45 protein-coding genes and 1 tRNA gene (2 of these 46 cut by a window edge) are annotated in these 57,671 nt (G+C 42.7%); 42 read left to right on the forward strand and 4 right to left on the reverse strand.

The genetic code is table 11. The annotated features are described in order from the left end of the window. Positions 1-1,252, reverse strand: the beginning of a protein-coding gene (locus EAG18_RS03695) for a TonB-dependent receptor (RefSeq protein WP_125251054.1). The gene continues 1,544 nt to the left of window position 1, outside the view; only the first 1,252 of its 2,796 coding nucleotides appear in the window; its start codon is at positions 1,250-1,252; its stop codon lies beyond the left edge, outside the window. 243 nt (positions 1,253-1,495) lie between these two features. Between EAG18_RS03695 and EAG18_RS03700 the strand changes: the two genes are divergently transcribed. Continuing rightward, positions 1,496-2,710 (forward strand): cation:proton antiporter, encoded by a 1,215-nt coding sequence (locus EAG18_RS03700; protein ID WP_125251055.1) that lies wholly within the window; start codon positions 1,496-1,498, stop codon positions 2,708-2,710. 175 nt (positions 2,711-2,885) lie between these two features. Then, positions 2,886-4,550 (forward strand): alkaline phosphatase, encoded by a 1,665-nt coding sequence (locus EAG18_RS03705; RefSeq protein WP_125251056.1) that lies wholly within the window; start codon positions 2,886-2,888, stop codon positions 4,548-4,550. A 17-nt stretch (positions 4,551-4,567) separates the two neighbouring features. On the opposite strand, the gene EAG18_RS03710 is transcribed toward EAG18_RS03705, so the two are convergent. Further along, positions 4,568-7,552, reverse strand: a complete 2,985-nt coding sequence (locus tag EAG18_RS03710) for an EAL domain-containing protein (RefSeq protein ID WP_275557223.1) — start codon at positions 7,550-7,552, stop codon at positions 4,568-4,570. A gap of 438 nt (positions 7,553-7,990) precedes the next feature. Between EAG18_RS03710 and mraZ the strand changes: the two genes are divergently transcribed. From mraZ to lpxC, 16 genes are all read left to right on the forward strand, one after another. Then, on the forward strand, positions 7,991-8,449 hold the full coding sequence (gene mraZ / locus EAG18_RS03715) for a division/cell wall cluster transcriptional repressor MraZ (protein WP_125251058.1): 459 nt from the start codon (positions 7,991-7,993) through the stop codon (positions 8,447-8,449). A 14-nt stretch (positions 8,450-8,463) separates the two neighbouring features. Continuing rightward, the gene (gene rsmH / locus EAG18_RS03720) at positions 8,464-9,396 is read left to right on the forward strand and encodes a 16S rRNA (cytosine(1402)-N(4))-methyltransferase RsmH (protein ID WP_125251059.1); all 933 of its coding nucleotides are present in this window, start codon (positions 8,464-8,466) and stop codon (positions 9,394-9,396) included. Continuing rightward, positions 9,396-9,719 carry a cell division protein FtsL gene (gene ftsL / locus EAG18_RS03725; protein WP_125251060.1) on the forward strand — a complete coding sequence of 108 codons (324 nt, stop codon included), beginning with the start codon at positions 9,396-9,398 and terminating at the stop codon, positions 9,717-9,719. Before rsmH ends, ftsL begins: the two co-directional genes overlap by 1 nt. Further along, complete coding sequence (locus tag EAG18_RS03730; protein WP_125251061.1) at positions 9,716-11,530, forward strand: penicillin-binding transpeptidase domain-containing protein; 1,815 nt, start codon at positions 9,716-9,718, stop codon at positions 11,528-11,530. Before ftsL ends, EAG18_RS03730 begins: the two co-directional genes overlap by 4 nt. Next, on the forward strand, positions 11,523-12,986 hold the full coding sequence (gene murE, locus EAG18_RS03735; RefSeq protein ID WP_125251105.1) for a UDP-N-acetylmuramoyl-L-alanyl-D-glutamate--2,6-diaminopimelate ligase: 1,464 nt from the start codon (positions 11,523-11,525) through the stop codon (positions 12,984-12,986). The genes EAG18_RS03730 and murE overlap by 8 nt, the downstream gene beginning before the upstream one ends. Next, positions 12,983-14,377 carry a UDP-N-acetylmuramoyl-tripeptide--D-alanyl-D-alanine ligase gene (gene murF / locus EAG18_RS03740; protein WP_125251062.1) on the forward strand — a complete coding sequence of 465 codons (1,395 nt, stop codon included), beginning with the start codon at positions 12,983-12,985 and terminating at the stop codon, positions 14,375-14,377. Before murE ends, murF begins: the two co-directional genes overlap by 4 nt. Continuing rightward, positions 14,371-15,453 carry a phospho-N-acetylmuramoyl-pentapeptide-transferase gene (gene mraY / locus EAG18_RS03745; RefSeq protein WP_125251063.1) on the forward strand — a complete coding sequence of 361 codons (1,083 nt, stop codon included), beginning with the start codon at positions 14,371-14,373 and terminating at the stop codon, positions 15,451-15,453. Before murF ends, mraY begins: the two co-directional genes overlap by 7 nt. Next, positions 15,453-16,781, forward strand: a complete 1,329-nt coding sequence (gene murD, locus EAG18_RS03750; RefSeq protein WP_125251064.1) for a UDP-N-acetylmuramoyl-L-alanine--D-glutamate ligase — start codon at positions 15,453-15,455, stop codon at positions 16,779-16,781. Before mraY ends, murD begins: the two co-directional genes overlap by 1 nt. Beyond that, complete coding sequence (ftsW, locus tag EAG18_RS03755; protein WP_125251065.1) at positions 16,774-17,949, forward strand: cell division protein FtsW; 1,176 nt, start codon at positions 16,774-16,776, stop codon at positions 17,947-17,949. The genes murD and ftsW overlap by 8 nt, the downstream gene beginning before the upstream one ends. After that, entirely contained in the window at positions 17,946-19,013 is a 1,068-nt protein-coding gene (gene murG / locus EAG18_RS03760) for an undecaprenyldiphospho-muramoylpentapeptide beta-N-acetylglucosaminyltransferase (RefSeq protein ID WP_125251066.1), read from the forward strand. The genes ftsW and murG overlap by 4 nt, the downstream gene beginning before the upstream one ends. Positions 19,014-19,021: 8 nt before the next feature. Beyond that, complete coding sequence (gene murC, locus EAG18_RS03765; RefSeq protein ID WP_125251067.1) at positions 19,022-20,455, forward strand: UDP-N-acetylmuramate--L-alanine ligase; 1,434 nt, start codon at positions 19,022-19,024, stop codon at positions 20,453-20,455. Continuing rightward, positions 20,452-21,363, forward strand: coding sequence for a D-alanine--D-alanine ligase (locus tag EAG18_RS03770; RefSeq protein WP_125251068.1), 912 nt, complete (start codon positions 20,452-20,454; stop codon positions 21,361-21,363). The genes murC and EAG18_RS03770 overlap by 4 nt, the downstream gene beginning before the upstream one ends. Before the next feature lies 1 nt (position 21,364). Further along, positions 21,365-22,150, forward strand: coding sequence for a cell division protein FtsQ/DivIB (locus EAG18_RS03775; protein WP_125251069.1), 786 nt, complete (start codon positions 21,365-21,367; stop codon positions 22,148-22,150). After that, on the forward strand, positions 22,147-23,379 hold the full coding sequence (gene ftsA, locus EAG18_RS03780; RefSeq protein ID WP_125251070.1) for a cell division protein FtsA: 1,233 nt from the start codon (positions 22,147-22,149) through the stop codon (positions 23,377-23,379). The genes EAG18_RS03775 and ftsA overlap by 4 nt, the downstream gene beginning before the upstream one ends. Positions 23,380-23,400: 21 nt before the next feature. Next, complete coding sequence (gene ftsZ, locus EAG18_RS03785; protein ID WP_125251071.1) at positions 23,401-24,639, forward strand: cell division protein FtsZ; 1,239 nt, start codon at positions 23,401-23,403, stop codon at positions 24,637-24,639. Positions 24,640-24,727: 88 nt separating this feature from the next. Continuing rightward, positions 24,728-25,651 (forward strand): UDP-3-O-acyl-N-acetylglucosamine deacetylase, encoded by a 924-nt coding sequence (lpxC, locus tag EAG18_RS03790; protein WP_010368639.1) that lies wholly within the window; start codon positions 24,728-24,730, stop codon positions 25,649-25,651. A gap of 40 nt (positions 25,652-25,691) precedes the next feature. Here lpxC and EAG18_RS03795 read toward each other — a convergent pair whose 3' ends face one another. Beyond that, a complete protein-coding gene (locus EAG18_RS03795) occupies positions 25,692-26,177 on the reverse strand; it encodes a DciA family protein (RefSeq protein ID WP_185745545.1) in 486 nt (161 codons plus the stop codon). 846 nt (positions 26,178-27,023) lie between these two features. Between EAG18_RS03795 and secA the strand changes: the two genes are divergently transcribed. The 5 genes from secA (at position 27,024) to EAG18_RS03825 (ending at position 37,075) form a co-directional block, all read left to right on the forward strand. Next, on the forward strand, positions 27,024-29,732 hold the full coding sequence (gene secA, locus EAG18_RS03800) for a preprotein translocase subunit SecA (RefSeq protein WP_125251073.1): 2,709 nt from the start codon (positions 27,024-27,026) through the stop codon (positions 29,730-29,732). A 226-nt stretch (positions 29,733-29,958) separates the two neighbouring features. Further along, the gene (gene mutT / locus EAG18_RS03805; protein ID WP_125251074.1) at positions 29,959-30,360 is read left to right on the forward strand and encodes an 8-oxo-dGTP diphosphatase MutT; all 402 of its coding nucleotides are present in this window, start codon (positions 29,959-29,961) and stop codon (positions 30,358-30,360) included. A 106-nt stretch (positions 30,361-30,466) separates the two neighbouring features. Beyond that, positions 30,467-32,533, forward strand: coding sequence for a M13 family metallopeptidase (locus tag EAG18_RS03810; RefSeq protein ID WP_125251075.1), 2,067 nt, complete (start codon positions 30,467-30,469; stop codon positions 32,531-32,533). A 278-nt stretch (positions 32,534-32,811) separates the two neighbouring features. Beyond that, positions 32,812-35,403 (forward strand): family 20 glycosylhydrolase, encoded by a 2,592-nt coding sequence (locus tag EAG18_RS03815; protein ID WP_125251076.1) that lies wholly within the window; start codon positions 32,812-32,814, stop codon positions 35,401-35,403. A 430-nt stretch (positions 35,404-35,833) separates the two neighbouring features. After that, positions 35,834-37,075 (forward strand): sugar MFS transporter, encoded by a 1,242-nt coding sequence (locus tag EAG18_RS03825; RefSeq protein WP_185745547.1) that lies wholly within the window; start codon positions 35,834-35,836, stop codon positions 37,073-37,075. A 566-nt stretch (positions 37,076-37,641) separates the two neighbouring features. On the opposite strand, the gene EAG18_RS03830 is transcribed toward EAG18_RS03825, so the two are convergent. After that, positions 37,642-37,717 (reverse strand) — tRNA-His (locus EAG18_RS03830). A 422-nt stretch (positions 37,718-38,139) separates the two neighbouring features. Here EAG18_RS03830 and EAG18_RS03835 point away from each other — a divergent pair. From EAG18_RS03835 to EAG18_RS03925, 19 genes are all read left to right on the forward strand, one after another. After that, positions 38,140-38,958: a mechanosensitive ion channel domain-containing protein gene (locus EAG18_RS03835; RefSeq protein WP_125251078.1), complete on the forward strand. Its 819-nt coding sequence runs from the start codon at positions 38,140-38,142 to the stop codon at positions 38,956-38,958. Between the two features lie 15 nt (positions 38,959-38,973). After that, positions 38,974-39,765: a DUF481 domain-containing protein gene (locus EAG18_RS03840; RefSeq protein ID WP_125251079.1), complete on the forward strand. Its 792-nt coding sequence runs from the start codon at positions 38,974-38,976 to the stop codon at positions 39,763-39,765. 163 nt (positions 39,766-39,928) lie between these two features. Beyond that, entirely contained in the window at positions 39,929-42,523 is a 2,595-nt protein-coding gene (locus EAG18_RS03845) for an SLBB domain-containing protein (RefSeq protein WP_125251107.1), read from the forward strand. A gap of 11 nt (positions 42,524-42,534) precedes the next feature. Beyond that, a complete protein-coding gene (locus tag EAG18_RS03850) occupies positions 42,535-43,479 on the forward strand; it encodes a Wzz/FepE/Etk N-terminal domain-containing protein (protein ID WP_275557224.1) in 945 nt (314 codons plus the stop codon). A 99-nt stretch (positions 43,480-43,578) separates the two neighbouring features. Then, positions 43,579-44,640 (forward strand): UDP-N-acetylglucosamine--undecaprenyl-phosphate N-acetylglucosaminephosphotransferase, encoded by a 1,062-nt coding sequence (gene wecA / locus EAG18_RS03855; RefSeq protein WP_125251081.1) that lies wholly within the window; start codon positions 43,579-43,581, stop codon positions 44,638-44,640. Positions 44,641-44,644: 4 nt separating this feature from the next. Then, positions 44,645-45,061, forward strand: a complete 417-nt coding sequence (gspG, locus tag EAG18_RS03860; protein ID WP_125251082.1) for a type II secretion system major pseudopilin GspG — start codon at positions 44,645-44,647, stop codon at positions 45,059-45,061. 4 nt (positions 45,062-45,065) lie between these two features. Further along, complete coding sequence (locus tag EAG18_RS03865; RefSeq protein WP_125251083.1) at positions 45,066-46,715, forward strand: GspE/PulE family protein; 1,650 nt, start codon at positions 45,066-45,068, stop codon at positions 46,713-46,715. Beyond that, a complete protein-coding gene (locus tag EAG18_RS03870; RefSeq protein ID WP_125251084.1) occupies positions 46,715-47,917 on the forward strand; it encodes a type II secretion system F family protein in 1,203 nt (400 codons plus the stop codon). Before EAG18_RS03865 ends, EAG18_RS03870 begins: the two co-directional genes overlap by 1 nt. 2 nt (positions 47,918-47,919) lie before the next feature. Continuing rightward, the gene (locus tag EAG18_RS03875) at positions 47,920-48,309 is read left to right on the forward strand and encodes a type II secretion system protein (protein ID WP_125251085.1); all 390 of its coding nucleotides are present in this window, start codon (positions 47,920-47,922) and stop codon (positions 48,307-48,309) included. Continuing rightward, positions 48,296-48,724, forward strand: coding sequence for a prepilin-type N-terminal cleavage/methylation domain-containing protein (locus tag EAG18_RS03880; RefSeq protein ID WP_125251086.1), 429 nt, complete (start codon positions 48,296-48,298; stop codon positions 48,722-48,724). Before EAG18_RS03875 ends, EAG18_RS03880 begins: the two co-directional genes overlap by 14 nt. Beyond that, complete coding sequence (locus tag EAG18_RS03885; RefSeq protein ID WP_185745546.1) at positions 48,714-49,379, forward strand: prepilin-type N-terminal cleavage/methylation domain-containing protein; 666 nt, start codon at positions 48,714-48,716, stop codon at positions 49,377-49,379. Before EAG18_RS03880 ends, EAG18_RS03885 begins: the two co-directional genes overlap by 11 nt. Then, a complete protein-coding gene (locus EAG18_RS03890; protein ID WP_125251088.1) occupies positions 49,379-50,230 on the forward strand; it encodes a type II secretion system protein GspK in 852 nt (283 codons plus the stop codon). Before EAG18_RS03885 ends, EAG18_RS03890 begins: the two co-directional genes overlap by 1 nt. Before the next feature lie 7 nt (positions 50,231-50,237). Then, positions 50,238-51,377, forward strand: coding sequence for a hypothetical protein (locus EAG18_RS03895; protein WP_125251089.1), 1,140 nt, complete (start codon positions 50,238-50,240; stop codon positions 51,375-51,377). Continuing rightward, positions 51,370-51,936, forward strand: a complete 567-nt coding sequence (locus tag EAG18_RS03900; RefSeq protein WP_125251090.1) for a GspMb/PilO family protein — start codon at positions 51,370-51,372, stop codon at positions 51,934-51,936. Before EAG18_RS03895 ends, EAG18_RS03900 begins: the two co-directional genes overlap by 8 nt. Continuing rightward, entirely contained in the window at positions 51,929-52,438 is a 510-nt protein-coding gene (locus EAG18_RS03905) for a hypothetical protein (RefSeq protein ID WP_125251091.1), read from the forward strand. The genes EAG18_RS03900 and EAG18_RS03905 overlap by 8 nt, the downstream gene beginning before the upstream one ends. A 13-nt stretch (positions 52,439-52,451) precedes the next feature. Then, positions 52,452-54,509 (forward strand): secretin N-terminal domain-containing protein, encoded by a 2,058-nt coding sequence (locus tag EAG18_RS03910; RefSeq protein WP_125251092.1) that lies wholly within the window; start codon positions 52,452-52,454, stop codon positions 54,507-54,509. A 379-nt stretch (positions 54,510-54,888) separates the two neighbouring features. Further along, entirely contained in the window at positions 54,889-56,175 is a 1,287-nt protein-coding gene (locus tag EAG18_RS03915) for a hypothetical protein (RefSeq protein ID WP_125251093.1), read from the forward strand. Between the two features lie 158 nt (positions 56,176-56,333). Beyond that, positions 56,334-57,446, forward strand: coding sequence for a DegT/DnrJ/EryC1/StrS family aminotransferase (locus tag EAG18_RS03920; RefSeq protein WP_125251094.1), 1,113 nt, complete (start codon positions 56,334-56,336; stop codon positions 57,444-57,446). Beyond that, positions 57,424-57,671, forward strand: the 5' end (the start) of a protein-coding gene (locus EAG18_RS03925; RefSeq protein WP_125251095.1) for an acyltransferase. 325 nt of this gene lie beyond the right edge of the window; 248 of the gene's 573 nt are visible here — the first part of the coding sequence; it begins with the start codon at positions 57,424-57,426; its stop codon lies off the right edge, out of view. The genes EAG18_RS03920 and EAG18_RS03925 overlap by 23 nt, the downstream gene beginning before the upstream one ends.

Consider the following 57,671-nt stretch of genomic DNA (forward strand, 5'->3'; position numbering starts at 1 on the left):
TGTTGTCTTCACTGTTGGGTTTGTCGCCATAGCGGAACTCATTTTCGTAGGTCGCTAGTTGCCAAGAGAGCGTCTTATCAAAGCCAAAGTCATGTTCACCTGCAATTTCAAAGCCCTGCATTTCGGTGATGAGTTCGTTGCGAATATGCTGTAGCTCAGCACGGTCTTTATCAAAACGCAGCCTGTGCTTATAGTGAGTTTCATTGTCAATCAGTGTGCCATATAGCGCGCTGGCGCTGAGCGTGCCGCTTTCAAGTTGATATTCCAGCGAGCCATTTAAGCCGTAAGTTTCACGGGTTCCGGTATAATCACGCAGCTCTAAACGGTAAATGCCTAAGCCATCGTTACCTCGGCGCGGCTCATAGTTATCGGTTGCCCAATCACGCTGCCACGCTGTGGCGTTAATGATAAAACCTAGCTTGTCGTCGAGTAGACGGTCGCCATACACCACATTGGCAGAATAATTTGTACCATCGGCCAGTTCGTTTTGGCCCACAGCAAAGTTGGTTTTGAGGATAAAATCATCAGCGCCTTTTTTGGTCACGAAATTAACATTACCGCCAATCGCATCACCTTCCATGTCGGGAGTGATAGCTTTAGACACTTCCACAAACTCAATCAATTCGCTTGGAAAAAAGTCGAACGCAGTGGCGCGGCTGGTGGTTTCTTCTTCTGCGGTTGGAAGACGGTTACCGTTGATGCTGGCCGAGCTCCATTGTGACGGTAAACCACGCACTGCAACAAACCGGCCTTCACCTTGGTCACGCTCTATCGACACACCTGGAATACGTTGCACCGCTTCTGCGGCATTTCTATCTGGTAACTTACCAATGCCATCGGCAGAAATGATACTTTTGATATTACTGGCATTTTTTTGGTTATTTGCTGCGGCCATTGCGCCACGGAAGATTTGCCCAACCGTGACCACTTCTTCCATCGTTTGTTGTTGGTTTAATAAGATTGGAGACAAGGTAGTAACTTTACCATCAATCACCTCAACCTGAAGTTCAGTTTCCTGATAACCCATATATTTCACCACTAGGGTGTAGCGACCTGCTTCCAGTTTTGGCAGTTCAAAGCGACCACGATAATCAGATACAGTGGAAACATCTTGGCCTTTGACCGAGATAACAGCGCCAGACAGATTACTTTGTGGGTCTTTTACCACACCAACGAGTTTACCTGTCGCAGCATATAAGCTGGGACTGGTGGTGAGTAACACGGCAGCTGCGATTTGGGTGAGTTTTTTCATTGCTCTTTTCTCAAAAGTTTGGGTTAAATTTTCTGGTCTAGTCCAGCTTGTTGCAAATAGAGTAATGACGGTTTTTTACAGTCCGATGACATAAAGATTAAAAATTAACTAGCGCCGGCTGCTCTTGAATATTTGGTTCGTTTTATAGGAAATAGGAGGTTGTTGTTAGATGTTTGGCTTAACTGAATAAGGTTTGTCATACTCGCGTTATCAGCAACAGGTTTTCAGTAAAGGAATGGCAACGTGATTTATGCTTTGATTGCGGCGATTGGACTTTCTCTTTTTATCTATAGCATCACAGCTAGACAACTAGATAGAGCGGAGCTCACCGCCCCGATGTGGTTTATGCTAACCGGTGGAGTTATCGGGTTAGCGCTTGGTAATACTGAGGATGGACAGCAGGCATTCGCTGTTGATATTGATGGTCTACAAACACTGCTGCCAGTTATTGAGCTGACGCTTGCGATTTATTTATTTTCCGATGCTGCAAAAACGCGATTACGGGTGTTATCTCACAGCTTTCAGTTACCGGTTAAATTATTGCTCGGGCTGCCATTAACTATGGTATTTGGCGCTTGGGTGGCTCATGAGTTGTTTCAGTTATCTTGGTTGGCTTGCTTTTTAATTGCGGTAATAATCACTCCAACCGATGCCACTTTATGCAAAACCTTCATTCAGGATAAGTCTGTGCCCTCCAGATTACGTGAGGCAATTAATGTAGAAAGTGGCTTGAATGATGGCCTCTGTATTCCGGTATTTCTGTTTTTACTGGGAGTATTGGCTGAGCGAATGCAAGCGACGACTGAATCATTTGCTTGGATTTTTATTCGAGAAGTAGGGATTGCACTTGTTGTCTCGGGGTTACTGACCGGGGCGATCATTTGGTTACTTAAACGGGCCTATCAACATCATTACTTTGCGTCTAAAACTAGCCCTTTTCTCTTTGTAGGCATCGCTTTTTTAGTTTTCTCGGTAACCCAAGCTTTGCATGGCAGCGGTTTTATTGCTGCATTTGTCAGCGGTTTGCTGTTTGATAAATATTATCGTGATGCGTTTAAAGATCAGCTTATCGAGGAAGGGGAACACCTCGCTGAATTTGCGGCTTTTATCATTTGGATTGTGTTTGGTTTGTCGGCCAGTGTGGTGCTTTTGGCAGTCACAGAGTGGCAGGTTTGGGTGTACGCAGTGTTGGCGACCGCCTTATTTAGATTGCTCCCGGTATACCTTTGTTTATTAGGTGGTGATCTGACAACCAAAGAGCGTTTTACTTTAGCATGGTTTGGCCCTAAAGGCTTGGCGTCGGTGGTGCTAACCTTAATGCTACTCAGCGAAGAGTTGCCAAATGGCTTGCTAATTACCCAAGTGGCGATGGCAACGGTGTTGCTGAGCATTTTTGTATTTGGGCTATCTAGTCGACCCATTTCTAAATTATTTACCAGTGCTTTAGGTAGAGAGTGATGACTCCACATCATGCAAACTATACAGGGTAACTTCGCACTAAAATTGTATTGTTATATTATAACTCATTGTAAAGTAATATAATTTTTGTCACTTTGCTGAAATAAAAAAGTCATGTAACACGCCTAGACTGTGCCTGCCTTACAGACAAATATTACGTTTCAGGAACAGTACAATGAATAAAAAGTTACTTACAGTTGCTATCTCTGCAATATTACTTACCGCGTGTGATGACGACACTAAAACCGTTGAGGTGATCAAAGAAGTTGAAGTCATCAAAGAAGTACCAGTGCAAGAAGTGACACAAGTAAAGAATGTGATCCTTATGATCGGCGACGGTATGGGGCCACAGCAAGTTGGCTTACTTGAAGAATACGCTCAGCGCGCGCCAAACTCTACTTATAAAAATAAAGGCAACCAAACAGCGCTTTCTAAACTTGCTGCGGGTGGTCATTTGGGTCTATCGCTTAATGCGCCGCATGGGGCAACAGGCAGCCTTGTGACTGATTCCGCTTGTTCTGCAACACAGTTAGCTACGGGCATTGCAGCTGGCTCTGAAATGATAGGTCTTGATGCCGAAGGTAATAAAGTTGCAACTATCTTAGAAAAAGCTAAAGCAGCTGGTAAAGCAACAGGTCTTGTGTCAGACACCCGTATCACTCATGCAACACCTGCGGCTTTTGCTGCACATATGCCGCATCGTTCTTATGAAGCAGAAATCGCCGAACAGTTGGTACGTTCAGGCAATGTTGATGTGATGCTATCTGGTGGTGCACGTGTATTTGTACCAAAAAGTACACCAGATAATGCAGAGCTTAAAGCTCAGTTTGATGCGCTTGGTATGCCAAGTAGTGTATATAAAAAATCAAAGCGTGGCGATGAAACGAATCTCGTTGTTGAAGCAAAAGAGCAGCACGGTTATGGCCTTGCTTTTGATAAAGCACAGCTAAATAGTTTTGAAGGTGAGAAAGTACTTGGCCTATTTGCAAATTCAGGTATGAATGACGCAATTGCTTATAAAGCTTGTCAACAAAACGACAGCTGTTCGCAGCCTTCATTAAAAGAAATGACAATTAAGGCTTTGGATATTTTATCTAAAGATGAAGATGGCTTTTTCTTAATGATTGAAGGTGGTCAAATTGACTGGGCGGGTCACGCAAACGATGCGGGTTGGATGTTAAACGAGCTGCTTAAATTTGATGAAGCTGTTGAAGCTGTGCATGAATGGGTAAAAGACCGTAACGATACACTAGTCGTTGTGACTGCAGACCATGAAACGGGCAGTTTTGGCTTTAGTTACTCTAAGCATGAGCGTCCTGAAGCACAGACCCTGTCTGGCGATGGTATGTATGTAAATGGGGTTGCTAAAGAATATCACCCTAAATTTAACTTTGGCCCGCTTGCGCAACTAGACAAGCTTTACGCGCAAACAGGCACCTTCTTCGATATTCTAGCGGCAGCAGCTCCAGATGAAGCCTATGAGAATGTGTCTGGCTCAACGTGGCAAGCAACAATTGCAGATATGACAGCGTATACAGTGACGCTAGATAACGCGGCAAAAGTTGGTCAGAGCGTATACGATGAAAATAGCGCGGATATGATCCCTGCGTTTGAAGACTTTAGTGATTTCTATGTGTATGCGAAAGAAGACTATACAGGTAAAATTGCACGAGCGCTTGCGTCAGAGCAAAACGTTGTTTGGGGCACGGGCACCCATACCGCTGCCCCTGTCCCTGTTTATGCTTATGGCCCGCAAGGGGTAACTAAGCAATTTTCAACGATGCAGCATCACGTTGATATTGCCAATAAAATGATGGCTGCGCTTGGTTTAACTGAATAAACCAAGCCGAAAACTCATTAAGCCACAGCAATGTGGCTTTTTTCTGTCATTAAGGCCAGAAACTCATTTTGTGGTAGCGGCTTTGAATAGTAATAGCCTTGACCAAAGTCGCATCCTGCTTGTTTTAGCAGTTGATGTTGAGTGGCTGTTTCGACGCCTTCAGCAATAACACGTAAGCCCAATCGATGTGCCATTAGAATGATGATCTCACAAAGTGTTAAATCGTCTTCATTAGTGGCGATACTGTCCACAAAGCGCTTATCTATTTTTACAAAATGGCAATCTAATTGTTGTAAATAAGCCAAAGAAGAATAACCGGTGCCAAAGTCATCAAGTGCAAATTGAAAACCATGTTGTTTTAGTCGCTCAACACGTTGCTTAGTACGACTATCATTATGCAGCATCATACCTTCAGTAACCTCGAGCACGACTTGCTTTGCAGCGATGTTTAACGTGGTTAATTTGTCATGCCAAGATGCAAGTGTGCAGTTTTTCGCGGCAAATTGTACCGGAGATACATTAATACTTATTTGGGTATCATGACCTAAGTGCTGTAACTGAGTCAGAGTATCCAGTGATTGTGTGAAAGCAAAATCACCAATATTGTGAATTAATTGGGTTTCTTCAGCTAAGGGAATAAACTCAGCTGGGCTTACCATACCTTGCTCAGGATGACGCCATCGTATCAGTGCTTCTGCTTTTACAATATGGTTGTCATGCAATGACACAATCGGCTGATAGTGCATTTCAAACTGGCTGTGATTGAGCGCTGTTCGGATACCTTTAAGCATTTGCATTCTTGATTCTGCTACTTTTCGCAAAGTATCATCAAAGATGACATAGCCGTTGCGGCCTTGTTGCTTCGCTCGATACATTGCTTGGTCGGCGGCTTTTAATAATGACTCAGCGCCATTACCATCGTTTGGGGTCGCGGCAATTCCAATACTCGCAGTAATGTGGCACTGCTCATCTTGGATCTCAAATGGCTGTTTTAATGCGGACTGAATTTGCGCAGCGAGTGCCTTACACTCGGTTTTATTCTCATCATCAGGTAGGACAAACACAAACTCATCACCACCAATACGTGATAAAAACGCCTGTGGCGAGATTTTTTTGAGCCGCTCGGCCACGGATTTTAGTAATAAATCACCGTAATAGTGACCTAAAGTATCGTTAATATCTTTAAAATTATCGAGATCTAGTAGTAATACAGCCGTGCGTCGTTTGCTACTATGAACTTGCTTTTTCAGGTGCTTTTTTAGGCCAACGCGATTGTGCAGATCTGTGAGTTCGTCAAAATGCGCCTGTCGCCAAATTAGCGCATCTTTTCGTTTTATTTCTGTAATATCGGTGAAAATAGCAACACGACGGTAGATCTCTCGATTCTTGTCATAGACACTGTCGATGGTTAACCACTCGGTATACAGTTCACCATTTTTCTTGCGATTAACGATTTCACCTTGCCAGCGACCGTGTTCATTTAATTGTTTCCACATAAGTTTATAGAAGCTGTGATCATGCTGCCCAGAGCTTAGTATGGAGGTTGRTTTACCTAATACTTCTGCACGGGTGTATCCTGTCACTTTAGTAAATGCAAGGTTAGCGTCTAATATAAAGCCATTAGCGTCGGTAATTATCATGCACTCGCTACTGTTATTGTAAACTAGCGCCGCCAGATTTAAGGCTTCTTCTTGGTGTTTACGCTGACTAATATCACGAAAAATAAGCAGGGCTTGAGGGTGTGACTCAATCGCACATAGGCGACACTCAACAACTTGATTGGCTGTGGGGGAAAACTCCAGTTGTACGTAGGTGTCATCGTTTAACATCGCGAGCTCTGCACAGATCCTCTTGTATATATGCTCGGGCAACAGTGCCTCTAGGGTGTGAGCACCATCTGTGTAAGCACCATATCGAGACAAGATTTGTGCGTGTTGGTCTAGGCGTACATAACTATCTGGTAAGGCATTAATTAACGCTCTGACTACCGCGAGTCTGTGGTTGGCGTTATCTTCTGCGGCTAGCCTCGTTCTTGCCATGTGTGCAAAACGTTCAGCAATATGCTCAAACTCACTCGGTACTTTTGTAGCTTCAAAATCAGAGTCTTGTTTACCGGATTCTAATTTGGCAATGGCGTGCGTTAAAGTTCGTAATGGCTTAAGCAGTTGCTGTTTTAGCTGCCAATGTGTTTGCCAAAATAACAGGGCGACCACCGAAAAGAAAATCCCCAAGAATATGGCAAAGCGGTTGTCAATCTTGCTTAACTGAGATTCAAAATCAAAACTAAAATAAATTTGTAAAGCGCGGCCGCTGCTATCTAAAGGTTGTTTAACATAGACTAAGCGGTTGCCTTGTGGCGTTTTAAGTAAGGTCGCTTGCTGTTGCAAATTGCGAGGCCAAGCTGTACTTACAGCGCGACCAAGCTCAGCCTTAGAGGCTGGGTATTGTGCAATGATCTGATCTTTTGCATCAGCTATCATAACGCGCGTCCCAACAGGCAAAGGTAGTTTTGCAAGGGTTTGACTCCAATGAGTCAAGCCCTTTACGGCAACGAGCATAAACAAAAACTGCTGTTGTTGATCATAAATAGGCAGCGCAAAGTTCACGGTAGCGCGCTGCATACTTCTGTCTATCTGATATTCACCGACACTGAATTTGGCGGTGCGCATGGCTGCTTTAAAATAGCCTCTGTCAGCAATATTGATGGCTCCTTGTCCGGTTTGGTGCGTGGTACAGAGAACATCTCCTTGGGCGTTGACTAWGCCAAGGTTCGCCAAATTTGGGCTGAGTAGCATCGCATGATACAAAAGGGCAGGACAATTACCATTGTCTACTTTAAGGTGGTCAATACGAGTCGATAATTGCTGCAACACAAGTTCTGTATCGGCAAGCTCTACCTGTTGGATAGCCGCAACCTGCTTAGCATAATGTAAAGCTTGTTGTGACTGTTGTGTTAACGCCTGCTGACGTTGCTCACATAATAAGAATAAAATAATGATCAAACATGGCAAGCAGAGTAGAACAAGTAAGCGATAAAATCGAAACTTTATTGAAGAATTTAGAATAATCCCACCTGTGGAGCTGATCAAAGAGCGCGAATGATACCGAATCCAAAGGGGACAACCAAGCAAATTTGCATAAATAATTCACTGTTTTTGGGACTGTCACGCTCTCCTTGAAGTTAGGAATTTTTAATTTCTAATTTTAAAGTATGAGATGATTATCAAGTCAAAATTATTGGTGTTTTTTCTGTTCTCCACTTTTTTCCACCAAATTCATGATCTTCCACAAATCCCGCGATTTTTCTGGCTTGCAAAGGTGTTAAAGGTACCGACTTAGCTTGACAAAAGTGCTTGTCAAGCCCTAGACTGTTCTTCTGTGGTAAAAAGTGGGTTTTAGTGGATCAAACTGGATCAGCCAACTTATAAATAGGGTCACTCATGTTTCGAGGTGCAAGTTCGCTAGCTTTGGATGACAAAGGGCGCTTTGCGGTACCAACCAAGTACCGTCAACCGCTGCTGTCTGAAGCTCAGGGGACGGTTATTTGTACTATTGCGATCAATGAACCTTGTTTGTGGCTTTACCCACTCACCGAATGGCTAGAAATTGAGACCAAATTAAGTCGCATCTCTAACACCAATCCCAGAGTAAGGCGCTGGCAACGCATGTTGCTCGGTCATGCTACAGAATACCAACTAGATAAAAACGGCAGAATTTTATTAGCTCCGGCACTACGAGCACATGCACAGCTTGGGAAAAAAATTATGCTAGTTGGATTGCTAAATAAATTTGAAATTTGGGATGAAGAACGCTGGTATCAGCAAATGCAAGCAGATACTGAAATTGAACATTCAGGAAACTTTGAGGAAAGCCCTGAATTGGAAAACTTTTCCTTGTAGGGGTAGATAAATTAATGAGCGAAGAGTTTAAGCATATTTCGGTGTTAATGGCCGAAACATTAGATGCTCTAGCAATCAATCCCGAAGGTATTTATATCGACGGAACATTTGGACGAGGTGGGCACTCAGGCGAAATCCTCAAGCGATTAACCTCTGGGCGTTTGCAAGCGATTGATCAGGATCCTCAAGCGATCAAAGCTGCTCAGAAGTTTGCTGATGATACGCGTTTTGCAATCGCGCGCAGTCGTTTCTCAGAAATAAAATCAGTCGCTGAAGAGGCTGGGATTTTAGGTCAAGTCGACGGTATTTTACTGGATATAGGCGTATCTTCTCCTCAACTTGATGATGCCGATCGTGGTTTTAGTTTTATGAAAGACGGGCCACTGGATATGCGGATGGATCCTGATTCGGGTCGAAGTGCTGCTCAATGGCTCGCTGAAGCTGAACTAGAAGAAATGGTGTTTGTGATAAAAAAATACGGTGAAGAGAAGTTTGCCACCCGTATTGCACGTAAAATCATCGAAACACGCGAGCACACCGCAATTACCACCACGGCGCAATTAGCACAATTAATTGATGATGCTGTGCCTGTGAAAGATAAGCACAAGCACCCCGCAACTCGTACTTTTCAAGCTATTCGAATTTATATTAACAGTGAGTTAGAAGAAATTCAGACGGCATTGCAAGCCTCCCTAGCGGTATTAAAACCTGGTGGGCGGTTAGTGGTGATCTCGTTCCATTCCTTAGAAGATCGTATCGTAAAGCAGTTTATCAAGAAGCAGAGTAAGGGAGAGGCGATACCCAGAGGTCTGCCTTTAACGGATGAACAACTTAAACAAAATCTCACCTTAAAGGCAGTGGGTAAAGCCATTAAACCGAGCGATCAAGAGATTGCACTGAACCCACGTTCTCGCAGCTCGGTATTGCGAGTGGCGGAGAAGCTCTAATGAATGCCAGCAAGCAACGCCAACCGAATCTGTTTGTCGAAATTAGCCACTTCTTAATTTCTAATAAGCTAACGGCGTTGTTGCTGCTGACGATCTTGATTTCTGCACTTTGTGTTGTTCAGATCACACATTTAACTAGGCAACAATTAATACTACAAGATGAGCTATTACAGCAACGTGATGAATTAGATCTGCAATGGCGTTACCTCGTTGTTGAAGAGGAATTTTATTCACAGCATGCAAGGATTGAAGAGATTGCCAAGATGCAGCTAGAAATGAAACGTCCAACAAGTAAAGACGAACAGGTGATTGTGCTGCCATGAATAAGCCAAAGCAAAAGACTCAATCAATCATCACTTGGCGCTTTGCGCTGGTATGTGGCGTGATGCTTATGGTTTTTATGACTTTGGTCGCACGAGCGGCATTTTTGCAAGTCATAGAGCCTGATAAAGCGATTAAAGAAAACGAAAAGCGTACAGTTCGTGTTGAAAAGTTAAATGTTCAGCGCGGGATGATTTTTGACCGAAATGGCAAAGAGCTTGCGGTAAGCGTGCCTGTGGTAAGTGTGTATGCTGATCCTTTAGCTATCGATAAAGCGCTGGCAAAAAAGGTACTTCGTAAAGCTCGTAAAGAGGGAGAAGACCACAAAGCGTTGGCACAAAACGAGCCTGAGTTGACATTGCGAAAACAAGCTTGGTATGACGATGAAATCCGCTGGAAAGAACTCGCCGATGTGCTCAGGCTAAAACCACAAAGTGTCGATGAACGGCTTCGGGGAGACCCAAGCCGTCGTTTTGTTTATTTAAAGCGGCAAGTGACAGCCGTTGTCGCTAATTATATTCGTCAAATGCGCCTACCAGGCGTTCACTTGCTTGATGAGTCCAAGCGCTTTTACCCAAGTGGTGAAGTCACGGCACATATGATCGGTGTAACCGATATTGACGGCAAAGGTATTGAAGGTGTGGAGCGGATGTTTGACTCTGCGCTCACCGGCACAGCTGGTAAACGTACAATCCGTAAGGATGCTCAAGGCCGCGAGGTTCAGGTTTTATCTGAAGAACAACGTGTTGAGCCTGAAGATGTGTACTTAAGTATTGATTTACGTATTCAAGCCATCGCGTACCGAGCGCTAAAATCCGCAGTTTTGAGCTATAAAGCCACTTCTGGCTCAGCAATGGTGGTAGATGTCCATACAGGTGAAATTTTAGCTTTGGTCAACAGCCCAAGTTTTAATCCTAATGATCTTAGCACGGCAGCGCCCTATAAACGTCGTAACCGCGCCATGACAGATTTGTTTGAACCAGGTTCAACGCTGAAGCCTTTGGCTGTGTTAGCAGGGCTACATTATGGCGCAATTCAAGCTAATGACATGATAAATACACACCCAGGTTGGATGAACCTAAGTGGTGGGTTGGTTAAAGATACACGTAATAATGGTGAGCTAAGCCTCAGAGAAATTCTTAAAATCTCCAGTAACATGGGGGTGGCTAAAATTTCGCAAATGCTACCGAAAGAAGCGTTCATCAATCTTTATCAACAAGTTGGTTTTGGCGAACCAACAGGGTCCAATATGATTGGTGAAAGTGCAGGATTGTTTTATCCAAACCGCCGCTGGTCTAACTTCGAAATTGCAACTTTGTCTTATGGCTACGCGGTTTCTGTGAGTACGGCACAAATGGCAAGGTTATATGCCATGTTTGGCGCTGGAGGCATATTGAGACCTTTGACCATAGTGAAGCAAGATGAAGTCCCAGAGGGGAGACGTATATTTAGCGAGCAAGATACTCAAGCTGTAGTGGAAATGATGGAATCTGTATTTGAGCGTGGCGGCACCGCCCATAACGTAAAAGTTGATGGGTATCGCGCTGCGGGGAAAACCGGTACTTCAGAAAAAGCAGTAGCAGGCGGCTATGGTGATGAGTATGTTGGTTATTTCGCGGGGGTCGCACCGGTGAGCGATCCGCGACTTGCGGTGGTTGTTATGGTTAATGAGCCTGCAGGTGATGTTTATTACGGCGGCCAAACTGCGGGACCGGCTTTTGCAGAAATCATGTCCAATGCACTAAGAATTTTAAATGTAGCGCCAGATAAAGGGCGTGTAGCGTATGTTTCAGGAGCCGATAATGATGCGTGATTTGGCTCAAATATTAAGTGAATTTGGAGTCAATACTCACACTATTGAAGTTAAGAACTTACGAATTGATAGTAGAGCGATTGAACCTGGAGATTGCTTTATTGCGTTACAGGGGCATACCCAAAACGGCGCTAAATATGCTGCCAGTGCAATTGCGCAAGGAGCTAAGTGCGTATTAGCTGAAACAGCAAGTGAACCAAATGTGGCACCAGAGCAGGTTATTTTTGTGGATAACCTAACTGAGAAACTAGCGGCTATCGCTGCCCAATTTTATTGCCAGCCAAGCAAAAAGCTGAAATTAACAGGGGTGACCGGTACCAATGGCAAGTCTACGACTACTGCCATGATTGCTAATTTAGCCACTTTAGTTGGCCGTGCAGGAGCGGTGGTTGGGACTCTTGGCTTTGGTCATCCTGATAGACTTATTCCATTGGCAAATACCACGCCATCAAATGTCGACTTACAACGTATTCTCGCTACGTTGAGCCGCGATTTTACGCACGTAGCTATGGAGGTTTCTTCTCACGGTTTAGTTCAGGGGCGCGTTGATGAGTGTGACTTTGATGTGGCGATTTTCACTAACCTGACTCGTGATCACCTTGATTATCATGGTGATATGCAAAGCTACGCAGAAGCCAAAAAATTACTTTTTACCCGTTGTGCGCCTAAGCACAAGGTCATCAACATTGATGACGAGGTTGGTGCTAGCTGGGCGCATGCCCTCAATGATGAAACTCTCGTAGCTTATGGGCGCTGGGATGCAAAACATGCGTTCAAGCAATATGTGTTTTTTGATGCAGTATCAACACATCCGCATGGTTTGAGCGCGACATTAAAAACCAGCTGGGGTGAGTGTCAAATTAACGTGCCACTCTATGGTGAGTTTAACCTGTATAACTTAACTGCTGCGTTTGCCAGCTTACTCCTTCAAGGAGAATGCCTCGAAACACTAGCCTGTGCCTGCGTTAAATTATCGCCGGTAGCTGGGCGTATGGAGCCTTATAGTGCACCAGAAAAGCCAACTTGTATTGTCGATTATGCCCATACCCCCGACGCTTTAGCGCTAGCGTTACAAGCATTACGTGCACATGTCCCAGGCGAGCTTATCTGTGTGTTTGGTTGTGGTGGTGATAGAGACAAAGGCAAACGTCCTGAGATGGCCCGAGCGGCGGAAAAGTTTGCGGATAAATTGGTGATCACCAGTGACAATCCTCGCAGTGAAGATCCTAATGTAATCATTGCAGATATTAAGGCAGGACTCATCAACCCTGAGTATGCTGTCTGCCAGCCAGATAGAGGGCTGGCCATTCAACACGCGATAGCGCTGGCTGATAAAAATAGTGTGGTGTTGATCGCGGGTAAAGGTCATGAAGATTATCAGATTATAGGTACTGAGCGCATTGATTTTTGCGATAGGCAATGTGTTACAGCGATTTTAAAAGGGGAAAAGGCATGATCAAGATGGATTTCTCTTGGCTTGCAGCAGTCTTAAAAACCTCTTACAACGGGGAGAATTTGGCAGTCGCCAACATCAATACGGACACCAGAACCATTGAGTCTGGAGAAGTATTTTTAGCGCTTAAAGGGCCTAACTTTGATGGCCATCGCTTTTTGGAAGTGGCTAAGGCGCGGGGCGCGATAGCGGCTATTGTATCTTGCCCTGATGAAGATATTGATTTAGTGCAGTTTGTCGTTGATGACACCCGTATTGCTTTAGGTCAAATTGGTAAAGCTGTGATTGACACTGTGGCGCCTAAAACCATTGCGATCACCGGCAGTGTTGGAAAAACCACGGTAAAGGAAATGTGCGCTGCTATTTTAGCGCAAAAAGGCAAAGTGTTAGCAACAAAAGGTAATTTTAACAATGATATAGGTGTTCCTTTAACCTTGCTGCGGTTGACTGAAGAAGATCAATATGCGGTGGTTGAATTAGGTGCTAATCATTTAGGGGAAATAGCCTATACCACAGCGCTCGTGAGTCCCGATGTTGCCACTGTATGTAACGTTGCACCTGCACACATTGAAGGGTTTGGCTCAATAGATGGTGTAGGTAAAGCCAAAGGGGAAATCTTTTCAGGCCTAAAAGCAAATGGTGTCGCTGTGATTAACGCAGATAGCGATTACGCTGCGATGTGGCAAGAAAACCTAACTGTCACGAATGTTAAACGTTATAGCTTACATGAACAGCTCGACATATGGGTGGACGAGGTGGTGCTAGACGAGTTGGCTAGACCTACCTTTAAGTTATGCCGAGACAACCAGAGTGTCAGGGTTAGCTTACCACTTTCAGGACAACACAATGTCAGTAATGCGCTCATTGCTGCGGCGTTAACAACTGAGTTAGGTGCCAGCCTTGAAGAAGTGGCTACGGGTCTTGCACAGATGGCTGAAGTGAAAGGCCGGGTCAACATGATCCAAGTGTCGGATACGCTACGAGTTGTTGATGATACTTACAATGCCAATGTCAAATCGGTCAACGCCGCCATTGATTTACTGGCTTCGATGTCAGGCTATAAAGTATTAGCGCTAGGTGATATGGCTGAGCTTGGTGAAGGGGCTCGTGAGTATCACAAAGAAGTAGGCGAGTACGCGAAACAGCAAGGCATTGATGAGTTGTTTTCTTTGGGGGTGCTAAGTAGTAGCGCCAGTAATGTATTTGAAAAACCAAATCGTCATTTCTCCACAAGAGAAAGTTTGATGAAGGCGTTAAAAGTAGTGTTGGCTGAGCAATCAGGCCGATGCACTGTCATTGTAAAAGGATCACGTAGCGCGCGGATGGAATTGCTGGTTGAAGAATTAGTAAACGCTGGCCAGTCGGATAGCGAGACAGGAGAAGTAACATGTTAGTTTGGCTAGCCGAGTATCTTACCCAATACTACTCAGGGTTTAACGTTTTTTCTTACCTCACTTTAAGAGCGATTTTAGGTATTTTAACAGCCTTGATGATCTCTTTATATTTCGGTCCAAAACTTATTGCGGCACTACAGCGCATGCAGATTGGACAAACAGTACGCGATGATGGCCCTGAATCTCATCTTTCTAAATCTGGTACACCAACCATGGGCGGGATTTTGATCCTTGCAGCTATTTTTACCAGCACGTTACTTTGGGGAGATTTGAGTAACAAATATGTATGGGTAACGCTGTTTGTGATCGGCAGCTTGGGTATTGTGGGTTTTGTTGATGATTATCGCAAAGTGATCAGAAAAGACAGTAAAGGCCTTATCGCCCGTTGGAAATACTTTTGGCAGTCAGTGATCGCAATCTCTACCGCTGCATTTTTATACTTCACCTCAACCAATGCGGCTGAAACAACCCTAGTTGTGCCATTTTTGAAAGATGTCCTACCGCAACTTGGTTTGTTCTACTTGGTGATGAGCTATTTTGTGATTGTGGGCACTTCAAATGCCGTTAACCTTACAGACGGTCTTGATGGGTTGGCGATAGTACCAACTATCTTGGTTGCTTCGGCTCTTGCCATTATCGCTTATGTGACTGGTAACGCGAATTTCTCAAGCTACCTTCATATTCCTCATTTACCACTAACAAGTGAGTTGGTGGTGGTCTGTACTGCAATTGTTGGTGCTGGACTTGGCTTTTTATGGTTTAACACGTATCCCGCACAAGTGTTTATGGGGGATGTTGGCTCGTTAGCCCTTGGTGGTGCACTTGGTATTATTGCAATTCTGGTGCGCCAAGAATTGGTGTTGATCATTATGGGGGGCGTATTTGTTATGGAGGCACTGTCCGTTATTTTACAAGTTGGCTCGTACAAGCTCCGAGGACAGAGAATTTTTAGAATGGCACCTATTCATCATCACTATGAACTAAAAGGCTGGCCTGAACCTCGCGTGATCGTGCGCTTTTGGATCATTTCAATCATTTTGGTGCTAGCAGGTCTTGCCACGTTGAAGATTAGATAATGACGTATATTGAACAATTACAAAAAAAACATATCACCGTACTGGGGCTTGGCGTCACAGGACAAGGGATTGTGCGTTTTTTATTGTCGCACGGTATCAATCCAAAGGTGGTAGATAGCCGTCCGGTTCCTCCCTGTGCAGATTGGCTGAATCATAATGCACCGGATTGTGAGGCGGTATTTGGCAACCTTGCAGATGCCGCTTTGGCACAGACCGACCTTATCATTATCAGCCCAGGGATCCCGCTTTTTGAACAGAGCGTGGCACAGGCTATTGCTAAGGGAGTGGAGGTGATTGGTGATATTGAATTATTTGCTCGACTGAACACTCGCCCAGTTATTGCTGTAACTGGGTCAAATGGCAAGTCGACAGTGGTGAGTCTGGCAACAGAAGTACTCAAAGCCGCAGGGTTAAAAGTTGGACTTGGCGGAAATATTGGCACGTCAGTACTGTCAATACTCGATGATGAACACGATGTGTATGTGTTGGAGCTATCTAGCTTTCAGCTAGAAACAACCCACAGCTTGGCTTGCTTGTCTGCGATGATCTTGAATATTACAGAAGATCATATGGACAGGTATCCAGATTTTCAGGCCTATATTAAAGCCAAGCAGCGTATTTACCAGCATGTTGAACATATTGTTTTTAATGCTGAAGATCAACATACCTTTGCAGAACATGGTCAAGGCAGCAGTGTATCCCTCACTGAAGGGGATTATCATTTGATGAAGGTGGCACATGAACCTTATTTTGCCTACAAGCAAACGCCATTATTGCCAGTAAGCTCGCTTGCGATGGTGGGTAAACACAACCAGTTTAATGCTTTAGCCGTGTTGGCATTATTGGCGCCGATGCAGCTGCCAACTAGTGCATTTGCCACTGCATTTGGAGCGTTTCGTGGCTTGCCTCATCGTTGTCAATTGGTTGCGGATGTTGCTGGCGTGCGCTATTTCAATGATTCGAAAGCCACCAATGTCGGGTCAACGGTGGCTGCGATTGAATCATTAGCAAACACTAAGCGAAATATTATCTTGATAGCCGGCGGTGATGCCAAAGGTGCCGATTTAACACCGTTGAAAGCACCGCTAAACGCACACTGTAAAGCATTATTTTGTTTTGGTCAGGACGGTGAGCAGTTTATGCCGCTGCTGCGCAACAGCCATAGAGTCAATAATCTTAAAGAAGCGGTTATTGCGGCAAAGAGTATTGCTACCATTGGGGATATTGTCTTGCTTGCGCCTGCGTGTGCCAGCATAGATATGTATCCAAATTATATGGCTCGCGGTGATGAGTTCGTTCAGTTAGTGGAGGAACACACGCTTGTTTAGTATCACAAACCTAAGAGAGGCTTTAACGCCTCGCCAGTCCGAAAGCTTGTTTGACGTGCCATTGATGTACTGCATGCTGATGCTTATTGGAGTGGGGTTTGTGATGGTCACGAGTGCATCAATGCCGGTTGCTGAGCGCCTGTTTGATAATCCGCTGCACTTTACTATTCGGCATGTCATTTTTTTAGTCGGCTCTTTTTTACTGTTTTGGTTTACCTCAAATATTCCGATGACTTGGTGGAAACGGAGCAATCCATATTTGTTACTTTTTGGACTGATATTATTGGTTGCAGTACTGATTATCGGCAGAGAAGTGAATGGCGCGAGACGATGGATCCCGTTGGGGCCGTTTGGTCTGCAAGTTGCTGAAGCGTCAAAGCTATTTTTCTTTAGTTATATTGCGGGTTATTTGGTACGCAAACGTGATGAAGTACAAGAGAATATCAAAGGCTTCGCCAAGCCCATGATAGTATTTGCGGCTTACGCATTTTTAATTTTAATGCAGCCTGACTTAGGAACTGTAGTGGTCATGTTTGTCACAACGGTTGGTTTGTTATTTTTAGCAGGCGCAAAGTTATGGCAGTTTTTCACTTTGATGTTAACAGGGGTTTCTTTGGTGGTGTTACTCATCATCATTGAGCCTTATCGAATGAAGCGAGTAGTCGGTTTTTTAAATCCTTGGGAAGATCCATTTGGTGCCGGTTATCAATTAGTACAGTCGTTGATGGCTTATGGACAGGGAGGCTGGTTTGGTCAAGGTTTGGGCAATAGCATCCAAAAACTACAATACCTGCCAGAGGCGCATAACRACTTTATTTTTGCTGTCATCGCTGAAGAGCTCGGCTTTGTTGGTGTATTCAGCATTATCATTTTACTGGGTGTGTTAGTGACTCGAGCGCTTTTTATTGGTCAAAAAGCACTGAAGGCCAATAAGGAGTATGAGGGGTACTTTGCGCTGGGGATTGGTATTTGGTTTGCTTTTCAAGCCGTTGTAAATATTGGCGCAAGTGCAGGGATCTTGCCCACCAAAGGCCTCACTCTGCCATTTATCTCTTATGGTGGTTCGAGTCTTTGGGTGATGACAATTGCGGCTGCTATTCTACAGCGTATTGATTTTGAAACTAAAATGTCGACAAGGCAAGCAACATCCCGTGGAGGTAGGCGATGACAAAGCGTCTTCTTGTGGTTGCGGGCGGTACAGGAGGGCACATTTTTCCTGGTATTGCTGTAGCACAGTTTCTACAAAGCCAAGCCTGGCAAGTGAGCTGGGTTGGGACTGCCGATAGAATGGAAGCCGACGTGGTTCCACGTTACGGCTTTGAGATAGATTTTATTGCCGTGAAAGGGGTTCGTGGTAATGGTATAAAACGCTTAATTACCGCGCCATTTATGGTGCTGAAGGCCATACTTGCAGCCAAAAAGATATTGCGACAACGCAAGCCCGATGTGGTTTTGGCTATGGGAGGCTATGTGACGGGGCCTGTTGGTGTGGCTGCAAAACTGCTTGGGATCCCTTTGGTGATCCACGAGCAAAATGCAGTTGCGGGAATGAGTAACAAACTATTGGCTAAAATTGCCACCAAAGTATTGGCAGGGTTTCCAGGAGCATTTAGTGAAAAGCTCGCTGATGTCGTAGGCAACCCTGTGAGAGCGAGTGTGGCTGAGATAACAGAAAAATCGCCTTCGGTACCGTTAAACATATTGATAGTGGGTGGCTCGCTTGGCGCACGTGCACTCAATGAAGTGGTACCTGAAGGGCTGGCTCAGTTACAACAACAAGCACCTGATGTATCACTGGCAGTTCGCCATCAAAGTGGCAAAAATAATCAAAATGACGTGCAAAAATATTATGAAAATGTGGGTGTTAATGCTGAAGTCAGCGAGTTCATTCATGATATGGACACCGCATACGCTTGGTCAGATATTGTAATTTGCCGGGCAGGCGCCTTGACTGTAAGTGAAATCGCGGCTGCTGGAAAAATGGCAGTATTTGTGCCTTTCCCACATGCTGTTGATGATCACCAAACAGCGAATGCTCAGTTTTTAGTCTCAGCGGGGGCTGCACAGCTAGTACAGCAATCACAGTTGAGCGCTGAAACACTCACGCAGATATTATTGCCCTTAGTCACTGAGCCGAAAAAAATTGCACTGATGGCGGCTAAAGCGAGACAATGCGGTAAGTCGGAGGCAACGGCTAAAGTTGCCCATATTTGTACAGAATTATCGAATTAGGAATGTAAATGGAAGCTTCAAGCAGAAGAGCAATGCGACGTATCAACACCATCCACTTTATTGGAATTGGTGGTGCTGGTATGGGTGGTATTGCCGAAGTGCTGGCCTTTGAAGGTTACCGTATCACAGGTTCAGACATTGCTAACAGTGCAATGACTGAGCGTTTAAGCAAAATGGGCGCTGAGGTTTTCATAGGCCACCATGCCGATAATGTAAAAACCGCAGATGTGGTTGTAGTGTCTAGCGCAATTAATGAGCAAAATCCAGAGATCCAAGCTGCGCTTGCCAATCGAACACCGATTGTTCGACGTGCAGAAATGCTTGCCGAACTGATGCGCTTTCGCCACGGTATAGCAGTCGCTGGAACGCATGGTAAAACGACAACAACAAGCTTGATTGCGAGTATTTTTGCCAAGGCACAGTTAGACCCTACTTTTATCATTGGCGGTCTATTAAATAGTGCTGGTAGCAACGCCAAAGTAGGTAGCAGTGAGTACCTTATTGCGGAAGCAGATGAAAGCGATGCGTCGTTTTTACACTTGCAGCCAATGGTATCTGTAGTTACAAATATCGAAGCAGATCATATGGATACTTATGATGGTGACTTTGAAAAAATGAAAGACACCTACATAGAGTTTATCCATAATTTACCGTTTTACGGTTTAGCGGTTGTTTGTATTGACTCCCCTGTAGCAAAAGAGCTACTACCTCGCTTTGCAAGACCCACTATTACTTATGGCGAAGCGGCGGACGCTGACTATCAGTTATTTGATTTCACACAAACACAGAGTGAATCACACTTTAAAGTAAAAACAAAAGAAGGTGAGGTGCTTGAGGTTACACTCAATATGCCAGGTAAGCACAATGCTCTCAATGCTGTGGCGTCGATAGCTGTTGCTAAAGATCACAACATTGAAAATGATGCGATTTATCAAGCATTAGCGAGCTTTGAAGGCGTTGGTCGTCGTTTCCAACATTATGGTGCATTTAAAAACGAAGTTGGAGAAGTGATGTTAGTTGATGACTACGGACATCATCCCTCTGAAGTCGCTATGACCATCCAAGCTGCAAAAGCTGGCTGGCCAGATAAGCGCCTTGTGATGATCTATCAGCCTCATCGTTATAGCCGCACAAGAGACCTATATGAAGATTTCGTAAAAGTACTATGTGATGCTGATAAGTTACTGCTGTTGGATGTTTACAGTGCTGGTGAAACACCAATTGTTGGTGCCGATAGTAAAAGTTTGTGCCGTAGCTTACGTCAACGTGGCGTAGAGCCTATTCATATCAGCGATCATGCTGAACTTGCGCAAGTATTAGCAACCACGCTACAAGATGGGGATTTAGTGTTAACGCAAGGGGCTGGTAATATTGGCCAAATCGTAAAACAGCTAGCCGCAACAGGGCTATCAATAGAGCAATTAAAACAGAGTAAGTTATGAGTAGTCAGTTTGGTAAAGTAGCAGTATTACTTGGTGGCAGTTCAGCTGAGCGAGAGGTTTCGCTTAAGTCTGGTAATGCGGTATTAAATGCTTTTGTTAGCCAAGGTGTTGACGCAATTGCTTTTGACCCAGCAGAGCGTAATTTATGGGAACTGAAAGAACTCGGTGTGGAACGCGTATTCATTGCGCTACATGGTCGTGGTGGCGAAGATGGCACGATTCAGGGCGCTCTTGAGTTTATGGGGATCCCATATACAGGCAGCGGTGTATTAGGTAGCGCGCTTGCGATGGATAAAGTTCGCTGCAAGCACTTATTTCAGTCGGCAAAGCTCAGCACTGCATCTTACGCTGTCGTAAGCAAAGAAACGGGATTTGATGCTAAGGCACTCATAGCACAATTTGGTAAAGTTATGGTCAAGCCGAGCCACGAAGGCTCTAGTATTGGTATGGCACAAGCCGATAGCGAAGAAAGCCTCACTGGAGCACTAAATAACGCCTTCAAATTTGACGACCAAGTTTTAGTAGAGCAATGGATCACAGGTCGGGAATTTACGGTGTCTATGCTAGGTAAAAATGCGCTCCCCGTTATTGAAATGCGTACCCCACGTGGGTTTTACGATTACGAAGCTAAGTACCAAGTTAATAGCACTCAATACTATTGCCCTGCAGAGATTAGCGCAGCGCATACTGAACAATTACAGGTGATGGCAAAACACGCGTTTGAATTGGTTGGCGCGACGGGGTGGGGGCGAGTTGACGCAATGCAAGATGAGCAGGGGCATTTCTATTTATTGGAAGTCAATACCGTTCCCGGCATGACAGAAAAGTCTCTCGTGCCTATGGCTGCAAAAGCAACGGGTGTAAGTTTTGAGCAATTAGTTGTTCGCATTTTGGAGCAAACCCTTTAAGATGCGAGCATTTTTGGTGAAGGCAAAGCTTATCAGTTCCAAAGTGAACTGGCCCCTATTCTGGGGACTGGGCTTTTTCTTTGCTGTTATTTTTACATTGATACGAGGTACATACTGGGTAAGCGATTGGTTAGTCGTGCATCATGATGCACAGATAAAAACGCTAAAAGTACTTGGTAAGCCTTATTTTACCAATGAAGATGACATTGTAACGGCGATAAAAACGACCGACTTAACGAGTTTCTTTAAATTGGATGTAAAAGCGGTGCATGAGGCCGTAAAGTCGCTTCCATGGATTGCCACGGTATCGGTTAGAAAACAATGGCCGGATACACTGCAAGTATATGTGGTGGAGCATAAACCCGTTGCACATTGGAATAGCGACTTATTACTCAATAGTGATGGTGAAGTATTTCAAGCGATAAGCAACAAATTACCAGAAGGGCTACCGGAGTTATATGGCCCTGAAGGCAGTGCTGAGGAAGCTTGGCACACATTTAAGCAGTTTAAAGCTTTACTAGCCGTGAACCAGTTTACGTTGGAGAGTCTCGCGCTTTCTGAACGTTTTGCTTGGCAATTATGGCTAAATAACGGCATCCGCTTGAATTTGGGACGAGAAGATAAAGCAAAACGAGTACAACGTTTTATAGATGTATATCCTCGCATGGAGCGCCCTGAAGGCAAAGTGATAGACGTGATTGATTTAAGATACGACACGGGACTGGCAGTGAGTTGGAAAGAACCCATTGAGCAGAAAGAACAACAAAATAACAAGAGTGAAGCATGACGAAGTCGGCAGAAAGAAACTTAGTGATTGGATTGGATGTGGGCACATCAAAGGTCGTCGCCACGGTTGGGGAAATCACTGTGGACAATCAACTTAGTATTGTCGGTGTTGGGCGCCAAGATTCTCACGGAATGGACAAAGGCGGAGTGAATGACTTAGACCTTGTTTCTGAATCCATCAAGCGTGCCGTAGATGAAGCTGAGCTAATGGCAGATTGTCGAATTAGCTCGGTATATTTGGGGATTTCTGGCAAACACATTCAATGTCAAAATGAAAGTGGTGTAGTCGCAATTAACAACGCGGAAGTGACGGATGATGATATTGCCAATGTTATCCATATTGCACGCTCTGTGCCTATGTCTGCTGAGCGCAAAATGCTGCATTCATTGCCACAGGAATATAGCATCGATATGCAAGAGGGAATTAAAAACCCACTAGGCATGAGCGGTGTTCGAATGGAGGCAAAAGCTCATATTATTACATGCTCGAATGATATGGCTAAAAACATCGAAAAGTGTGTTGAACGCTGCGGTCTACAAGTTGATCAGTTAACGTTTAATGCACTGGCGTCGTGCTACTCGGTACTGACGGAAGATGAAAAAGAACTGGGTGTTGCAGTATTAGATATCGGTGGTGGCACCATGGATATTGCAATTTATGTTAATGGTGCATTGCGTCATACCGCGGTTATTCCTGTTGCTGGAAATCAAGTGACGGGAGATATTGCAAAAATATTTAGAACACCTATTTCGCATGCCGAGTCTCTGAAAGTACAATATGCGTATGCCGCAAGCCAAATGGCCTCAAGTGAAGAAACCATAGAAGTACCAAGTGTGGGTGGGCGACCTGCACGGATAATGTCGCGTCATACATTATCTGAAGTAGTAGAGCCTAGATTCAGAGAGCTATTTGAATTAGCGCAAGACGAAATTCGTCGTTCTGGGTTTGAAGACCAAATTGCGGCTGGCCTTGTGCTCACCGGCGGTAGCGCCAAGATGCAAGGAGCACAAGAAGTAGCTGAAGATATATTCCAAATGCCAGTCAGAATAGGTAAACCGATTGGTATTAAAGGATTAACTGATTATGTGGATGACCCTGCATATGCAACAGCCGTTGGCCTATTACAATATGGTCGATCGCTGCAATCGATGAATGCACAGAAGTCGAAAGCAGATGTAGAGGGGAGTTGGTGGAACCGTGTTACAAAATGGTTCCAAGGCGAGTTTTAATACTCAAGTCGGAGAGTGAAGATGTTTGATATTATGGAACAGCACAGCGAAGAAGCTGTCATTAAAGTCATCGGTGTTGGTGGCGGTGGTGGTAATGCCGTAGAACACATGGTGAATCAAGAAATTGAAGGTGTTCGTTTTATTGTTGCGAATACTGATGCACAAGCGCTACGCCGTTCATCCGCGGATGTTACGGTACAGCTTGGTACACAAATTACTTCGGGCTTAGGTGCTGGCGCAAACCCTGAAGTGGGTAAAAGCGCAGCGGAAGAAGACCTTGAGACTATAAAAAGTAGTCTAGAAGGCGCCGATATGGTCTTTATTGCCGCAGGTATGGGTGGTGGTACAGGTACTGGTGCTGCACCTGTGGTTGCTCGCGCGGCAAAAGAATTAGGTATTTTGACTGTCGCTGTAGTTACGCGCCCATTTGACCTAGAGGGCAAAAAGCGTATGGCGGCAGCTGAGCAGGGGATTGCCGAGTTGTCAGAAATTGTAGATTCACTTATTACAATTCCGAACAACAAACTGCTTAAAGTTCTTGGTAAAGGGACTACACTGCTAGATGCGTTTGCTAAAGCGAATGATGTACTCTACGGCGCAGTTCAGGGGATCGCAGAGCTGATCACTCGCTCAGGTCTAATCAACGTTGACTTTGCAGATGTAAGAACGGTGATGTCAGCAATGGGGACGGCTATGATGGGAACTGCATCAGCAACAGGCCCAGACAGAGCACAAGAAGCTGCTGAAGCTGCAATTTCTAGCCCGTTGCTAGAAGATGTTGATTTAACTGGTGCAAAAGGTATCTTGGTAAATATTACTGCGGGTATGGATATCACTATCGAGGAGTTTGAGGTAGTTGGTAATCATGTCAAAGCACTGGCGTCAGAAAATGCGACAGTTGTGGTTGGTGCGGTAATTGATCCTGAAATGAGTGAAGAGCTAAGAGTTACCGTCGTAGCTACTGGCTTGGGTGGAGATCGTCGTCCTCAGTTTGGTATTGTAGACAATGGCTTCAAGCAAGCGTCAGGTTCGGATGCGGTAGGTGGCACACAATCAAGCTCACAAACTAGCATGTACGTACCAAGTTTTACACAGCCACAAACGTCATCAGCTGAGCCGGAACAGCCAGCTGAAGCGCCAGCTCCTCAAGTGCAAGAGCAAAAAGCAGCACCGAAGCCGGCCACAAATGCGAGCAATGATAGTAAGGAAAAAGGCGACTACTTCGATATTCCTGCTTTCTTGCGTAAGCAGTCAGACTAAAGTTGGTATAAAAATTAAACAGAGATTGGCAGTCTGGCGGAACTATGTTATACTCCGCCGCCTATCTGAAATTTAAGTGGGCGAATATATGATTAAACAACGTACGATTGCACAAGTCGTAAAAGCCACAGGTGTAGGTTTACACAAAGGTGAAAAGGTCACGATCACTCTCCGACCAGCTGGTGTGAATACAGGTGTTGTATTTCGCCGCGTTGATCTAGACCCAGTTGTTGACTTTGAAACAACGCCAGAAGCTGTGGGCGACACGCAACTGTGTACGTGTTTAACGAATAAAGACGGTGTTCGCTTGTCTACTACTGAGCATTTGATTGCTGCGGTAGCTGCACTTGGGATTGATAATCTAATTGTTGAATTAGATAGCGCTGAAGTGCCGATTATGGATGGCAGTGCATTGCCATTTATCTACTTAATTCAGAAAGGCGGTATTGAAGAACAAAATGCTGCTAAGCGTTTTATTCGCATTAAAGAGAAGGTGCGTGTTGAAGACGGCGACAAATGGGCTGAAATAGAGCCTTACGACGGCTTTCATATCGACTTTGAAATTGACTTCAACCATCCTGCAATAAATGCGAGCCGCCAACGTATTGGTTTAGACATCACTGCACAAAGCTTTACTGAAGAGATCAGCCGAGCGCGTACTTTTGGTTTCATGCGAGACATTGAGTACATGCACGCCAACAATCTTGCACTAGGTGGCAGCATGGATAACGCAGTGGTGCTGGATCAGTTTAAAGTATTGAACCCTGATGGGCTTCGTTATGCGGACGAATTTGTAAAGCACAAAATTTTAGACTGTGTTGGCGACATGTTTATGGCGGGCCACAACATTCTAGGAAAAATTTCATGCTACAAATCAGGTCACGGCCTTAACAACATGTTACTGCGCGAGATTATGGCGACAGAATCAGCATGGGAGTGGGCAACCTTTGAAGAGCCGGTCAGCATGCCTGCACCAGGTATGGAAGCTGGTATCAATACTGCAACTGCTTAAAAATCTTAATTGGTATTAATAAAAAAATGACGCTGAGGCGTCATTTTTTTTGCGCTGTGGTTGCGTGTTTGGCTAATTTTTCTAGCTTGGCCTTCAATGAAGGTGGTGCCGACTCTGCTAATGCCAGCAGTTGCTCGCCAGTTGCTTGGCTCATGTTACGGTTAGCTTTGTAAGCTGTGGATGGTGACTCAACAGTATTATTTAGCCGCTGTTGTGCCTCAGGGTTTGTTGTGATTTTCACTAAAGCGCAGTCATGAATACCCGCCTTTCGAAAAGCGCTAAGTATATCCATTTTTAAAAAGTTGAGGCGTGTGGCTAGGGTCGCTGAAGCGGCCTCTATTGTGAGTGTGCCTTCTCGATAATGCGCGACTCGACACTTCTTACTCAAAATAGGTCCGAGCGTCTCGACTAAGCAAGTTTGTAATTGTGCGGCCTGCGCACTTTTTTGGCCATACTGATTGAGTTTATCAGACCACCCACCCATAACTTCATCCAATGGCTTTGGATTGTAGCGATTTTTAGCCAATGACTTACTTCCCGTAGGTTGAAAAATAAAAAATAACCGCCATATCAACAAGCACAGGTACATGACGTATCGTATTTGTCGTTTCTCAGTCTCTTTGAATTATAACAGAGACTCGATATTGAGAAATCCATAAGTACTAATATTTGTGTGAATACAAATCTGGGATTTGAGAAATAAGCGAGTTGATACCAATTTTCTTAAAAAACTCATCTAGCGTATTTACCCTGAGGGTTTGATAAGGCGTGCCCTAACTTGCTGTTAAGGAAAAGCTTAATTTATCTCATTGTCTAGCGTCGAAACTGGCTGCTAGAAAGGTATTAATTATCTGAAGCCCAGGCTATTTACCTTCTTTCGTCATGTTATCTGTATGGATAAAGTGAGCTTCTGTCAGTTTACACCCTAAATTGAACAAGTATTGAGCAAGATAGTGTTAGCTATTACCAGCCGTGCGCTTGGTCAATTTGTGTGAAAAACTGGCTGTGCGAAAGGTACTTATTATCCGTTGCTCAGGTTATATGACCAGTCAAACCAAATCGGTGAGGCGCTTTAGAGTGATGTGTCAATAAAACTTGATAACGTGCAATAGTAACCTTACGCCTAACAGTAAAGATTTCTTGCAATTAAGGCCGGTATTATTTGCTCAATAAGGTTTGCAGAAGCAAAGAGTCTGGTATGATAGGGCATAATTTTAATTCGGCAATGCACAAATGCTCACTCCTAAATTGGCAATCTAGCAACTTGAATTTAGGAACGCTTTTGTCGCCAGCAGGACAAGCGCGACCCAGTCTTAATAACACTGGCTTAGAAGTATGGGTCAGCCAATACACAGAGTGAATCGGTTCAAACATGTTAGCTAATATTTTTACCAAAATTTTTGGTAGTCGTAATGATCGCACCATCAAAAACTTAAGAAAAACAGTCGCCTTAATCAATGCCTTAGAAGAGCAGTATACCAAATTAAGCGATGACGAATTAAAAGCCAAAACCGCTGAATTCAAACAGCGTGTTGAGCAGGGATTAAGTTTAGATGACTTATTACCAGAGGCGTTCGCTACGGTGCGAGAAGCATCTAAGCGCGTATTTGGAATGCGTCATTTCGATGTGCAAATGATAGGTGGTATGGTGTTGCACCAAGGTCGCATTTCAGAAATGAGAACGGGTGAAGGTAAAACATTAACTGCGACGCTACCTGCATATTTGAATGCACTCTCTGGTAAAGGCGTACACGTGATCACGGTGAATGATTACCTAGCGAAACGTGATGCTGAAACCAACCGCCCACTATTTGAATTTTTAGGGTTAACTGTTGGCTGTAACGTACCAGGTATGATGCCGCAACAGAAAAAGCAAGCCTATGGCGCTGATATTACTTATGGGACAAACAACGAGTTTGGCTTTGACTACCTGCGCGATAACATGGCATTTAGCGTTGAAGAGCGTGTTCAACGTCCTCTGAACTATGCTGTTGTGGATGAGGTGGATTCAATCCTTATCGATGAAGCGCGTACACCTCTTATTATTTCAGGCCCAGCTGAAGATAGCTCAGAATTATATGCTGAAATCAATAAAATCGTTCCTGAACTTGTGCAGCAAGAAAAAGAAGATGAAGAAGGCGTTGAAGGTGATGGCGACTTCACTATTGATGAGAAAGGCAAACAAGTTCATTTAACTGAACGTGGTCAAGTTAAGGTCGAAGAGCTACTTACTGAGCGTAATCTAATTGAAGAAGGTGATTCGCTCTATTCTGCTGGCAACATTTCATTGTTAAGTCATGTTTATGCTGCGCTTCGCGCTCACAAACTGTACCAAAAAGATGTTGATTACGTTGTTAAAGACAACGAAGTTATCATCGTTGATGAACATACAGGTCGTACGATGGAAGGGCGTCGTTGGTCTGAAGGTTTACATCAGGCTGTTGAAGCAAAAGAAGGCGTTCGAATTCAAAATGAAAACCAAACGTTGGCTTCAATCACTTTCCAGAACTATTTCCGCCTTTACAACAAGCTTGCAGGTATGACAGGTACGGCGGATACGGAAGCATTTGAGTTTCAATCAATTTATGGTCTAGATACTGTTGTTATCCCAACCAATAAACCTATGGTGCGAGATGACCGTGCAGATTTAGTCTACTTAACTCAAGAAGAGAAGTTTGAGGCTATTCTTGAAGATATTCGAGGCTGCCAAGAACGTGGCCAACCGGTACTCGTTGGTACAGTATCAATCGAAAGTTCTGAATACCTTTCTCACTTCTTACGTAAAGAAAAAATCGAACACAACGTACTGAATGCTAAATTCCATGCGCAAGAAGCTGATATCATTGCAGATGCAGGTTTGCCAGGAAAAGTGACTATCGCAACGAATATGGCGGGTCGTGGTACTGACATTGTGCTTGGTGGTAGCTGGCAGTCGGATGTTGAAAAACTTGAAAATCCGTCTGAAGAGCAAATTGCCCAAATTAAACAGGAATGGAAAACTCGCCATGATGCTGTACTTGCGTCAGGTGGTTTGCACATCATTGGTACAGAACGCCATGAATCTCGTCGTATTGATAACCAGTTACGTGGTCGTGCTGGTCGTCAAGGTGATGCAGGTTCAAGCCGCTTCTACTTATCAATGGATGATGCGTTAATGCGTATTTTTGCTGGTGAACGCATGACTAACATGATGCGCAAACTTGGCATGCAACGTGGTGAGGCTATTGAGCATCCATGGGTGAACCGCGCTATTGAAAATGCACAGCGTAAAGTTGAAGCACGCAACTTTGATATTCGTAAACAACTACTTGAATATGATGATGTGGCAAACGATCAGCGTAAAGTAGTTTATGAGCAGCGTAATGAGCTACTCGAAGAAGGTAATATCTCTGAAACTATCACTGCTATTCGTGAAGACGTATTGAATGCGACTATCGATCAATACATTCCACCACAGAGCCTGGCTGAAATGTGGGATGTTCCAGCGTTGGAAGAGCGTTTGAAAAATGACTTCCATGTTGAGCTTCCGATTGCGAAATGGCTCGAAGAGGATACCAAGCTTTACGAAGAAGTACTTCGTGAGCGCATTATTGAAGAAGTAGATAACGCCTACAAGCAAAAAGAGCAGATGGTGGGTGAGGATGTACTACGTCATTTCGAAAAAGCAGTGATGTTACAGAGTCTAGATCAGCACTGGAAAGATCACTTAGCGGCGATGGATCATCTGCGCCAAGGTATCCACTTACGTGGCTACGCGCAGAAAAATCCAAAGCAGGAATATAAGCGTGAATCGTTTGAGCTGTTCTCACAAATGCTTGAGAATTTGAAAATTGACGTTGTAGGTGTTCTGAGCAAAGTACAGGTTCGTGCAGAGGAAGATGTTGAGAAAGTTGAAGAGCAACATCGTAAGAGTGAGCAAGCACCACGCGAATATCAACACGAAGAAGTTGAGCGCGTAGGTGGTGAAGCACCACAGGGCGCTGTAGTGAGCGACCGCACTGAACCAAAAGTGGGCCGTAATGAGCCATGTCCTTGTCAGTCTGGCAAGAAATATAAGCAGTGTTGTGGCAAGCTAAAATAATTGAATAATCATTATTTAATACCAATTTGACTTAATACTTGCTCAATTTGAAGGAGTAAATCTGACGCTAACAGCGTTAAAAATTTCTTATTTAGAACAACTAAATAGCAAAATTTTTGCCTTGTTATCGACAAGATTTTCTCACCTCAAAATAGACCACTTTATTAAGAAAATTGGTATAACTTTAAAAAAGCGACGAACAGTCGCTTTTTTTATGAGGAAAATCATGGAAAAAAAACGAGTAGAAGTTGCTGTTGGGGTAATTGAAAAAAACCAAAAAATCTTTGTTTGCTTGCGCAGCAAAGATCAACACCAAGGTGGGCTGTGGGAATTTCCTGGCGGTAAAGTTGAAGCTGAAGAAGACGTATTCTCTGCCTTAAAACGTGAGTTAAAAGAGGAAATCGGGATTGATATACACAGCTCTACTGAGTTGATGAAGATAGAACACGATTATCCTGATAAAGCGGTGTGCTTACATATTCATATGGTTACTGAGTTCGCAGGAGAAGCACATGGCGCTGAGGGGCAACCATCACAATGGATAGCGATTTCGAACTTACACGAGTTAGACTTCCCAGCGGCAAATAAAGCCATTGTGGAACGGTTACAAGCGGCACAAAAAGAGTGACAAACTTTGTTACTAAATACCAAGCTTGAATGATAGTCATCCATATGGAGCATCAGTAGACTAGTGTATGGTCGTCATACGACGAAACTCTATCAGGGGAATTTACATGAAAAAATTATCATTGACCGCTGCAAGTGTTGCGCTTGCACTGGGGTTGATTGGTTGTAGCGAACAACCGCAAACACAACAACAAGTTGAGCAGCCTAAGACACAAGAAGTTACGCTAAGCTCGGGTATTGAACTTAGTAATATAGATAAATCAGTTCGTCCCCAAGACGACTTTTACTATCATGTGAATGGACATTGGCTCGAAAATACGATTATTCCAGCAGACAAATCCAACTATGGCTCATTCACGCAACTGTACGATGACTCCCAAAAGGCATTGCGCAAAGTACTCGAAGAAGCAGCCAATAATAGCACTGCAAAAGCGGGATCAGACGAGCAAAAGTTGGGTGCGTTTTATCAAAGTTATATGGATGAGGGTGCAAGAAACGAGCTGGGGCTAACGCCTATCAAGCCTTATCTTAGTGAGATCCAAGCGCTGAAAAGTAAGTCAGAACTGCCAACTATCTTTGCTAAAATGCGTTTAACTGGCGCACATACTCCTTTTGGTTGGTACGTAAATAATGATGCCAAAAACTCAAGTGAAAATGCCCTATACATGTTCCAGTCGGGTTTAGGCTTGCCAGATCGTGATTACTACCTAAAAGATGATGAAAAGTTCACTAAGATCCGTGAGCAATATCAGCTATATATAGAGCAGCTCATGGCCAAAACTGGGCATAAAAATCCAGCGCTAGCCGCGTTAAATATTCTAGAGCTAGAGAAGCAAATTGCTGAAGCACAGTGGACGCGTGTAGAAAGTCGGGATGCAACCAAAACCTATAATAAATTAACCGTTGAAGCTTTTAACAAATCAATGCCAGATTTTGATGCCGCAGCATTTTTACGTGCATTAGGGATCAAAACGGACTCATTGATCGTCAGTCAACCGAGCTTTTTTGAGTCATTATCTAAAATAATTGCAAGTACCGATTTAGAGGTGTGGCAAGACTATTTTGCTTTCCACTTTACCAATGACTACGCAGAGCTATTGAGCAAAGATGTGGTTGATCTTAAGTTTGGTTTCTTTGGTAAGACGTTACGTGGCGTTGAAGCACAAGCACCAACATGGAAAAAAGCCGTTGATGCGAGTAATTCAGTCCTTGGTGAAATGCTTGGGAAGATTTACGTTAAGTCTTACTTCCCACCTGAAGCTAAAGCACGAATGGAAGAGTTGGTAGCCAACCTGATCAAAGGTTTTGACCAAGCTATTGACGGCCTTGAGTGGATGAGTTCAGAAACCAAAGTCGCAGCAAAAGAGAAGCTCAATAAGTTTACTCCTAAGATTGGTTACCCAGACAAATGGAAAGACTACTCGGCACTAGACATTAGCCCAGATGACTTAGTAGGAAACTATGTTCGTTATAGTGAGTTTGCTAATCAGGAGATGATTGACAAGTTAGGCAAGCCTGTTGATCGTGGTGAATGGTTTATGACGCCACAAACGGTCAATGCTTACTATAACCCGGTAAACAACGAAATCGTATTCCCTGCGGCCATTTTACAACCGCCATTTTTTAATCTAGAAGCTGATGATGCTGTAAATTACGGCGCAATTGGTGCGGTTATCGGCCATGAGTTAGGTCATGGCTTTGATGACCAAGGCGCTAAATATGATGGTGATGGTAACCTTAGAAACTGGTGGAGTGAGTCTGACTTAGCTCAGTTTGAAACGCGTAGTCAAAAATTAGTTGAGCAGTTCAATAGCTTTAAACCATTTGAGGATGCAGCGGTAAATGGCCAGCTGACGCTTGGTGAAAATATTGGTGATTTAGGTGGATTAACGGTAGCTTACAAAGCCTATCAGATTTCTTTAGCTGGCAACAAAGCGCCTGTTATTGATGGCTATACGGGTGAGCAGCGGTTCTTTATGGGGTGGTCACAGATCTGGCGCCGTAAATACCGTGATGAAGAGCTGCGTAATCGTCTAATGACAGATCCGCATTCGCCAAGTCATTACCGAGTCATTGGTGTATTACCAAATATGCCTGAATTTTATCAAGCGTTTGATGTGAAAGARGGTGATAAGATGTACCTGAAGCCAGAAGACAGAGTAAAAATCTGGTAATTTCGCACACGTCTATTATGGCGGGTTTACTCAGTGCAAAGAGTAAATCCGCTCTTCTCATTACGCTTTAACTTTTCAAATAACCTCAGTAGAACAACACCCTACCTACAAAAATAAGATTGCTTTTGTGACAAAAGCGAGTAGCTTACATTTGCTTAGCATAAAGAGATTAAAAAATAATGATAGCGCTGTCATTTTAACTTTTATATGATGTTTGGGAACAATAAGTGATTAAATGCTGTTCATATTGAATTGGACATGAAGACTGGGAGCAAAAGATGAAAATAAAAACGACTTTGCTTGGGGCGATGATTGCTGGGTGCGCGTTCTATACACAAGCATCATTGACTCAGCAGCAACTCACGCAGTTTGCAACTGACACACATTTTGAATTTGCCGTAGAAAATAATTTCAGCAACGGAGCTGAGGGGTTCAGTGGCTCTATTACATTGACTAATAATTCAAAAGTGGATCTACCTAAAGGGCAAAGTGACTGGCAAATTTATATCCACTCTGTACGTCATATTTCAACCGAGTCTTCAAACGGATTACGATTTGAACATATTAATGGCGATCTTCACCGTATAACACCGACAGCATTATTTGCAGGATTAAAATCAGGCGAAAAACTACAGCTTTTATTCGATGGTAGTGCATGGGTTGCTGCATACAGTGATTTTATGCCGCGTGCTTTTATGGTGTCTGGTAGTAATAAGCCAGTGATATTTGCCAACACAGATACTGAAGACATGACCCAGTTTGTTGCGCCATTTGAACGTGAAAACCAGCTTAAAAGATACAACACACCAACCGACTACACCGAAATAGCCACAGCTGAATTACGCTATGAACGTAATCAAAGTAATGTTGACGTAGCAAAAGCTGATGCGCTTAAACGTATCATTCCCAAACCAGAATTTATTGATTTTAATCGCGGTGAGATTACCTTAAATAGCGATTGGCAAATCCGTTATGCTGGACGGCTAAAGTCTGAGGTTGAAGTCTTTCAAGAGGACTTGTCGGAATACGGCCTCAACCTAAAGGCTGAGCCAAATCATATCTCTGAAGGTAACTTACCAACTATTCGCTTGAAAGTTGCTAAAAGCTTAGGTCGAGACTATGACTACAAGAAAGCCGGCTCATACACCCTAGAAATAGACGACGATGTCATAGAAATTGTCGGAATTGATAACGCGGGTGTGTTTTATGGTATCCAAAGCTTGCTCGCACTCTTTCCTGCAGGAAGCAAAAATGAAGTGACCTTGTCTCATGTGGAGATTAAAGACTCTCCTCGCTTCGACTGGCGCGGTATGCACTATGATAATGCTCGTAACTATCACGGTAAAGAGGCGTTATTTAAGTTAGTTGAGCAAATGGCGCGTTATAAGCTGAACAAGTTCCACTGGCACTTTTCTGATGATGAAGGGTGGCGCTTAGAAATTCCAGATCTTCCTGAGCTGACTCAAGTTGGAGCGTATCGCTGTTTTGATTTAGAAGAACGTGAGTGTTTACTAACGCAGTTGGGCACTGGTCCTTTTAAATCTGGAACGGGTAATGGTTACCTTTCTCGTGAAGATTTTGTAGAGTTAATTAAATTTGCCAAAGCACGTCATATTGAGATCATCCCGGAAATAGAAAGCCCAGGACATGCTCGGGCAGCTATTAAGTCTATGGAAGCACGCTACCATAAGTTAATGGCCGCAGGTAAACGCGATGAAGCAAAAGCTTATTTGTTGACAGATATTGATGATAAATCTGAATATTTAACGGTACAGCTTTATAAAGACAACTCGATTAATGTGTGTTTAGACTCAAGCTACGCTTTTATGGAGAAAGTTGTATATGAGCTCCAAGATATGTACCGTGAAGCTGGAACTATCTTAAATACGGTGCACTTTGGTGGAGATGAAGTCGGTAAGGGGTCTTGGACACAGTCACCAGCTTGTGATGCGTTATTTGCAAAAGCAGATAATGGTGTTGCCGGGCCTAACGATCTTAAGCCTTACTTCACTCAGCGAGTTGCAAAATTACTTGCTAAAAGAGGGATCACACCGGGCGCATGGGAAGATGGCCTCATGTATAATACCACGACAACTTTCAAGCGTGATGAATTTCCGAATCCACAGTTTTTAGTAAATACATGGGATAATATTTGGGAGTGGGGGGTTGCAGATCGCGCGCATCGCTTTGCCAACAATAACTATCAAGTTATTTTATCTCATGGCACTCATTTGTACTTTGACCATCCGTATGAGGCACACCCGCAAGAGCGTGGTTATTATTGGGCGACTCGCTACACCGATACTAAAAAATCTTTCTCTTACATGCCGGATAATGTTTATGCAAATGCTGACTTTACCCGAAACAGAGAGCCGATTGAAAACTTAGAAGCATTGGTTGGTCGAGCGCTACCACCGTTGAAAAAGCCACAAAATATAATTGGGATGCAAGGACAGATATGGAGTGAAACAATCCGTACTGAAGAGCAAGTGTTGCGGTTAATCTTCCCGCGTATACTCTCAGTCGCCGAGCGTGCATGGCATAAAGCCGATTGGGAAGGACACAAAATAGATAAAGCGGAGTTAGACAAAGACTTTTCATTATTTGCAGCCGCACTATCACTGAAAGAAATTGCTAAATTGCAAAATGATGGGGTTAATCCAAACCTACCTGTACCAGGTGCCAAAGTGGTACTTGGAAAGCTGAAAGCTAACAGTGCATTTCCTTTTCTTCCTATCGAGGTGAGTTTGGATAATGGCGAGTCTTGGCAACGATATACTGGACAGATGAGTATTACTGATGAAAGTAAAGTGCTGCTCAGAACACGAATGGGTGACAAAAATGTCAGTCGCGTTACGGGGTTAAATTAATTCACTTTGAACCACTGCGCGCTGTTTAGGTTGGCGCGCTGCTACAAACTCAATAAAAATATTCAATTAGAACAATTGAGTGTAAAATTTTTAGCGAGTCTATATGGATGTAGACTCGTAACGTTTGTAGCGCAGTGGGGAAATGTATAATGTGCTTTTAACAGCTTTAACGCACAGTTAAAGGAGCAAAAAGAGTAAAGCGCAGCCTTCTACATACAAAAAGCTGGATGTAGCTGAGCGCCTTGCTCAAAATCTATCTGGAAATGAAACAGATTTTAACGTAAAGTTAAATGTCAGCGCTGTCATTTTTGTAAAAGAAAGACTGTAAAAGCAAAAATAAAAAGGCAAAAGCCAAACGAACAATAAACGATGAGTAATGTTTATGGAAGCTACCGTGTCGAATACAACAAAACGAAGTAATGCTATCCCAATGGCGATAGTCGCCGCCATGTTTTTTATTCTTGGCTTTGTGACTTGGCTCAACGGGTCTTTGATGCCATATTTGGAACAAGTGTTAAAACTCACTCCATTCCAATCTTCATTTATCCTTTTTTCTTTCTATATTGCGGTCACGTTTACTGCCGTGCCTTCAGCACTCGTTATCAGAAAGGTCGGCTATAAAAACGGTATGGCTATCGCCATTGCAATGATGATGTGTGCCGCGTTACTTTATATTCCAGCTGCAAAAACACAAATGTTTGCACTATTTTTATTTGCACAGTTCACCATGGGAATTGGTCAAACATTATTGCAAACTGCGGTAAACCCGTATGTGGTTCGTATTGGTCCTGAAGAATCAGCTGCGGTGCGAGTGAGCATCATGGGTATTTTGAACAAAGGAGCTGGTGTTGTTGCGCCATTGGTGTTTACAGCCTTAGTGTTAAGTAATTTTACGGATATGGCAGGTAAAGACTTAACTCAGGCCGATATCGACGCGATGGCGAATGGCTTAGTAGGCCCTTATCTTGGTTTAGCTGTTTTTATTGGCATATTTGCTTTAGGTATCAAGTTTGCGCCACTGCCAGAGCTTGAGAAGGAAGGTGAGGAAGAGCACGGTTCAGTAAGAGAAGCATTACAGCACCCGAACCTAAAACTTGGCGTCATTGCGCTGTTTTTATACGTTGCGGTTGAGGTAATTGCTGGAGACACGATTGGCTCGTTCGCACTAGCGCTTGGAGTTGAGAAGTATAGCGTTATGACTTCTTATACCATGGCATGTATGGTTGCCGGTTACATATTAGGTATTTTATTAATCCCAAGAGTGATCTCTCAAGAAAAGGCTCTAACCGCTTCTGCTATTCTTGGTGTATTACTGACACTGGCAATTTCATTTGGTAGCCCCGATTCGTTCATTATCTCAAACCTATTTGGTTTGTCAGCGTTACCTGATATCCTATTAATGGTTGCAATACTCGGCTTGGCTAATGCTATCATGTGGCCTGCAATTTGGCCCCTCGCATTATCTGGACTTGGCAAGCTAACCAGTGTAGGCTCAGGGTTATTGGTTATGGGAATTGCAGGTGGTGCGTTTGGCCCTGTATTCTTAGGTTTAGCTAAAGGTACGTCTGGTACAGTAGAGTCACAGCAAATAGCGCACCTTGTAATGCTGCCTTGTTACTTATTTATTATTTTCTATGCTGTAAAGGGCCATAAGCTCRGAAAGAAGGCGTAGCAAAATAACGTAAAGTATTTCTATGTATGTAGAAATAATCCCGTGTGTGATGCCACCTGAATAAGGTGGCATTTTTTATTTCTATACCTATCAGGCCGTGTGGTTATACCAATAGACTTACTACTTGCTTAATTTAAAGGTGTAAATCTGACGCTAACAGCGTTAAAAATTTCTTATTTAGAACAACTGAATAATCTGAGCTTTGGATAATTAATGCCTTTCTAGCAGCCAGTTCTAGCGCTAACTGTGTTGAATTTACTTCCAGTAGCCGGCTATTGGCACGTATATTCGCCTTGCCTACAGAGCGTAGGTAACTTAGAGAGAGCGGGACGCGGTAGCGGAGTTATCGACAAGATTTTGTCGCTTCAAAGTAGACTACTTAATTTAGATAATTGGATATCGATGTTTTTTAAAGTGTGAGAGCGGTGTGGTCGGCAAGCTAAAACCAATCGTTTTTTCAAATCAGCCAGACAATTTAGTCAACAGCAGCAAATGGCGTAAAAAACGGTTTGATTAGGATGACTTAAGTACTAGTAAGGTAAGAATTACCTTGATGTAGGAAAGAATGGGGCGACTGATGGGGCTCGAACCCACGACAACCGGAATCACAATCCAGGGCTCTACCAACTGAGCTACAGCCGCCACAAAAAGAATTGAACACCTCGTTTGGTGTGGCGCGCATAATACATAAGTTTTTAAAAAAAGCAAAGCGAAATATGCAAAAAAACGGAGAAAAAGATTTTTTTGCATAATAATTCTGCATACAGCAAATATTCATATATCCTATGTATGATCCGGACGATCTAATAATATTTCTAATTGACCAGACTCACATGAGGCTTAGATAAGAAGTAATCTAACTCATTGCTCGCTGTGATGACTATCATCGATGGCTCCGTTTTAGCGTGGAGCTGGCGCTGCTGTACTTATAGCGTTCCAGTGGGATGGTAAAATTTGCTCTAGACAAGAAGGGGTCGACGCAGTTAGCGTCAAACCATGAGAGCAACAAGTATTCAGTCGATACAAACTACTACTGTGTAACACAAATAACAAGAGGAATGGGGATGGAAGCTATCTGGAATTGGGTTAACGAAAACTCAGACTTAATCTTGCACTACGCACTTCAAGGTGTGATTGCGCTAATTATCTTTTTTATTGGTTTGAAGCTTGCCAAACTCAGTGCGAAGCTCACAATCAAAGCATTTAGTAAACGCAATGTCGACAAAGCGGTTGGCTCTTTTGTTGCTAACATAGCATATGCAATAGTGTTTGCTGCAACACTTCTGATGGCGCTATCTCAAGTCGGCATAGAAACCACTTCATTTATCGCAATTTTGGGTGCCGCAGGCCTTGCTGTGGGCCTTGCACTACAAGGCTCTCTATCTAATTTTGCATCAGGCGTGTTGATCATCATGCTACGCCCTTTCAAGTCTGGTGACTATATTGAAGCAGGCGGTAAGGCCGGTAGTGTACAAAAGATAGAGATCTTTTCGACAGAGTTACGTACACCAGATAACAAAGTAATTGTGATGCCAAACTCGTCGATTATGTCTGGTGCCATTGTTAACTACTCGCGTGAAAAAACGCGTCGCATTGATTTGGTGATAGGGGTTGGTTACGATGCCGACCTTAGAGAAGCAAAAGCAGTATTAAAATCCGTACTCGACAACGAACCAAGGATCCTAAAAGAGCCGGCGTACACTGTTGCAGTTCTAGAACTGGCAGATTCAAGCGTTAACTTTGTGGTGAGACCTTGGGTTGAAACGCAAGAGTATTGGCCAACTTATTTCACCCTAGTGGAAAATATAAAAATTGCACTAGACGACGCGAATATCACGATTCCATTCCCGCAAATGGATGTTCACCTACACAAAGATCAGTAAAAAGGTTAGTTTGAAATGAAAGTAAAGGTTTTAACCTGTTGTATTCTTATGGCTGTTAGCACAACAGCAGCGGCAGAAGGAAAAGCGAAAAAGCCAAAGAAAGTTTGGGATGTAACAAGTGAGGTAGGCGCGATCATAACCAGTGGTAATACTGAAACAACCACACTGAAGGGTGGTATAAAAGCAAAGCACAACCTCACAAATTGGCATAATGAATACAAGCTGGATGGCTTTTATAAAGAAGACACACGCGAAAATGATGCCGGTGAAGATATCACATCACGTACTAACGAAAAGTATTCGGCTTCGGTACAAGGTAACTACAAGTTGAATGAAGATCACAGTCATTTATTTGTATTTGGCTCTTACGTATCTGACTACTTTGGGGCGTATCGCAGTGAAGCTGTGGCTTCTGTGGGTTATGGCCAGCGTTTATTTGAAAATGACGATATGTACTTAAATGCTGAAATTGGTCCTGGTGTTAAGCGCTTTGAGCACCAAGATGATAGTAAAGAGCTAGATGATAATGGCGAGTTATTAGCTGGTACATCTGAGAGTGAGTTTATCGGTGTCGGTAAACTAGACTATCAATGGCAAATTTCTGACAACGCGCGTTTTACTCAGCTGATCGCGATAGAATACGGTGATACAAACACCAAAACAACGTCAGAGACCGCACTATTAACTAAAATCAACGGCTCGCTACAGATGAAAGTGGCTTACAACATTATTCATAACTCTGACGTAGCAGACGAAAAAGAAAATACAGACACTGAAACCTCACTTACGTTGGTTTACAGTTTCTAACAAGTATCTTGCCAAAGGGCACCTCAGTGCCCTTTCAATTCTGTTAAACTTCGGTAGAATGCTCAAAGTTTAACAAAAATCCATAATGGAAGAGATTTAAGTGAAGTTCTTCAGAATAATACTCCTTTCGATTTTCATTTTTATGTCGCATCAGTCTGTTGCGATGACACCAAGCAAACAACAAATTGAGCAGTTTAAAAAGCTTCCTAAAGCACAACAGGAAGAACTTGCAAAACGTTACGGCATTGACTTAGAGTCTTTGGATGGCAAAACCAAAGGAAATCAACAAAAAAATGAAAAGAAGTCTTCCATTTTGCCTCGTGATCAAAAAGATTTGCTGGAGGAAGAGACAGAGGAAGACAAATACAAGCCGAAGCTGGAGGAATTAAAACCTTTTGGTTATGAGCTTTTTGCAGGAGAGCCAACGACCTTCATGCCATCAGAATTGGCAGCGATACCTGATACTTATTTGTTAGGTATAGGTGATATGGTGAAGATCAATCTGTATGGTAAAACCAATGAAGAGCATGAAGTTCAAATTGATAGAGAAGGTCGCCTCGCTATCCCAAATTTAAGTCCTATCCATGTGATTGGGCTATCATTCAAAGAGCTAAAAGCACTGATCTCAAAAAAAATCGCAGAAGAGATGATTGGCGTACAAGCTTTTGTTTCTATGGGTGAACTAAACCCTATGCGTATCATGGTTGTTGGTGAAGCATACAAACCGGGGAGCTATACGGTATCTCCTCTTGCTACTGTGACACATGCGTTGTTTGTGTCAGGTGGGGTGAGTGATAATGGCTCATTAAGAAAAATTCAAGTAAAAAGAGCTGGTGAACTTGTTACCACTTTTGACCTATATGACCTCTTATTGTTTGGCGACAGCTCAGATGATGTTGTACTAAAACCTGGTGACGTTGTATTTATTCCACCGGCTGCGAAAAAGATCAAAGTTAAAGGTGAAGTAAATCGCCAAGCTATTTTTGAGCTTAAAGATTCCGATTCACTTGACAGTGTCCTAGCAATGTCTGGTGGTTTTAAAGCGAATGCAAATAAATCAAAAGTGGTAGTGTCACGCTACAACGGTGATGGTAAACGCATTACGCTTAACTATAACTTTACTCAGAATACTAGTTACAAGCCGCAAAATGGTGATGAGATTTCCGTAAATGCGGCTTCCACACGGTTTCAAAATACTGTCACTGTAGTGGGGGCTGTAACCAGTCCTGGACACTATGAGTGGCACCAAGGTAAGACGTTAAAAGATGTATTTAGCGCACCACGTGAAGACTTACTATCGATAGCAGACTTTGGTTATTCACTTATCATCCGTGAAGTTAATTTCAAAGGCGACATCGACATCTTACAATTCTCATTACAAGATATTTTTGATGGTAAATCTGGCGATATTGCACTGTCTTCCAACGACACTATTGTTGTTTTTAGTCGTTATCAACTAAGAGAAGAAGAAGAGCAGTTACTAGACAATTTAGCTTACAATAAAGAACAATTGAAGCTGCGTGAAAATGTAAAGCTGTGGGAGCAGTTTGAGCGTGATGAGTTCCTAAAATATATTGGCTTGAAAGAAGACGAGTTATTTGAGCTTGAGGAAGAAGTTAAACTCATTACCAGTATTGATGCACTGTTTGAAGAGCCTGAAGAAATTGAAGAAGAAGACTATGCGGTATTTAGTCGTCAAAAATTACTAACCCCCATTGTTGCTAAGTTGCAAAGGCAAGCAACGCCTACTGAGCCTGCGAAGCTATTTGCTGTCAATGGCCAAGTTAAATTCCCAGGTGTTTATCCTCTAGCAAAGCAAGCGAACTTCCAAAAAGCAGTGCAGGCAGCCGGTGGCTTTCTTGAAGCGGCGTACCTTGAGCAAGTTGAGTTGACCCGCGTTGTATATAACGATGGTAAACAAGTTGAGCATATTCAATTTAACGGTTTAGATGAACTCACAGCTCCTACGCACGCACTAACGAGTAAAGATACGGTCAATATCTTCCCACGACCAAATTGGCAGGATAGATTGCAAGTAAAAGTCGTGGGTGAGGTCAAGTTCCCAGGTACTTATACCATCAAGCGTGGCGAAACGATGGAAAGTCTACTTGCGAGGGTTGGTGGCTTGAATGAGTTCGCACATAAGGAAGCAGCGATCTTCACTCGAGAGTCTATTAAGCGTAAAGAAACTTCGCAAATTCAACGCCTAACGCAAGAGCTTAGACGCGATATTATTACGAATACCTTCCAAAAAAGTGAGACGGCTAATACTTCAATGCCTTATGAGGACATGGATAAGATCCTCAAAGATCTCTCAAAAGTTGAGGCATTAGGGCGTCTGGTGGTTAATTTAGATAAACGCTCAACGCAAACGCTACAACTAGAAGATGGCGATGCGTTGTACATTCCTGCAATGCAAGATTCTGTTAGCGTTATCGGGGAAGTTAATCTGGCGGCAACGCATTTGTTCGACCCATCTAAGTCTGTGGATGATTATATTAAGGCGAGTGGTGGCCTAAAACAGAAAGCTGATGATGAGCGAATATATATAATTAAAGCAAATGGTTCCGTTGAGCTACCAAGCTCTGGTACTTGGTTTGCTGTGAACAGCAATGCAGGTCAACTCGCACCGGGAGATACAATAGTCGTGCCTCTAGATGCACAACATATTGATAGTTTGACATTATGGAGTACTGCAACTCAGATTATTTATCAACTGGGTCTAGCTGCTGCTTCAATTGCAACACTTAATAATTAATGGATAACACAATGCAGTTAAGTGAAGCAGATATCATCAAAAAAAGTGAAATAGATTTAACCGAAATCCTATCCGCGATTTGGAGAGGCAAGTGGATTATTGGGATAACGACTATAATCTTTGCCGTATCCAGCGTATTTTATGCGCTATCACTGCCAAATACGTATCGAGCTACGGTATTACTCTCGCCTGTTGAAGATAGTCAAGGGGGAGTACTGTCTAACTTAAAGTCAGAGTTCGGAGGCTTAGCAGCAATGGCTGGAGTTAATTTAGGCGGTGGGAAAAGTAACAAAGCCGCTTTAGCACTTCAAGTTATGCAGAGTCGCTATTTTATCAATAACTTTGTTGAAAAGTACAAGTTGAAGCCAACATTAATGGCAACCGAAGGCTGGATGCTTGGGAGTAATGAGCTGGTTTTTAGCCCTGAAACTTATGATGCAGAAAATGCCAAATGGATTAGAAACGTTGATGCGCCATTTAAGCCGGAGCCTGGTATTCAAGAGTTGTTTGAACATGTCACATCTGAAAATTTAGCTGTGATTGAAGACAAAGAGAAAGGCCTCGTGACGGTCGCAATGACTCACTTTTCACCCTATGTCGCAAAGTCAATGGTTGAAAATATCGTTGTCGAAATTAATGAACATATGAAAACAGAGGCTATTGCTGAAGCAAACATAAAAATCGAGTATCTGAAAAAAACATTAGCAGATACGTCCGTTGCTGATATGCAAAGGATCTTTTATCAGCTTATTGAGCAGCAAGAACAAACAAAAATGCTAGCACAAACACAGTCACAATATGTGTTTAAAACCATTGACCCTGCTATTTTACCAATCCAAAAAGCAGGACCAAAGCGGGCGCTTATTTGTATTGGTTTGACCTTTTTAGGTGGAGTCCTTGCTGTAGCATTTGTGCTTTTCAGGCACTTTGTTTTAGGTAATCGGGTCAAGCAGTAAAGAAGTTGTTATTTAGTGTTATTGGTAATTTTGTTTCAAGCCAATTTCCATTACAATAGCGCGTTGAATGAGTAAATTAATAGGAACAAGTGGATCTTTATGGTCATTTTCTTTGCGTTTTTAGCATCATATTTCACTATTTTTATGATAAAACCTGTTGCTGAACGTTTTGGCTTGGTTGATGTACCATGTAGCCGGAAGAAGCACGTAGGTTCCATCCCTTTAATTGGGGGAGTTTCTATTTTTATCGCAGTGCTGACTTCTATAATTGTTTTTTTGCCATTAGAAAAAAGACTGATCGTTTACTTAGTATGCGCAGCAGCAATAGTGCTTTTAGGAGTCGTAGATGACTACCGACAGCTTGGTGTAAAGATCCGTCTTGGTGTGCAAGCGATGGTTGCACTCTTGATGATGTGGGGATCGGATGCCTATATCCACAATTTAGGTGATTTGTTTGGTTTCGGTACTATCGAGCTTGGTGTACTTGGGATCCCCTTTACGATTGTTGCAGTAATTGCTGCAATCAATGCTTTCAATATGATAGATGGCATTGACGGACTGGCAGGTGCAATGAGCATCAATACTTTTGCTGCAATCTTAGTGTTGATGGGAATAAATGGCGGTCAGTTAACGGTACTACCGCTTATTATTATTGCTACGATTGTTCCGTATCTAGCGTTCAACTTAGGGGTGCTGGGGCATAGAAACAAAAAGATCTTTATGGGTGATGCAGGGTCAATGTTTATTGGTTTGAGCGTGATCTGGTTACTCATGATATCAACCCAATCTGAAATAAATAATGCGTTCAGCCCTGTGACGGCATTATGGATCATCGCTGTACCACTAATGGATATGATGGCTATAATCATTCGACGTGTTAGAAAAGGCCATTCGCCGTTTAAGGCTGATAGAGATCATTTACACCACGTTTTTATGCGTATTGGCTTCAGCTCAAGAAAAGCATTAATTACTATATCAATATTAGCCGTCTTTTTAGCTTCAATAGGTATAGCTGGGGAGTTGGCAGATGTGCCTAGTTGGTTGATGTTGGTGCTATTTATAACAATCTTCTTAGCTTATTCGGCTTGTATTCAGCATGCGTGGAAGGTTGCAAGATTTTTAAGAAAATACGTCTTTACCAAAAATAGAATTAAAGAGTAGTTCAATGACAAAATATATGAAGACAAAACATATACACTCAGGCTTCACAATGATGGAGTTACTGATAGTGATCGTAATTTTGGGACTACTGATGTCCTTGGTCGCGCCGGACTTTTTTAAAAGGTTGAGTTCTTCAGAGCGTAAGATTGCAGCCGCTCAAATGGCGTCGTTTGAGACCGCTATTGATACCTATCGGCTCGATGTAGGAAACTACCCGAAGACTTTACAAGAGCTAAGAAGTAGTGATATAGCAAGATGGGATGGTCCTTATTTACCTAAAGATTTACCTATGGATCCATGGGGAAATCCTTATGTGTATAAAGTTCCTGGTGAGAATGGCTCGCCATACCTATTGAAATCGCTGGGAGCTGATGGCCAAGAGGGTGGTGAGGAAGTAAACGCAGATATAGTTCATCAGTAGCATCATGGAACTTAGTCAATTACTTTCCGAACGCTTTGAAGTCACCACAAGTGATATAGACAAAGCATTAACCTATCAGCAAAAGTATGGTGGTAGATTAGAGCAAATATTGGTAAATATGGGAAGTTTACCAGAGGATCAGCTGATAGACCTATATGCAGCTTATCTTGAACTGCCTGTGATCACAGCTGAGGAATTAAGCCAGTTCAATAGTGAGTTGCTGTCATCTTCGCCGCAAATTGATACCTGTTTAGAACACGGTTGGGTCCCATTGCAAATACAAGAAGACAACTGGCGATTTGCGGTATCTGAGCCGCTAAATGTCTTCATGAACCAATGGCTGTTTCAACAAAAAATAACCCCTACTATCGTCTTAGCATCTGTGGCTGATATTAATTTACTTAAGTCAAAATTTAATACGGCCGAAGAGATTGATGATGATATTTTTAGCGCTGAAGAAGAAAAACTAAAAGAGCTTGCAACAGAAGCGCCAACAGTCAACTTACTGAACTCTTTGATAAGCAGAGCATTGAGACAAGGTGCTTCAGACATGCACTTGGAGCCATTTGAAGGACGCTACAGAGCAAGATTTAGGGTTGATGGGGTATTACACGAGGCTGAGGCCATTCCTGCAAGTAAACAGCTCCCCATTGTTACACGATTAAAAATTCTTTCTGGCATGGATATCGCTGAGCGCAGGCGCCCTCAGGATGGCAAAATTGAAATGAAAATTGCCAATCAGGATATTGATATTCGTGTGTCTGCTTTACCGCTTAACGATGGTGAGTCTATCGTGATGCGTTTTCTTCGAAAGGAGAGTGTGAGATACGAAATGTCAGTCCTGGGGCTATCATCAGATATTGAGCAGAGTATTCGTGATGATATTAAAAAGACCGCTGGTGTTGTATTACTTACCGGCCCTACCGGGTCGGGTAAGACGACAACACTATATACATTTTTAAATGCGCTCAACAATAATGACGTCAAAATTATCACATTGGAAGACCCAGTTGAATATCAGCTAGAAGGGATTAATCAGGTTCAGGTAAATAGTGAAATAGGCTTTGATTTTGCCGCTGGTCTGCGCTCAATTGTGCGTCAAGACCCCGATGTGATCATGCTCGGTGAGATCCGGGATAAAGAGACTGCACAAATCGCACTACAGTCTGCACTTACTGGTCACTTGGTTTTTTCAACAGTACACACCAACGATGCCGCGAGTGCTTATACTCGTTTGTTAGACTTGGGGGTTGAAGAGTTTTTGCTAAATGCTGCACTTATCTCTGTTGTTGCGCAGCGTCTAGCACGTAAAGTATGTGAACATTGTGCTGTTGAGCATCCGCAAAGTGAAGAATTGATTCAACAATACGATCTCAACACCATCGCAGCTAAATTTGGACTAGACAAAATCGACTTACGAAGTGGATCAGGTTGTGATAAATGTGGTCACACAGGTTATAAAGGGCGCCTAGCTATTACTGAGTATTTAGCATGTGACGACACTATTAAGGGGATCCCAAAAGACGCTGACTTTATCCAAAAAGCAAAAGTACATAATGCAAATAATAATCGCCGTACTTTACTTGAGGATGGGCTATACAAAGCCATTTTAGGGCAAACCACAATAGATGAAGTAGTAAGGGTTGCTGGCTAATGGCGTCGTTTAGCTACAAAGCTTTTGATGCTATGGGTGGGAAATGCGATGGCATTATTGAGGCACCAACTATCGAAGCTGCGCACCTACAACTCGAAAAAGAAGGGCTGTTACCTTATGAGTTGAAAGCGCAGCAAACCGCTCGTGAAGGTATTCGCCTATTTGAAGAGCAAGTAAGCCTTGCTGACTTGGAGTTTGTCACGTCTGAGTTAAGCCTTCTTCTTGCGACCGGAATTCGAATTGACCGTGGTTTAGATATTATCCGCAAAACAAAAGCCAAGCCTGTGCTCGCCAAGCTACTGACGGACTTGAGCCAAAGTCTAAAAAAAGGAAACAGCTTGTCGCAGGCATGCCGAGCCCACCCTAAAGTTTTCGATAGCCTGTATTGCAACCTAATCGAGTTGGGTGAGGCTTCAGGAGATCTAGCAGGTACGTTTGCGGGGTTATCACAAGACTTAAAGTTTAAGCGTGACTTACGAAAGAAAATAGTAAGCGCGATCACTTACCCGATAGTCATCTTTTTTGTATGCGTGCTTAGTATTTTATTTATATTTAACGTGATCATACCCAAAATGGCGGATATGTTTGCCAACATTGAGCAGCTCCCTTGGTATACTCAGGCCATGCTTGGGACAAGCGCATGGTTTAACCAAAATCAGTCTCTTCTACTTGCTGGGCTTATTGCTGCTGTTGGTGGGGTATTCTTACTCAGCAAAAATGAACGCGTTATTGCGTGGTGGCACAGGGCTGTGTTGCAGCTGCCGATTTTTGGCACAGCAGTCAAAACCGTTGAACGGATCCGCTTTAATACGGGTCTTAGTTTAATGCTTAAAGCTGGCGTTGCAATTGATAAGGCACTAACGCTTGCTACAGGTAACATTCGAAACCAGCAGCTATTTGCTGAGCTTGAAGTCGCAAGGAAAAAGATTAAACGTGGTAATCAGCTCACGCCATCATTACAGCAGTCTTCTCTTTATCCATCTTTTTACATCTCGTTGTTAGAGGTGGGAGAGGAATCTGGAAAGCTAGAAACAGTGTTTGATGAAATTGCAAGTCGCTCAAAGCAAGATTTTGAAACATGGACCGATAGAATAACCTCATTACTAGAGCCTATCATGATCTTATTTATGGGGGTTTTTGTAGGTGGTGTTGTGGTTGTGATGATGCTGAGCATGATCTCGCTTAATGACGTTGGCTTCTAAAAATGAAAAAGCTGGGTGGTTTTACCATGATTGAATTGTTGATTGTACTCACTATTATGGGTCTCATCATGTCGTTGGTAGCGCCGCTTTCTATCAAAGCAATTAATCGCTCAGATGCCAAAATGGAGTTGGTTGAAGTAAAAAACTGGCTAAGAAATAGATCAAATAAAGCTTTTTTGCAGCAAAGAGATTACTTAGTTGTATTAGATAAACACTCCGGCACCGTGTATCAAGGTGATACAGAAGTCGAGAGCAAGCAGCTAAAATACTTACAGTTCCCAAAGCAAGAAATAACACTTAATCGCTTCGGTATGATCTCAGTTGATAATATTACTACCCAATACCTTGATCAGACGTTACAAATAGAGTTGCAAGGAAATGATGCACCATAAAAAAGGTTTTACGCTTGTAGAACTGCTGGTTTCCGTTGTGATTTTACTTGCAGTGATTACCACGACTTCCATGCTCTATCGTGGCGCTTTCATCAGCTCAGAGAAAGCCACAAAATATGTCCAGCTCTCAACAGCAATTACTGGCATATTAGACACAATACGTTTTGAAATAAGGCACGCACCATTCGAGCAAACAAGTTTGGAAGGTAATGGCACTAATGGTGGGGTGTTGTATCGTTGGGATGCCTCAGTAATCAAAGAAAAAAACGACTCTATTTCGGGCAGCTCTGATATTGCAATGAAATTACAAACGACGAGCAATCGATATAAATTGTGGCAAGTATCACTTGAGGTTGAAGCTCAAGGTTTAATCCGTCAATACCAATTTAAAGAGGTGAATTGGCGTGGCAGGTAAGCAACGAGGTTTCACTCTAGTTGAATTGCTGATAGCCATTACATTATTAAGTTTAGTGATGGTTACGGGGACTTTTGCTTATTTTCAGCTTGCGAGTCGTTGGGATAAAGAGCTTGGTGATTTTCAGCAGCAGGCTCAAACAGCGAAGGTGGTCACTCAGCTAGAACAAGTGCTCAAAGGCATTATTCCTTATGTAGTAAGGGATAAAGAAGGGAAACCCACATTTTTCTTCGTTGGTTCTGAGTCGAGACTATTAGCTGTCACAAATAATGGCCTTATTAGTGGAAAGCCAGAAGTGTTTAGGCTGGTTCTTCAGCAGCAAGAAAGCCATTTTCAATTGGTATATCAAGCCATTGCAATGGAGAAAGTCATACTTACTTCCACTGAGCAATCATTGGATTTTAGTAGCACTAAAGTGTTGCTGAACAGGCTTCAAGGTGCTGATTTTAATTATTATGGGTGGCAAAGTCTGACACTTAAGTCAAACAGAATACCAGGTACAAAACCAAGCTGGTTTAATAACTACCGTTCCCAAGAGCGTGGTTTAACGCCAGAGTACATCAAGTTAAAGATTGATGATTTTACACTTTTTTCACAGCTGGATAGGGAGCCTAGCCATTGGAAAGGTCATTTTAGCGAAGGTGGGATGTTATAATGCAACAAGGGATTGCCCTGCTACAAGTCTTGCTAATCACCGCTGTCCTCAGCTTACTTGGCTTGTTTATGACCAAAACCGCAAGGCAGCAAATTGAGATAGCGAGCTCATTCGACAACAGAGCACAAGCTTTAGTAAATAACTATGATGCTGAAGCTACGGTGCTATTTGCGTTATTAACAGAGTCTAAGTCACCGACTTCACCTTTTTCTAATGATCTTCCTGAGCTAACGCAAGTTTGGAATTTTTATGGTGAAGCTTTTCGTTATGGTGATCAAGCAACGATTAGCCTCCAAGATCTAAGAGGGCTGCTTAATATTCGTTATCCATCGGAACAAAGGTGGTTACGTATATTGACGCAGAAGGGACTAAGCGACTATGATGCTCGGCTACTGTTGAGTCAAATACAAGACTGGCAAGATGTAGATAAGTTATCTAGGTACTCTTTACCTGAGTCAGGTTATAAAAATGGCGTAATTCAGACTTGGTCAGAGCTATCGCACTTAAATATACCGAGAGTGTTAAGCAGCTATCTGGAGCAAAACGCCACAATATACAAAAAAAGTATATTTAATCCGATGACAGCGCCTGATAGTTTGTTGCATAGCTTGTATGATGCACCGGTAGTAGAACAGCTTATAAAGATGCGTAAAGACAAAACGTTAACTCCTGCCTTATTTACAGCGTACACAGGTGTTAGCGAAAGCCAAAGTATCACTTTGTTTCCGTCCAGCAACTATAAAATAAAAATTGAAACTCAGTTGGGTGGTGCGCGCGTAAATCGTACGCTTTATTACCTATTAGATCCAAACAAGTCAAAGCCAGTAAACTTAGTGGCTTCGGAAGGTTAATAACACAATGAGTGAACAAGCACTGCGAGGTTGGCAAAAGAAGTTAATTTGTAGTTTGGTTAGTTACTACAAAGATAGCCAGCACTTTCATCTTAACTATGATAAGGGTGAGTGGCATTTAATTAAATCGTCATCACCAAAGTTTATCCAAATAGTAGCTAGAAACCATTATATTGAACAAGTCGACAAGCTACCTGTAACTGATCGTAAAGCATTAAATAGTATGCTAAAGCTACGCAAGCAGAAGCATAGCACAGGGGGCTACTCAACACAGATACGTGCTCAAGATGAAAGTACCTCTATTTTAAACAGTTGGCTATTCGATAAAAAAGCCGAAGGGTCATTAATAGTGGTGCCTGAATCGGCACTAATTGCAATTGGTGAATCTAACTCAAGCATAACTTTAGTCAATAACGAGTATTATCTTGCACAAAGAAATCAAGTGATATATTCAGCTGCTCGTTTTGGGTTAATTAATTCACCAGAGCGATTTGCTAACACTGTTGGTATAAACTTTGATAATGTATCCGAGATAAACTCACAGAGTTGCCTAACAGAGCGCTTGGTTTGCTCTATTTTTCCTTTACTTAAACGCTCAATGTTGCACTTTGTTCAACCACAAGGGTTGCTGGCTTATCAAGCTTATGCGAAAAAATCAGCGGTATTTAGTGCTGTAGTGTGTATATCTTATTTAGCGTTGAGCAGTGCTTATTTAGTGGTAAAGAAAGAGCACCTTCAATCCGAATTGGACAAAAATCAAGATAATATTAATCAAGCATTATTAACATTTTCAGATTACGAAAAAAATCATAATAGAGTTGAGAGTTGGCAAGCGGTAATGGCAAGCGTGCCAAAAATTTCTCCTAACTTACTGCTCCTCGATAGCATTCGCAGCAAAGCAAAAGTCAACAGTTTACAATACAAAGGCGAACGATTTGTCATTCGTGGCGAAAGTGAAAATGCTATTGCAGTGCTGGAGTCGCTAAGTGAGTTTGATTGGGTTCAAGGTCCCAAGTTTGATTTTCCTGTTAGAAGCTATCGGGGCAAAGAGGAGTTTGTGATCAGCTATTCCATTCCTGTCAATACCTATAAAACAGATTATCAACCAAAACCTGTAACGGAACAAAAGGGTGGTGATCATGGTTGAGCAACTAAAACAGTATAAAGTGCTCTTGGCTGTGGTTGCTTTGCTGGCCACTATAAAGTTTGCAATAGTGCCTCTTGTTACATGGCAAGGAGAGCAAGTTGAGCATATTTCTCAAATTCAAAAACGCCAGATCAAAGCAAGTCAGATAATGATGCAGCTTCAAGATATTGAAGTAGCAAAACAACAGGTTGCTGATGTAGAACGTGTTTTCAAAACGATGTTATTTGATTGGCAAGCGCCTTCAAAATTTAGAATTGATACACAAAAAAAGCTCAACCAATTGCTCACTGAACATAAACTGTCCACCGTTAATATCGGTTGGCAGCCAGCCTTAAAGTATCAATCCGCAGGACTCCATAAAGAGCAGGTGAGGCTAAATATTTCTGGAAAGTTAGCTGATTTTGCAGCCTTTTTAGTGATGCTCGAAGCCCAATCACCGGTTGTGCTTGTCGAATATGTTGATCTAAATATACGAGGGTTAAACGCTAAAGAAACGGGTAATGCAGAAGTTAGCTTGTTGCTCTCCTTTTATTTACAAGAAGGAGAACAAGATGCGTAAAGCATATGTTTATCTTGGCCTGTTTATATGTACGCTTTTTGCTATTGACGCTGTTAATCGCTTACAAATTCAAGTTGATGCGAGTAGTAAGCCGTTTAGGCTAGATAATACCCAGCAGATTTATTTACCTAAACTCGCAGAGCAAAGTAAAACAGATATTGAACAAACTCTTGAAACATGGGTGGTAAAAAAAGCAGAACAGCCAGATGCACAAAACAATGGCATGAGCCTAGACGAGCAAGCAAAACAAACAGGTGAACTGACCTCTGTTTTTGCTCGCGATAAAGAGTTGCGCTTAAAGGCTGTGGTGCAATCATCTGGGTCGACTTACGCTCTAATAGACATGACTTCAGTTAAAACCGGTGCAAATGAGCTAAAGAGGTTAGATCATGGTGAGGTGATCGAAGACTTTATACTAACGATTAAATCTAATACAAAAGTAGAGCTTAACAAGGGTGAACAGCACATCACACTTATTATGTACCAAAGTACCAATCAGTAACGACGGAAACACTATGAAACAAGCACAGAAAATCTTACTCGGTTTTATTGTCACAGCGGGACTGTCGGCATGTAATTCAGTACCTAACTCAGTTGCAGTTAATGATTCGTACCTACAAGCAGATAATAAAAATGAAAAAGTAAATCCAGGGACACTTCCACAAAGCGACAAAGCCCGCCCACAGGCAAAGTCAAATGGGTTAGTATATTTACCGGCATTACCTGATGGTAAACTGCCACAAACCAGTCAGCCAAACTTGTCACAACAATTTAGTAGTAGCGAGCTGGTAAAATTGACAGCGGATAGTCTAAAAGTTAAGGACTATCTTCATTATGTATTTGGCGATTTGCTCGGTGTTAACTATATCATTGGTGATGAAATCACCAATAGTGACGATGCAATCACGATCAATCTTAAAGAACAGTTGAGCAAGCGTCGTTTATTTTCCATCAGTCAAGATTTGCTAACCGAGCGCGGTATTATCATTCGCGAGCAGGATGATATTTTTTATATACACCCCTCTGAAAATGCCTCAGGTGGTAATGTGGTATATGGCTATGGTAGTAAAGTGGAAGATGTGCCTAACACCCCGAGCAGCATCATACAGATTGCGCCGTTTACCAGTGGCATGCAGACACCGCTAGCAAATACTATTCGGCAGATGACAAACGTAGAAGCTCAACCTTTGTTTGACCAGCATGCGATAATGTTTAAAGGCAAGCGTGCTGAAGTGATTAGAGCACTCGAATTTATGCAAATGATGGACAAACCAGCGTTCAGAAACCGTCATATAGGTATGTATAAATCCGTATTTATGCCTGCAAAAGAGTTAAGTAAAAAGCTTAGCGAGCTGTTAAAACAAGAAGGTATAACCAGCAGTATTTCAGGCTCTACAGAGCAAGCGGTTAGTATGGTCGCTATTGAGCGCACCAACAGTTTGATTTTCTTTACTAATAACGAAGGTTTTTTACAGCGAGTTGAATTTTGGTCGCAACAACTCGATCAACCAGCAGACGGTAACGAAAAACAATACTTTATTTTTGAACCTGAGTTTGCTCGAGCGGTGGATTTGGGGCAAAGCTTGCAAAATTTACTCGGTGGTGGAAATAGCGGAGCCATTAGTCGCTCTACGTCTGCGACGGAAGAAGTAAAAGAACAGCGCGGTTCAAGCCCTCAAAATACAAGTGTAAGTGTTAATAATGAAGACCTCCGTATGGTTGTGGATGAGCGCTCTAATGCAATCATTTTTCATACCTCAGGCTCTGAGTATCGCAACTTACTTCCATTAGTGAAGCGTTTGGATGTGATGCCAAAGCAGGTGGTACTTGAAGTACTTATCGCTGAAGTCACATTAACTGATGAGTTCAGTCAAGGTGTGAAGTTTGCGCTTGCCAACAACCGCTCCGCTAGAACTGGTTACTATAATTTTACTGGTAATACAGATACTGGGCTTAACTATGTATTAGAAGGGTTAACAGGCAAGTTAGATATTCAGCTATTTGAAAAAAATCAAAATGTTAACGTGCTTTCAAGACCAACCATTGCGGTGCGTGATGGAGTTGAAGCAAACATTTCGGTGGGGGATGAGATCCCAACAGCAGGTGATATTATTACCGATCCTGTTAATGGCTCCCGTGCTTCAGTGGTGTACCGTAAAACCGGTATTGATCTTAATGTAACCCCAACTGTCAATGCGCAGGGAGTTATTTTGATGGAAATCGAGCAGGAGATCAGTAACCAAGCGTCTGGCGATAAAGCAGCTGATAATCAGCCAACGATTTTTACCCGCAATATTAAAACAGAAGTCATAGCCGCAGATGGCCAAACCATTATGTTAGGTGGCCTGATAAGTCAAAATAATAATCTAACCAATACAGGCGTTCCGTTTTTTTCTGACTTACCTGTATTTGGGCGCTTATTTGATGGTAAAAAAGACACCAATACCAAAACTGAGTTAGTCGTGATGGTAACTCCAAGGGTGGTTGAGGCGTCTGAGCAGTGGCAAGGTGTGATGGATGCTTTTAAGAAGAATTTAAGCAATCTAGATTTTAGTAATAATAAATCTAACTAGATGAGATATATTGCGCTAATATAGTCATAAAACTGACATGAAAATTGCTTATTTTATTAAAGAGCTTAAGGTAAAACTGGAATTTGTACTTTTTTTTACAATTGAAAATGTCTAAAAAAACAACAATTTACTGGGGCTTGTTTGTTTACCCTTTTGATTTTAATGCGCTTTTTTTGCAACCTTACAGGCTGCGCTATGTTATTTGTATTAACGCTTAGTTTTTGCAAAGTTAACTGCTTGACAATGCAGAGACAATGGTTAGACTAAGCATGGATTTGATCGGATGTCACTTGGGTGACGGCCTAATTGAATGATCAAATATAAGAAAAATGGGAACACACATTGTTCTTGTTTCATGAAACTTTGGAGAATGGAAAACATGTTCAAAAAATCTCTACTAGCGCTAGCTTTAGTTGGTGCTTCAACTTCAGCTCTTGCTGTAAACACTACTGTAGCTAACTCAATCAACGTTTCAGTTGAAGGTCAAGCAGCTGACGCAGCAGCTACTACAAGCGAGTCTGCAGAAGTTACTCTTAACCTAAATGCTGAATACACAGTTGGTGACACAGTAACTTTAACTCTGTCAAGTGGTGCTGAGTTTGCTGACACTCAAGGTTATAACCTTGTAGGCTCAAGCAACGTAACGTTTGGTTTATTAAACGCAACAAAAAATGAACTTACTTTCCGTGTAACAGCTCGCACAGATAATACTGTTACTACAGGTCAAACTGTTCAGCTAAAAGATGCTTTATTAAATGGCAACAACATTACGTTTAAGCTAGCTGACCTTGCTGACAAACAAAAGATCACTCTTGCAGTTGTAGCAAAAACTTCTACAGGTATTACTTTAGACACTGCTACTGGTACAAATACTGACTCTGCAGAGCTTTTTGTTGGTGCTAAGCAGTTCGAAGTAATTCCAACAGCTAGCAACGGTACAGTTGATGTTGCTCAGCTACGTAAAGGCTTTGTTAAACAAGGTACTACTGAGCAAGTTCCAGCTCCTTCGTTCACTTTCGCTGACAAGTCAGGTACTGGTTCTTGGATCTCTACTATCTCTGATGATGGCTTTGAACTAAAACTTACTGGTGATTTCACAGGTGTTAGTGAAGTAAATGTTGGTACAGCAGCGACTGACAAGTTCACTATCAAAGATGGCACAGCTACTTTATCTGGCACATCTGCTCTAAGTGGTGAGACTATTAACTTTGTTCTTCCTGCAGATGACAAACGTGTAGCGCTAACTGCTCCGCAAAGCTTCAAACTTACAGCTACCGTTAAAGAAGGTACTACAAAGTCAGCAGTTGTGTTGGACAGTTCAACTGTATCAACTTGGTCTCTTAACGGTGACTCTGAGTTTGTTGAAATCATGCCTTTCTCTGATACTTACAACCGTTATATTGCAGTAACTAATAACGGTACAGTAGAGGGTGATATTATGGTAGAACTATACTCTGATGGTAAGATGATTGCTGCTAAAACTGTAGGTACTGCTGGTAAGTACGCAGTAACTAACGTTACTGCTGCTGTTGATGCACTAGCTGCTGAAAACGAAGTAACTGGTGTTGCTGGTGTTCGTGTAACTACTAACGCTCCAGAAGCTAACATTGAAGTAAGCGCTATTTACTACAACAAAGACGTACAAGACCACGTTAAAGTTAACTAATTTAACTTTTAAGTAGTCTAAAAAAAGCGAGCCTAGGCTCGCTTTTTATTTTTACACTTTAATAAGTGTTAATAACAAAGTAGATAAAACTTTGTACTTTCTATCTACTAAGGCATTAGGTACACTGCTAACCAGTATTACAGTGATGTGAGTGCCGAGTGAAATACCCCATAGTACAGCCCTTTCTACCTGAAATAGGTTTATACCAACAGCAAATCACAGAAATCTTTGCGAGAAACCGGCTAACTAACAAAGGCCCATGTGAAGAAAAGCTAACCGAAAAGCTAAAAGAGTACCTTGGTGTTGAGCATTTATTGCTTGTGGCGAACGGCACAATGGCGCTACATATTGCATACCAAGTAATGGGGATCACAAAAGCCATTACAACTCCCTTTACCTTTGCCGCGACACTGGGAGCGCTACGTATGCAAAATATTGCGACTCGCTTTAGTGATGTCTGTCAAAACACGTTTAATTTAGACCCAAATAAACTGGATAGCGCCGATTTAGAGTGGGCAGATGCTTTGGTGCCAGTTCATGTATTTGCAAACCCTTGCGATGTTGAAGTAATTGACAATATAGCTGAGCGATATCAACTAAAAGTCATTTACGATGCAGCGCATTGCTTTGCCAGTAAGTATAAAGGTGAGTCACTGTTAAAGTATGGTGATTGTGCAACTCTTAGTCTCCATGCTACAAAGTTGTTCCACACTGTTGAAGGCGGAGCGGTTATTTTTAAGCACAAAAGCGATTTAGAAAAAGCAAAAAAAATAATTAATTTTGGCCAAAATGGGCAACAAGTTCCTATACTCATCGGCACGAATGCAAAAATGAGTGAAATGCACGCAGCAATGGGACTGTGTGTATTTGATTACGTTGACGATATTCTTGCCCATCGGGTAGCGTTATTTAATCATTATAAAGAGCGCCTCAATCACTTTCTCAATTTTCAACATTGGAAACCCAATACAAGCACGAATGGTGCTTATCTTACGGTACTATTTAACAATGAACGCGAACTTTTATATGTACGTGAGCACTTAGATGGTATGGGCATTCAAACTCGTCGTTATTTTTACCCTGACCTCAACGAGCTTAATCTTTATTGTGAGCACAGGGACTTACCTTGTTCACAATTGATTTCGCGCACCGTCCTATGTTTGCCTATGTATTATGAACTGCAATTGTCAGACGTAGATTATATTTGTGATAACATCATCGCCTTACTTAAAAGGTTTAGAGAAGTAAATGGTACAAAAGCATCACTATAGCAAAGCTGAATTAGTCGCATTGGGAATTAAAGCCGTAGGCGATAATTGTTTAATATCAAGGAAGGCTTCATTATTTGGCATAGAAAGAATATCTCTCGGTGATCATGTGCGTATAGACGACTTTTGTATTTTATCCGCGGGATCTGGAGGGGTTTCACTGGGAAATTATATTCATATTGGCGCTTATTCTTCACTCATAGGTGACGCCGCCATCACGTTAGCGGA

Origin of the sequence: Pseudoalteromonas sp. J010 (assembly GCF_003934235.1) — a bacterium.
GTDB lineage: Bacteria > Pseudomonadota > Gammaproteobacteria > Enterobacterales > Alteromonadaceae > Pseudoalteromonas > Pseudoalteromonas peptidolytica.

What these genes read in the sequence shown, in the direction of transcription:
- EAG18_RS03840 (WP_125251079.1), top strand. Translation starts at nt 38,974, where the DNA reads ATGAAAGTAAAGGTTTTAACCTGTTGTATTCTTATGGCTGTTAGCACA.
- EAG18_RS03705 (WP_125251056.1), top strand. Translation starts at nt 2,886, where the DNA reads ATGAATAAAAAGTTACTTACAGTTGCTATCTCTGCAATATTACTTACC.
- EAG18_RS03905 (WP_125251091.1), top strand. Translation starts at nt 51,929, where the DNA reads ATGCGTAAAGCATATGTTTATCTTGGCCTGTTTATATGTACGCTTTTT.
- mraY (WP_125251063.1), top strand. Translation starts at nt 14,371, where the DNA reads ATGTTAGTTTGGCTAGCCGAGTATCTTACCCAATACTACTCAGGGTTT.
- EAG18_RS03845 (WP_125251107.1), top strand. Translation starts at nt 39,929, where the DNA reads ATGACACCAAGCAAACAACAAATTGAGCAGTTTAAAAAGCTTCCTAAA.
- EAG18_RS03900 (WP_125251090.1), top strand. Translation starts at nt 51,370, where the DNA reads ATGGTTGAGCAACTAAAACAGTATAAAGTGCTCTTGGCTGTGGTTGCT.
- EAG18_RS03865 (WP_125251083.1), top strand. Translation starts at nt 45,066, where the DNA reads ATGGAACTTAGTCAATTACTTTCCGAACGCTTTGAAGTCACCACAAGT.
- EAG18_RS03870 (WP_125251084.1), top strand. Translation starts at nt 46,715, where the DNA reads ATGGCGTCGTTTAGCTACAAAGCTTTTGATGCTATGGGTGGGAAATGC.
- ftsZ (WP_125251071.1), top strand. Translation starts at nt 23,401, where the DNA reads ATGTTTGATATTATGGAACAGCACAGCGAAGAAGCTGTCATTAAAGTC.
- EAG18_RS03770 (WP_125251068.1), top strand. Translation starts at nt 20,452, where the DNA reads ATGAGTAGTCAGTTTGGTAAAGTAGCAGTATTACTTGGTGGCAGTTCA.
- EAG18_RS03880 (WP_125251086.1), top strand. Translation starts at nt 48,296, where the DNA reads ATGATGCACCATAAAAAAGGTTTTACGCTTGTAGAACTGCTGGTTTCC.
- EAG18_RS03875 (WP_125251085.1), top strand. Translation starts at nt 47,920, where the DNA reads ATGAAAAAGCTGGGTGGTTTTACCATGATTGAATTGTTGATTGTACTC.
- EAG18_RS03895 (WP_125251089.1), top strand. Translation starts at nt 50,238, where the DNA reads ATGAGTGAACAAGCACTGCGAGGTTGGCAAAAGAAGTTAATTTGTAGT.
- wecA (WP_125251081.1), top strand. Translation starts at nt 43,579, where the DNA reads ATGGTCATTTTCTTTGCGTTTTTAGCATCATATTTCACTATTTTTATG.
- secA (WP_125251073.1), top strand. Translation starts at nt 27,024, where the DNA reads ATGTTAGCTAATATTTTTACCAAAATTTTTGGTAGTCGTAATGATCGC.
- EAG18_RS03815 (WP_125251076.1), top strand. Translation starts at nt 32,812, where the DNA reads ATGAAAATAAAAACGACTTTGCTTGGGGCGATGATTGCTGGGTGCGCG.
- EAG18_RS03915 (WP_125251093.1), top strand. Translation starts at nt 54,889, where the DNA reads ATGTTCAAAAAATCTCTACTAGCGCTAGCTTTAGTTGGTGCTTCAACT.
- EAG18_RS03850 (WP_275557224.1), top strand. Translation starts at nt 42,535, where the DNA reads ATGCAGTTAAGTGAAGCAGATATCATCAAAAAAAGTGAAATAGATTTA.
- murD (WP_125251064.1), top strand. Translation starts at nt 15,453, where the DNA reads ATGACGTATATTGAACAATTACAAAAAAAACATATCACCGTACTGGGG.
- mraZ (WP_125251058.1), top strand. Translation starts at nt 7,991, where the DNA reads ATGTTTCGAGGTGCAAGTTCGCTAGCTTTGGATGACAAAGGGCGCTTT.
- gspG (WP_125251082.1), top strand. Translation starts at nt 44,645, where the DNA reads ATGACAAAATATATGAAGACAAAACATATACACTCAGGCTTCACAATG.
- ftsL (WP_125251060.1), top strand. Translation starts at nt 9,396, where the DNA reads ATGAATGCCAGCAAGCAACGCCAACCGAATCTGTTTGTCGAAATTAGC.
- EAG18_RS03730 (WP_125251061.1), top strand. Translation starts at nt 9,716, where the DNA reads ATGAATAAGCCAAAGCAAAAGACTCAATCAATCATCACTTGGCGCTTT.
- lpxC (WP_010368639.1), top strand. Translation starts at nt 24,728, where the DNA reads ATGATTAAACAACGTACGATTGCACAAGTCGTAAAAGCCACAGGTGTA.
- rsmH (WP_125251059.1), top strand. Translation starts at nt 8,464, where the DNA reads ATGAGCGAAGAGTTTAAGCATATTTCGGTGTTAATGGCCGAAACATTA.
- ftsA (WP_125251070.1), top strand. Translation starts at nt 22,147, where the DNA reads ATGACGAAGTCGGCAGAAAGAAACTTAGTGATTGGATTGGATGTGGGC.
- murE (WP_125251105.1), top strand. Translation starts at nt 11,523, where the DNA reads ATGCGTGATTTGGCTCAAATATTAAGTGAATTTGGAGTCAATACTCAC.
- EAG18_RS03835 (WP_125251078.1), top strand. Translation starts at nt 38,140, where the DNA reads ATGGAAGCTATCTGGAATTGGGTTAACGAAAACTCAGACTTAATCTTG.
- murG (WP_125251066.1), top strand. Translation starts at nt 17,946, where the DNA reads ATGACAAAGCGTCTTCTTGTGGTTGCGGGCGGTACAGGAGGGCACATT.
- EAG18_RS03910 (WP_125251092.1), top strand. Translation starts at nt 52,452, where the DNA reads ATGAAACAAGCACAGAAAATCTTACTCGGTTTTATTGTCACAGCGGGA.
- EAG18_RS03775 (WP_125251069.1), top strand. Translation starts at nt 21,365, where the DNA reads ATGCGAGCATTTTTGGTGAAGGCAAAGCTTATCAGTTCCAAAGTGAAC.
- mutT (WP_125251074.1), top strand. Translation starts at nt 29,959, where the DNA reads ATGGAAAAAAAACGAGTAGAAGTTGCTGTTGGGGTAATTGAAAAAAAC.
- murC (WP_125251067.1), top strand. Translation starts at nt 19,022, where the DNA reads ATGGAAGCTTCAAGCAGAAGAGCAATGCGACGTATCAACACCATCCAC.
- EAG18_RS03890 (WP_125251088.1), top strand. Translation starts at nt 49,379, where the DNA reads ATGCAACAAGGGATTGCCCTGCTACAAGTCTTGCTAATCACCGCTGTC.
- murF (WP_125251062.1), top strand. Translation starts at nt 12,983, where the DNA reads ATGATCAAGATGGATTTCTCTTGGCTTGCAGCAGTCTTAAAAACCTCT.